The organism is Xanthomonas cassavae CFBP 4642 (assembly GCF_000454545.1).
Taxonomy (GTDB): domain Bacteria; phylum Pseudomonadota; class Gammaproteobacteria; order Xanthomonadales; family Xanthomonadaceae; genus Xanthomonas; species Xanthomonas cassavae.
The window spans coordinates 1,705,701-1,752,433 of record NZ_CM002139.1 but is presented as its reverse complement, the minus strand read 5'-3'; the positions used below and the strand labels follow the sequence as shown (position 1 = coordinate 1,752,433).

The 46,733-nt window shown below is 64.9% G+C and carries 44 protein-coding genes, 9 tRNA genes, 1 other RNA gene and 6 pseudogenes; 25 read left to right on the top strand and 35 right to left on the bottom strand.

The window, feature by feature from the left end; all coding sequences use genetic code 11:
- Positions 1-80: 80 nt before the first annotated feature.
- Positions 81-257: a HigA family addiction module antitoxin gene (locus XCSCFBP4642_RS30715; protein ID WP_084624435.1), complete on the bottom strand. Its 177-nt coding sequence runs from the start codon at positions 255-257 to the stop codon at positions 81-83.
- Positions 258-893: 636 nt separating this feature from the next.
- Here XCSCFBP4642_RS30715 and XCSCFBP4642_RS24305 point away from each other — a divergent pair.
- Positions 894-1,708: pseudogene (locus XCSCFBP4642_RS24305) on the top strand (DUF932 domain-containing protein); the annotation flags it as partial.
- A gap of 78 nt (positions 1,709-1,786) precedes the next feature.
- Positions 1,787-2,990 (top strand): annotated as a pseudogene (locus tag XCSCFBP4642_RS24300) (DUF3363 domain-containing protein).
- 38 nt (positions 2,991-3,028) lie between these two features.
- Here the strand turns inward: XCSCFBP4642_RS24300 and XCSCFBP4642_RS0107850 are convergent.
- Positions 3,029-3,736, bottom strand: coding sequence for a LysR family transcriptional regulator substrate-binding protein (locus XCSCFBP4642_RS0107850; protein WP_228325851.1), 708 nt, complete (start codon positions 3,734-3,736; stop codon positions 3,029-3,031).
- Positions 3,737-3,796: 60 nt separating this feature from the next.
- Positions 3,797-3,919: pseudogene (locus XCSCFBP4642_RS30710) on the bottom strand (helix-turn-helix domain-containing protein); the annotation flags it as partial.
- A 307-nt stretch (positions 3,920-4,226) separates the two neighbouring features.
- On the opposite strand from XCSCFBP4642_RS30710, the gene XCSCFBP4642_RS0107845 reads away from it, so the two are divergent.
- From XCSCFBP4642_RS0107845 to XCSCFBP4642_RS0107795, 14 genes and pseudogenes are all read left to right on the top strand, one after another.
- Positions 4,227-4,727, top strand: a complete 501-nt coding sequence (locus tag XCSCFBP4642_RS0107845; RefSeq protein ID WP_033898149.1) for a lactoylglutathione lyase family protein — start codon at positions 4,227-4,229, stop codon at positions 4,725-4,727.
- Between the two features lie 15 nt (positions 4,728-4,742).
- Positions 4,743-5,744, top strand: a complete 1,002-nt coding sequence (locus tag XCSCFBP4642_RS0107840) for a zinc-binding dehydrogenase (RefSeq protein ID WP_033898147.1) — start codon at positions 4,743-4,745, stop codon at positions 5,742-5,744.
- A gap of 23 nt (positions 5,745-5,767) precedes the next feature.
- Entirely contained in the window at positions 5,768-6,157 is a 390-nt protein-coding gene (locus XCSCFBP4642_RS29630; protein ID WP_200859739.1) for an O-methyltransferase, read from the top strand.
- Positions 6,158-6,196: 39 nt separating this feature from the next.
- Positions 6,197-6,376: an O-methyltransferase gene (locus XCSCFBP4642_RS29625; protein ID WP_200859738.1), complete on the top strand. Its 180-nt coding sequence runs from the start codon at positions 6,197-6,199 to the stop codon at positions 6,374-6,376.
- 83 nt (positions 6,377-6,459) lie between these two features.
- Entirely contained in the window at positions 6,460-8,295 is a 1,836-nt protein-coding gene (locus XCSCFBP4642_RS0107830; protein WP_029219301.1) for a tannase/feruloyl esterase family alpha/beta hydrolase, read from the top strand.
- Positions 8,296-8,329: 34 nt separating this feature from the next.
- Positions 8,330-9,217, top strand: a complete 888-nt coding sequence (gene yghX, locus XCSCFBP4642_RS0107825; protein WP_029219300.1) for a YghX family hydrolase — start codon at positions 8,330-8,332, stop codon at positions 9,215-9,217.
- Between the two features lie 193 nt (positions 9,218-9,410).
- A complete protein-coding gene (locus XCSCFBP4642_RS0107820) occupies positions 9,411-9,935 on the top strand; it encodes an SRPBCC family protein (RefSeq protein ID WP_200859737.1) in 525 nt (174 codons plus the stop codon).
- A gap of 61 nt (positions 9,936-9,996) precedes the next feature.
- On the top strand, positions 9,997-10,698 hold the full coding sequence (locus XCSCFBP4642_RS0107815) for a type 1 glutamine amidotransferase domain-containing protein (RefSeq protein WP_029219298.1): 702 nt from the start codon (positions 9,997-9,999) through the stop codon (positions 10,696-10,698).
- A gap of 116 nt (positions 10,699-10,814) precedes the next feature.
- Complete coding sequence (locus XCSCFBP4642_RS0107810; RefSeq protein WP_029219297.1) at positions 10,815-11,930, top strand: NADH:flavin oxidoreductase/NADH oxidase; 1,116 nt, start codon at positions 10,815-10,817, stop codon at positions 11,928-11,930.
- On the top strand, positions 11,930-12,547 hold the full coding sequence (locus XCSCFBP4642_RS25810) for a YncE family protein (protein WP_053329533.1): 618 nt from the start codon (positions 11,930-11,932) through the stop codon (positions 12,545-12,547). The genes XCSCFBP4642_RS0107810 and XCSCFBP4642_RS25810 overlap by 1 nt, the downstream gene beginning before the upstream one ends.
- A 74-nt stretch (positions 12,548-12,621) precedes the next feature.
- Positions 12,622-12,996 (top strand): YncE family protein, encoded by a 375-nt coding sequence (locus XCSCFBP4642_RS25805; protein ID WP_053329532.1) that lies wholly within the window; start codon positions 12,622-12,624, stop codon positions 12,994-12,996.
- Positions 12,920-13,204 (top strand): annotated as a pseudogene (locus tag XCSCFBP4642_RS30705) (hypothetical protein); the annotation flags it as partial. The gene XCSCFBP4642_RS25805 and the pseudogene XCSCFBP4642_RS30705, both read left to right, overlap by 77 nt.
- Positions 13,205-13,310: 106 nt before the next feature.
- Positions 13,311-13,547, top strand: coding sequence for a DMT family transporter (locus tag XCSCFBP4642_RS30375; RefSeq protein ID WP_053329531.1), 237 nt, complete (start codon positions 13,311-13,313; stop codon positions 13,545-13,547).
- Between the two features lie 138 nt (positions 13,548-13,685).
- Positions 13,686-14,609, top strand: a complete 924-nt coding sequence (locus XCSCFBP4642_RS0107795) for an NAD(P)-dependent oxidoreductase (RefSeq protein WP_200859736.1) — start codon at positions 13,686-13,688, stop codon at positions 14,607-14,609.
- Positions 14,610-14,919: 310 nt separating this feature from the next.
- Here XCSCFBP4642_RS0107795 and XCSCFBP4642_RS0107785 read toward each other — a convergent pair whose 3' ends face one another.
- The 3 genes from XCSCFBP4642_RS0107785 to XCSCFBP4642_RS24275 all read right to left on the bottom strand — a co-directional run bounded on the left by XCSCFBP4642_RS0107785 (position 14,920) and on the right by XCSCFBP4642_RS24275 (position 17,400).
- Complete coding sequence (locus tag XCSCFBP4642_RS0107785) at positions 14,920-15,939, bottom strand: IS5 family transposase (RefSeq protein WP_029219295.1); 1,020 nt, start codon at positions 15,937-15,939, stop codon at positions 14,920-14,922.
- A 68-nt stretch (positions 15,940-16,007) separates the two neighbouring features.
- Positions 16,008-16,997, bottom strand: coding sequence for a tyrosine-type recombinase/integrase (locus XCSCFBP4642_RS24280; RefSeq protein ID WP_235048279.1), 990 nt, complete (start codon positions 16,995-16,997; stop codon positions 16,008-16,010).
- A 52-nt stretch (positions 16,998-17,049) separates the two neighbouring features.
- Positions 17,050-17,400, bottom strand: coding sequence for an Arm DNA-binding domain-containing protein (locus tag XCSCFBP4642_RS24275; protein WP_053329530.1), 351 nt, complete (start codon positions 17,398-17,400; stop codon positions 17,050-17,052).
- A 263-nt stretch (positions 17,401-17,663) separates the two neighbouring features.
- Between XCSCFBP4642_RS24275 and ffs the strand changes: the two genes are divergently transcribed.
- An RNA gene (gene ffs, locus XCSCFBP4642_RS26640) (signal recognition particle sRNA small type) lies at positions 17,664-17,760 on the top strand.
- 178 nt (positions 17,761-17,938) lie between these two features.
- On the opposite strand, the gene XCSCFBP4642_RS0107775 is transcribed toward ffs, so the two are convergent.
- The 7 genes from XCSCFBP4642_RS0107775 to XCSCFBP4642_RS0107745 are packed head-to-tail and all read right to left on the bottom strand — an operon-like array spanning position 17,939 to position 22,049.
- Entirely contained in the window at positions 17,939-18,382 is a 444-nt protein-coding gene (locus tag XCSCFBP4642_RS0107775) for a molybdenum cofactor biosynthesis protein MoaE (RefSeq protein WP_029219294.1), read from the bottom strand.
- Complete coding sequence (locus tag XCSCFBP4642_RS0107770) at positions 18,379-18,624, bottom strand: MoaD/ThiS family protein (protein WP_029219293.1); 246 nt, start codon at positions 18,622-18,624, stop codon at positions 18,379-18,381. The genes XCSCFBP4642_RS0107775 and XCSCFBP4642_RS0107770 overlap by 4 nt, the downstream gene beginning before the upstream one ends.
- The gene (moaC, locus tag XCSCFBP4642_RS0107765) at positions 18,621-19,118 is read right to left on the bottom strand and encodes a cyclic pyranopterin monophosphate synthase MoaC (protein ID WP_029219292.1); all 498 of its coding nucleotides are present in this window, start codon (positions 19,116-19,118) and stop codon (positions 18,621-18,623) included. The genes XCSCFBP4642_RS0107770 and moaC overlap by 4 nt, the downstream gene beginning before the upstream one ends.
- Before the next feature lie 24 nt (positions 19,119-19,142).
- A complete protein-coding gene (locus XCSCFBP4642_RS26635) occupies positions 19,143-19,523 on the bottom strand; it encodes a nuclear transport factor 2 family protein (protein ID WP_033898143.1) in 381 nt (126 codons plus the stop codon).
- Entirely contained in the window at positions 19,520-20,551 is a 1,032-nt protein-coding gene (moaA, locus tag XCSCFBP4642_RS0107755) for a GTP 3',8-cyclase MoaA (RefSeq protein ID WP_029219290.1), read from the bottom strand. The genes XCSCFBP4642_RS26635 and moaA overlap by 4 nt, the downstream gene beginning before the upstream one ends.
- Positions 20,551-21,300, bottom strand: a complete 750-nt coding sequence (locus XCSCFBP4642_RS0107750) for an MBL fold metallo-hydrolase (protein ID WP_029219289.1) — start codon at positions 21,298-21,300, stop codon at positions 20,551-20,553. Before XCSCFBP4642_RS0107750 ends, moaA begins: the two co-directional genes overlap by 1 nt.
- Complete coding sequence (locus XCSCFBP4642_RS0107745; RefSeq protein WP_029219288.1) at positions 21,300-22,049, bottom strand: 3-deoxy-D-manno-octulosonic acid kinase; 750 nt, start codon at positions 22,047-22,049, stop codon at positions 21,300-21,302. Before XCSCFBP4642_RS0107745 ends, XCSCFBP4642_RS0107750 begins: the two co-directional genes overlap by 1 nt.
- A 20-nt stretch (positions 22,050-22,069) precedes the next feature.
- Between XCSCFBP4642_RS0107745 and XCSCFBP4642_RS0107740 the strand changes: the two genes are divergently transcribed.
- Positions 22,070-23,119 (top strand): glycosyltransferase family 9 protein, encoded by a 1,050-nt coding sequence (locus XCSCFBP4642_RS0107740; protein WP_029219287.1) that lies wholly within the window; start codon positions 22,070-22,072, stop codon positions 23,117-23,119.
- Between the two features lie 202 nt (positions 23,120-23,321).
- Here the strand turns inward: XCSCFBP4642_RS0107740 and XCSCFBP4642_RS0107735 are convergent, their stop codons facing one another.
- Both XCSCFBP4642_RS0107735 and XCSCFBP4642_RS0107730 read right to left on the bottom strand, forming a co-directional pair.
- Complete coding sequence (locus XCSCFBP4642_RS0107735; protein ID WP_029219286.1) at positions 23,322-23,726, bottom strand: DUF6165 family protein; 405 nt, start codon at positions 23,724-23,726, stop codon at positions 23,322-23,324.
- Between the two features lie 259 nt (positions 23,727-23,985).
- Positions 23,986-24,076, bottom strand: a tRNA-Ser gene (locus XCSCFBP4642_RS0107730).
- Between the two features lie 196 nt (positions 24,077-24,272).
- On the opposite strand from XCSCFBP4642_RS0107730, the gene XCSCFBP4642_RS0107725 reads away from it, so the two are divergent.
- Positions 24,273-24,977, top strand: a complete 705-nt coding sequence (locus XCSCFBP4642_RS0107725) for a PP2C family protein-serine/threonine phosphatase (RefSeq protein WP_029219285.1) — start codon at positions 24,273-24,275, stop codon at positions 24,975-24,977.
- Positions 24,978-25,108: 131 nt separating this feature from the next.
- Here the strand turns inward: XCSCFBP4642_RS0107725 and dnaQ are convergent, their stop codons facing one another.
- Genes dnaQ through XCSCFBP4642_RS0107710 form a run of 3 tightly spaced genes read right to left on the bottom strand, consistent with a single transcriptional unit; the run spans position 25,109 to position 26,992 of the window.
- Positions 25,109-25,843, bottom strand: a complete 735-nt coding sequence (dnaQ, locus tag XCSCFBP4642_RS0107720; RefSeq protein WP_029219284.1) for a DNA polymerase III subunit epsilon — start codon at positions 25,841-25,843, stop codon at positions 25,109-25,111.
- A gap of 9 nt (positions 25,844-25,852) precedes the next feature.
- Entirely contained in the window at positions 25,853-26,305 is a 453-nt protein-coding gene (rnhA, locus tag XCSCFBP4642_RS0107715) for a ribonuclease HI (protein WP_029219283.1), read from the bottom strand.
- A 30-nt stretch (positions 26,306-26,335) separates the two neighbouring features.
- Complete coding sequence (locus tag XCSCFBP4642_RS0107710) at positions 26,336-26,992, bottom strand: hypothetical protein (RefSeq protein WP_029219282.1); 657 nt, start codon at positions 26,990-26,992, stop codon at positions 26,336-26,338.
- A gap of 12 nt (positions 26,993-27,004) precedes the next feature.
- Between XCSCFBP4642_RS0107710 and gloB the strand changes: the two genes are divergently transcribed.
- Together gloB and XCSCFBP4642_RS0107700 are read left to right on the top strand one after the other, a co-directional pair.
- Positions 27,005-27,772 carry a hydroxyacylglutathione hydrolase gene (gene gloB / locus XCSCFBP4642_RS0107705; RefSeq protein WP_029219281.1) on the top strand — a complete coding sequence of 256 codons (768 nt, stop codon included), beginning with the start codon at positions 27,005-27,007 and terminating at the stop codon, positions 27,770-27,772.
- Positions 27,769-28,956 carry a lytic transglycosylase domain-containing protein gene (locus XCSCFBP4642_RS0107700; protein ID WP_029219280.1) on the top strand — a complete coding sequence of 396 codons (1,188 nt, stop codon included), beginning with the start codon at positions 27,769-27,771 and terminating at the stop codon, positions 28,954-28,956. Before gloB ends, XCSCFBP4642_RS0107700 begins: the two co-directional genes overlap by 4 nt.
- Positions 28,957-29,776: 820 nt before the next feature.
- Here the strand turns inward: XCSCFBP4642_RS0107700 and XCSCFBP4642_RS0107695 are convergent.
- The 10 genes from XCSCFBP4642_RS0107695 to XCSCFBP4642_RS0107650 form a co-directional block, all read right to left on the bottom strand.
- A complete protein-coding gene (locus XCSCFBP4642_RS0107695) occupies positions 29,777-31,747 on the bottom strand; it encodes a peptidyl-prolyl cis-trans isomerase (protein WP_029219279.1) in 1,971 nt (656 codons plus the stop codon).
- 270 nt (positions 31,748-32,017) lie between these two features.
- A tRNA-Asp gene (locus XCSCFBP4642_RS0107690) sits at positions 32,018-32,094 on the bottom strand.
- A gap of 94 nt (positions 32,095-32,188) precedes the next feature.
- Positions 32,189-32,265: transfer RNA gene (locus XCSCFBP4642_RS0107685), tRNA-Asp, on the bottom strand.
- Positions 32,266-32,293: 28 nt separating this feature from the next.
- Positions 32,294-32,368: transfer RNA gene (locus tag XCSCFBP4642_RS0107680), tRNA-Val, on the bottom strand.
- 11 nt (positions 32,369-32,379) lie between these two features.
- Entirely contained in the window at positions 32,380-32,652 is a 273-nt protein-coding gene (locus tag XCSCFBP4642_RS0107675; protein ID WP_002806049.1) for an HU family DNA-binding protein, read from the bottom strand.
- Positions 32,653-32,866: 214 nt separating this feature from the next.
- Positions 32,867-35,338 carry an endopeptidase La gene (gene lon, locus XCSCFBP4642_RS0107670; protein WP_029219278.1) on the bottom strand — a complete coding sequence of 824 codons (2,472 nt, stop codon included), beginning with the start codon at positions 35,336-35,338 and terminating at the stop codon, positions 32,867-32,869.
- 145 nt (positions 35,339-35,483) lie between these two features.
- Complete coding sequence (clpX, locus tag XCSCFBP4642_RS0107665; RefSeq protein WP_029219277.1) at positions 35,484-36,770, bottom strand: ATP-dependent Clp protease ATP-binding subunit ClpX; 1,287 nt, start codon at positions 36,768-36,770, stop codon at positions 35,484-35,486.
- A gap of 125 nt (positions 36,771-36,895) precedes the next feature.
- Positions 36,896-37,522 (bottom strand): ATP-dependent Clp endopeptidase proteolytic subunit ClpP, encoded by a 627-nt coding sequence (gene clpP, locus XCSCFBP4642_RS0107660; protein ID WP_002806026.1) that lies wholly within the window; start codon positions 37,520-37,522, stop codon positions 36,896-36,898.
- 93 nt (positions 37,523-37,615) lie between these two features.
- Positions 37,616-38,908 carry a trigger factor gene (gene tig, locus XCSCFBP4642_RS0107655; protein WP_029219276.1) on the bottom strand — a complete coding sequence of 431 codons (1,293 nt, stop codon included), beginning with the start codon at positions 38,906-38,908 and terminating at the stop codon, positions 37,616-37,618.
- A 194-nt stretch (positions 38,909-39,102) separates the two neighbouring features.
- Positions 39,103-39,187 (bottom strand) — tRNA-Leu (locus tag XCSCFBP4642_RS0107650).
- A 285-nt stretch (positions 39,188-39,472) separates the two neighbouring features.
- Here XCSCFBP4642_RS0107650 and XCSCFBP4642_RS24265 point away from each other — a divergent pair.
- Together XCSCFBP4642_RS24265 and XCSCFBP4642_RS26630 are read left to right on the top strand one after the other, a co-directional pair.
- A pseudogene (locus XCSCFBP4642_RS24265) lies at positions 39,473-40,016 on the top strand (PAS domain-containing protein); the annotation flags it as partial.
- Positions 40,017-40,194: 178 nt separating this feature from the next.
- Positions 40,195-41,032: pseudogene (locus XCSCFBP4642_RS26630) on the top strand (lipase family protein).
- Positions 41,033-41,308: 276 nt separating this feature from the next.
- Here the strand turns inward: XCSCFBP4642_RS26630 and XCSCFBP4642_RS0107630 are convergent.
- The 4 genes from XCSCFBP4642_RS0107630 to XCSCFBP4642_RS0107615 all read right to left on the bottom strand — a co-directional run bounded on the left by XCSCFBP4642_RS0107630 (position 41,309) and on the right by XCSCFBP4642_RS0107615 (position 41,772).
- A tRNA-Lys gene (locus XCSCFBP4642_RS0107630) sits at positions 41,309-41,384 on the bottom strand.
- An 84-nt stretch (positions 41,385-41,468) separates the two neighbouring features.
- Positions 41,469-41,545 (bottom strand) — tRNA-His (locus XCSCFBP4642_RS0107625).
- A gap of 31 nt (positions 41,546-41,576) precedes the next feature.
- Positions 41,577-41,653: transfer RNA gene (locus XCSCFBP4642_RS0107620), tRNA-Arg, on the bottom strand.
- A gap of 42 nt (positions 41,654-41,695) precedes the next feature.
- Positions 41,696-41,772: transfer RNA gene (locus XCSCFBP4642_RS0107615), tRNA-Pro, on the bottom strand.
- 152 nt (positions 41,773-41,924) lie between these two features.
- Between XCSCFBP4642_RS0107615 and XCSCFBP4642_RS0107610 the strand changes: the two genes are divergently transcribed.
- The gene (locus XCSCFBP4642_RS0107610; RefSeq protein ID WP_029219273.1) at positions 41,925-42,686 is read left to right on the top strand and encodes a Bax inhibitor-1/YccA family protein; all 762 of its coding nucleotides are present in this window, start codon (positions 41,925-41,927) and stop codon (positions 42,684-42,686) included.
- A gap of 140 nt (positions 42,687-42,826) precedes the next feature.
- Here the strand turns inward: XCSCFBP4642_RS0107610 and XCSCFBP4642_RS0107605 are convergent, their stop codons facing one another.
- The 3 genes from XCSCFBP4642_RS0107605 to grxC all read right to left on the bottom strand — a co-directional run bounded on the left by XCSCFBP4642_RS0107605 (position 42,827) and on the right by grxC (position 44,797).
- The gene (locus XCSCFBP4642_RS0107605; protein WP_029219272.1) at positions 42,827-43,834 is read right to left on the bottom strand and encodes an isocitrate dehydrogenase; all 1,008 of its coding nucleotides are present in this window, start codon (positions 43,832-43,834) and stop codon (positions 42,827-42,829) included.
- Positions 43,835-44,099: 265 nt separating this feature from the next.
- Positions 44,100-44,495 (bottom strand): carboxymuconolactone decarboxylase family protein, encoded by a 396-nt coding sequence (locus tag XCSCFBP4642_RS0107600; RefSeq protein WP_029219271.1) that lies wholly within the window; start codon positions 44,493-44,495, stop codon positions 44,100-44,102.
- Positions 44,492-44,797, bottom strand: coding sequence for a glutaredoxin 3 (gene grxC / locus XCSCFBP4642_RS0107595; RefSeq protein WP_029219270.1), 306 nt, complete (start codon positions 44,795-44,797; stop codon positions 44,492-44,494). The genes XCSCFBP4642_RS0107600 and grxC overlap by 4 nt, the downstream gene beginning before the upstream one ends.
- A 149-nt stretch (positions 44,798-44,946) precedes the next feature.
- On the opposite strand from grxC, the gene XCSCFBP4642_RS0107590 reads away from it, so the two are divergent.
- Positions 44,947-46,593, top strand: coding sequence for a M48 family metalloprotease (locus XCSCFBP4642_RS0107590; protein WP_033898138.1), 1,647 nt, complete (start codon positions 44,947-44,949; stop codon positions 46,591-46,593).
- Positions 46,594-46,733: the final 140 nt, after the last annotated feature.

The following is a 46,733-nucleotide window of genomic DNA, read 5'->3' as shown; positions in this document are numbered from 1 at the left end:
ACTCCGCGTCGCCGAAGGTCAGTTGCATCGTCATCGTCCTGGTGCCTCTGTGCGATTGTCGCAGGATCAGGGGGAGTTGTTCAGAGTTTCCCTAGGCGTAAAGCAGTGTCACCCGTAATGGCTCGATGGCCTGTAATGATCTGGCTGATGCGATTGCCTGGCACTTTCAACTGACGACCAAGTTCGGCCGCACTTAGGTCAAGCGCCTCCAGCCGCTCGGCTAAATGCTGACCTGGATGAATTGCCGTGCGTCCCATACTGCACCCTCAGCGATAGCCCACGATCTCAAACATTGCTAGGTGCTTGAACGTCCGTCCTGCCGGGCTCTATCAGGCGAACTCATACGCGATATGTCAAGCGTATTCATTCAAGCTCATTGATGCAATAACTGCAGGGCGCCCCGGCCAAGAGACATGGCCGATCGCGCTGTCGTGCTTCGCATCGAGCCGCCTACGGCGTCTCGCCCCCTTCGGGCTTCCATCGTTCCCTCGCTCCGCTCGGCTGACGCCTTCGGCCCGGCTTCCAGCTTCGGGCCCGCGCGCTTCGCTTGCGTGCGGTCGGCACACAGGGATGGCCGTTGCCTTGTCCAGCCGTCTCCCCTGACTTCATCACCTTACCCGCGACCGTAGCCCGCTCCCGTGTGCCGTCAAGGTGCGCAGGGCCGTGTCCTCGGCTGCGCCTGCGGGCCGCACCAACCCTGCGCTTGTCTCCTCGACGGCCCGCGTCCGCGCGCTCCTTTGGCCGCGGACGATGAACTCAGGAAAGACGGTGGCAACAGGGCCAACCGGCTTCCTCGTGCCGACCGTACCGAAGAGCCGAAAGGCTGGGCTCCGAATCTAGGAATCCGGTGTGCGGTTTGAACAGCAAACCTTTTCGTCAGGAAAAATGCCACGCAACTCGCATCCCGATTCGCTTCCCGTTCCCGTCGCTGCGCAGCAATTACCCGCTGTCCAACGATCAAATCGCCTTCCATCTTCGCGGACGCGCCGCACGAAAGCCGTTCCGAGCGGTACGCCTATATCCCGACCGCCGCAGTGCTGGCGGAACTGCGCAAGGAAGGGTTTGAACCCTTCATGGCAGCACAGACCCGCGTGTGCCGCGACGACCGCCGCGACTACCCCAAACACATGCTGCGCCTGCGCCACGCCAGCCAGATCAAGGCGCGGAGGCTAAGGAAATCGTGCTACTGAACTCGCATGACGGCACGAGCAGCTATCAGATGCTGGCCGGAATGTTCCGGTTCGTGTGCAGCAATGGCCTTGTTTGCGGCGACACCGTGGCCGATGTGCGAGTGCCCCACAAAGGCGACGTGGCCGGTTCCGTCATCGAAGGCGCTTACGAAGTCTTGCGCGGCTTCGACCGCGTGCAGGAATCCCGCGATGCCATGCGCGCCATCACCTCGAACGATGGCGAATCCGATGCGTTCGCCCGCGCCGCGCTGGCCCTCAAGTACGACGACCCCGACAAGCCCGCACCCAATCACGGAATCGCAAATCTTGATGCCGCGCCGCTTTGATGGCCGCCGCCCGGACTTGTGGAGCGTGTTCAACCGCACGCAAGAGAACCTGACCCAAGGCGGCCTGCGCGGGCGCAGCGCCAACGGACGCTGCCAGCAAACCCGCCCGGTGCAGGGCATCGACCAAAAAAAATCCGCCTTAACCGTGCGCTTTGGCTGCTGGCCGATGGCATGCGCCAGTTGAAAGCCTGAATCCCCACGCGGCAGGGGCAGACAGAGCCCTTGCCGCTTCTCTCGCTGCTGCATCCCTAACCGGAACGAGTTATTACCATGAACGCCGTTACCCAAATCGAAACCCGCGCCATCGAAACCGCCGCGCCGCTGGAAGTGGCCAACCCGACCAAGAACCTGATTTTGGTTTCGCTCTCGCAGTTGCTGCCGCGCCGCTCCAAGCGCAACGCACGCAAGACCCCGCGCCTGTCCATTCCCGAACTGGCCGCGAGCATCGCCCACATCGGTCTGGTGCAAAACCTCGTCGTCATCCTGTCCGCCAATGGCGAGCCGCGCGAATTGGCGGTGTTCGAGCCGAGCCAGAATGACGATGGAAGTGGCCGCAGCATCATCGGCCGAGTGGCCGCGAAGGGGCTTGCCGATGAGCTGCACGACCGGGGCTATCTGGTCATCGACGGCGTGGACGGCAAAGCCCACTACGTCGCGTTGAACGCCCACGACGAGCTGGCGAACTACCCCTTGGGCGCGGTGGTGGAAGTGAAGGGTTCGGTCGACGTGCGCGCCCCCGACAAGAACATCGCCGCGCTTGCGAGCGATGGCCTGTACTGCGCAGATCACCACCTGTCCATCGAACAGGGCCGGGTCACGCCCGGACACGACCCGCAGGGAGTCGTCGCCGCCCATGGAGGCCCTGCGCCGGGCGAGCATCGTAGAGCGCGTGGCCGAAGGGCTATGGAAGGTGCCGGACGACCTGGCCGAGCGTGGCCGCCAGTACGACGCGCAGCGGCTGGGTGGTGTAGCCGTAGAGCTGAAATCGCACCTACCCATCGAGCGGCAGGCCCTCGTCATCGGGGCCACTTGGCTCGACCAGCAACTGATCGGCGGCTGCCCGGGGCTGGGAGACCTGGGCTTTGGTGGCGACGCCAAGCAGGCCATGCAGCAGCGTGCGGACTTCCTTGAAGAGCAGGGGCTGGCCGAGCGACGCGGGCAGCGCGTGATCCTCGCACGCAACCTGCTGGGCACACTGCGCAACCGGGAACTGGCGCAGGGCGCTAAAGACATTGCCGCCGAAACCGGCCTGAAGCATCGCCCCATCACGGACGGGCAGCGCGTGGCTGGCATCTACCGGCACTCTGTCATGCTCGCCAGCGGACGTTACGCGATGTTTGATGACGGCATGGGATTCAGCCTGGTGCCCTGGCGGCCGATGATCGAACAACGGCTGGGGCAGCAGCTTGCCGCGACGGCGCGCGGTGGCGGAGTGTCGTGGGAGATCGGGCGGCAACGTGGGCCGTCCTTATGATGGAAGGCCGGATTGATCGTTCAGGCCACCTCGCGACGCTATCCTCCTCGTCGCTGATTGAAAGGCGGCATCTTCCTGAGTTGCTCCAGCACCCAGGCCGCGCGGGCCGATAGCGGCCATTCCGCCCGGTGGATCAGCCAGAGCGTATCGACCACCGGCTTGCCACACTCGATCACCCGGATGGCATCGGCCTGCGCGAAGGCCTGGCGCGCGTGTCGTGGAATCACGGTGAAACCCAGGCCACGGGCGACCGGTTCGAGGATCAGCGCGATCTGATTGCTGAAGCCGTGGCAGGGCATGTTGCGGATTCCGGGGTTACCCGGAAAGTGGCGCACCAGCAGGCGGGTGGCCATCGCTTGGCCGTCAGGATGGTCGATGAAGCCCAGCCGCTCCAGATCCTCCCACCCCTCCACGGCCGCACTGGCCGGCACGACGAGTTCCAACGGCTCCTCGATGAACGACGTTGCGACCAGACGCGGGTCGTCCGGCTTGAGCGTGACCAGGCCCAGTTCGTATTGCTTGCTCAGCACCGAATCGCGGGTTTCAGGATCGGGCGCGAAGCGATGACGGATGACCAACCCCGGATGGGCCTGCTGCAAGGTCAGCAGCAGCGGATAGAGGGCGAGCCCCAGGCTGCCGGGCGTGATCAAGCTGATTTCCCCGCTGCGCGCATTTGCATCGGACAGGCGCAGCTTCAGGCGTTTGTCGGCCAACTCGATCTCGTTGCAGTAGTCCAGCAACGCCATGCCTGCGGGCGTCGGTTCGATCTGCCGGGGACGGCGGATCAACAACAGGCCGAGTTCGCTCTCCAGATGACGCACATGCTGGCTGACCGCGGCTTGGGTCAAACCCAGCCGATCCGCCGCGCGCGTGAAGCCCCCCGTTTCGACCAGGGCAACAAAGGAGCGCAGCCAGTGCGAGTTAGTCATAACAAACTTTTACCTGATTAGCCCCATCCCTCAGCCATGGAAGTTGCTTGCCATACGCAAAACGCGTTCTGGGCAAGGTGTGCAGCGCAGCAGCGCCGTCGCCANTGCACGATGTTGATGCCCATCTCCCACCTGCGTTGTATTCACGTGGGACCATTGTCCAACCGACTCGTCGCAAATCCTGCAACTGCCGGCTGAGCGATGGGGCTAATCAGGAACTTTTATTGAATCAATAAGGATTCATTAGATCAAACATTGGTCGTATCCGCCTACGCTGGAGATTGTTTTTTGCCAAGAGGCTATCGCCATGTCCCTGACATACCCCCGCAGTTTTTCGCACATCGGCCTGTCGGTGACCGACCTGGACGCCGCCGTCAGGTTCTATACCGAGGTCATGGGCTGGTACCTGGTCATGCCGCCGACCACCATCAGCGAGGACGCCAGCCCCATCGGGGTGATGTGCACCGACGCGTTCGGCGCCGGCTGGGGCTCGTTCCGCATCGCCCATTTGTCCACCGGCGACCGCATCGGCGTGGAAATCTTCCAGTTCCCCAATGCCGAAAAACCGGCCAACAACTTTGAATACTGGAAGACCGGCGTATTCCACTTCTGCGTGCAGGATCCGGACGTCGAGGGACTGGCCGCGAAGATCGTGGCCGCCGGCGGCAAGCAGCGCATGCCGGTGCGCGAGTATTTTCCGGGCGAAAAGCCGTACCGCATGGTTTACATGGAAGACCCGTTCGGCAACATCCTGGAAATCTATAGCCACAGCTATGAGCTGACCTATTCGGCCGGCGCCTACCAGTAAGTGGAGGAGGCTCGCATGCACAACGGATCCCTGTCCTCTCTGCCCGCTCACTACCGCGTCTGGCGCTGGCAGGGCAGCGCCGAACCGCTGGAACTGGCGCTGGAGCAGGTGCCGCTGCAACCGCCGGCGGCCGCTGAGGTGCTAGTGCGCAATGCCGTGATCGGACTGAACCCGGTGGATTGGAAGGCGCTCGGCGGCGGGCTGGTCGAATGGCAGCCGGGCCATATCCCTGGCGTCGATGGCGCCGGTGAGGTGGTGGCCGTCGGTGAAAGCGTGCCCGTCGAATGGCTCGGCCACCGCGTGGCCTACCACACCAGCCTGCACCGCCATGGCAGTTTCGCCGAATACGCGCCGGTGGCTGCGCGTGCGCTGATGCGGCTGCCCGACAGGCTGGACTTCGAGGTGGCCGCCAGCATTCCGTGCCCGGCGCTCACCGCTTGGCTGGCGATCGAAAAGGTGCCGGTGCAGCCCGGACAATCGCTGCTGGTCAGCGGCGCCGGCGGTGCGGTCGGGCAGTACCTGGTGCAACTGGCCTCGGCCCGCGGTTTTGCGGTCAGCGCGATGGCCCATGCCCGTCACCACGAACGGCTGCGCGCGCTGGGCGCGGGCGAATGCCCGGCCGGGCCGCTGGCCGATGGACACGCCTGGGACGGCGGCCGGCGTTTCCATGCAGTGATCGATGCCGTCAGTGGCGATCATGCCCAACGCATGGCCGCGGCGCTGCGGTCCAACGGCCACCTGGTGTGCATCCAGGATCGTGTGCCCGGATGGCCGTGCCCCCCATTCGACCTGACCCTGTCGATGCACGAGGTGGCTTTAGGTGCGTTGCATGTGCACGGCGACGATACGGCCTGGCAGCACCTGACCGCCGCCGGAGAACGGATGCTGTACGAGATCGCCAAGGGACGCCTGCACGCGGAGGCGCGCGTGCTCCGCGGCTTCGACGAGCTGGCCCAGTTGCTGGAAGACCTGCGCCACCGGAACTTCTCCGGCAAAGCCCTGGTGCAGGTTCGCTGACGCCTACAGAGAAGGACAGACCCATGGATGCCCGGATCGTCGAAGTGCTGGAGCTGTACCACGCCCGGATGCGCGAGGAGCGCGGCCAACCCCGGGTCGAGCCTCCTGGTGGACGCGACGGTGGACAGGATCAGCGCATGCGTGCCATCGGGACGGAGACCGGCCAACTGCTCAGCATCCAGGCCGCACGCCTCGACGCGCCGAACATCCTGGAACTGGGCACCTCCGTCGGCTACTCGGTCATCTGGCTGGCCGAGGCGGCACGTGCCAGCGGCGGGCGGCTGGTGACGATGGAATTGCACGGCTACAAGTCGGCCCATGCGCGGGTGATGTCCGAACAGGCCGGTCTGGCCGCGTACGTGGACTTCAAGGTCGGCGATGCGGTGCGGATGATCGGCGAACTGCCCGGCTAGCTCGACTTCGTCTTTGTCGATCTCTGGAAGGATCTGTACGTGCTGTGCCTGGAGGCGTTCTATCCCAAGCTCAATCCCGGCGCGATCATCGTTGCCGACAACATGATCCGCCCCGGCAGCGAGTACGTGCGGGCCTACTGTCGCGCGATCCGCGCCAAACCCGGCATCAAAAGCGTCCTGCTGCCAGTGGGCACCGGCATCGAGGTCAGCCGGTACTAACCATGCTGACGCGCCGGGTTATCGCTGTTTTCGTTTCCCGCTTCGTACCGATCGGCCGCCCGCACAAACAAGGACTCCCATCCATGCCCAGTCTTCCGAAACGCAACCGCTCTTCGCCCGCCGCACTGACGCTGATCGCGCTCGTCACGGCCCTGGCGTTCGGACTTCAAGGCTGCACCCGTCCGCCGGTCACGGCCAACGCCGATGCGCCGGCGGCCAACGCCGCCCGGCCCCAGGTGGGCCCCGCCGCGCTCGGCGTGGTCACGGCCAAGGCCGCCTGCGCCGATCTGGCCGGCTTCGACCTGACTGCCATCGGCGGAGCGGGCAGCCGCATCACCGCCGCCGTCGAGACCACCAACCGGTCCGGCACGTCGATCTGCGCGGTCGAAGGCACGCTCGCTCCGGCGATCCACTTCGCCGTGCAGCTGCCGACCAAAAGCTGGACCCAGCGCTACCTGCAAATCGGTTGTGGCGGCCTGTGCGGCAGCATCGCCGGCAACGTCGGCGCCGCCGACGGCTGCGCGCCGTTGAACAGCGGCGGCTTCGTGCTGGCGGCCACCGACATGGGCCACCAGGATCAGGACGGTTCATTCGGCCAGGACCCGGCCAAGCGCGCCGATTTCGCCCACCGCGCCCAGCACCTGACCGCGGTCGCCGCCAAGGCGCTGATCCAGGCGTTCTACGGGCAGCCGCAAAAGTACGCCTATTTCACCGGCTGCTCGGACGGTGGCCGCGAGGCGCTGATCGAGGCGCAGCGCTACCCGGACGACTTCGACGGCATCATCGCCGGTGCCGGTGCGCTGAACTTCATGGCGCAGAACGCCGTCTTCCATGCTTGGCAGGCCCGCGCCAACACCGGCGTCGACGGCAAGCCGATCCTGTTGGCCGACCGCCTGCCGATGCTGCACCAGGGCGCGCTCGACGCCTGCGACACGCTTGACGGTCTGAAAGACGGACTGATCGCCAACCCGCTAGCGTGCCGCTTCGACCCGGCGACGGTGCAATGCCCGGCCGGTGCGGCGGATACCGCAGCTTGCCTGACAGCGGCCGAGGTGGAGGTGGCACGCAAGTTCTACGACGGCCCGCGCGATGCCGCGACCGGCAAGGCGCTGACCGCCGGCGGGCCGCAGCCCGGCTCGGAACTAGCCTGGGCCGGCGTCTACGTGCCGCAGTCGGCCAGCGACACGATCTTCAGCGAAAAGGTCAGCCTGCCGGTGCTGCGCAACATGGCCTTCGAGACCGATCCGCCGGCCGGCTTCACCCTGGCCGACATGCGTTTCGACCTGGCCACCTTCGATCGGCTGCGCGCGCGCCACCGCCTGTTCGACGCCACCAATCCCGATCTGTCGGCCTTCGCCGGCAGGGGCGGCAAGCTGATCGTCTGGCACGGTTGGTCCGATCCGCACATCTCGCCGCTCAACAGCATCGCCTACTACACGGCCGTGCGGCAGTTGATGGGCGCCGAACGCACCGACAGCTTCGCGCGCCTGTACGTCCTGCCTGGCATGTACCACTGCAGCAACGGCGAAGGGCCACACCAGATCGACCTACTGACACCGATGATGGCCTGGGTCGAGGGCAGTGCGGCGCTGGATGCGATCAAAGCGCGCCAGCCGGCGCAGGCCGCCGCCAGCGATTTCGGCGCGCCGCGTGGCGCGAGTGGCCGCCCTGGCGGCATGGGCCAGCGCCCGGCCATGACGCCCGGTGCACAGGCCGCCGCGCTCGGCCCGACGGCCGCCGCGGCAACTGCGGTCGAGCACAGTCGCCCGGTCTATCCGTGGCCCCATGTCGCAGCCTGGGATGGCAAGGGCGACCAGAACCAGGCGTCGAGCTTCGTGCGTGGCCCGGCCATCGACTTCGCCATGCCCGACTGGGCCGGAGCCGATTTCTTCGACCCCTACGAACCCGCGGCGCAATAGCGCCATCTTTACCACCACCAACCCAGAGGCGCACATGACTCGACTCACCGCCAAGGACTTCCACTCCGAGCTACTGGAGCTGTACGACGGCTACGTGCACGGGCGCCTGAGCCGGCGCGACTTCCTCGACCGCGCGGCGAAGTTCGCCGTCGGCGGCCTCACCGTTGTCGCGATCCTGACCTCGCTGAGTCCGGACTACGCGCTGGCGCAGCAGATCGCCTTCACCGATCCGGACATCCACGCAGAGTACATCCGCTATCCCTCGCCGAACGGTCACGGCGAGGTGCGCGGCTACCAGGTGCGTCCGGCCAAAGCCTCCGGTCGGGTGCCCGGCGTCGTCGTGGTGCACGAGAATCGCGGCCTGAATCCCTACATCGAGGACGTGGCGCGTCGCGTGGCCAAGGCCGGCTTCGTCGCGCTGGCGCCCGACGGCCTGAGTTCGGTCGGCGGCTATCCGGGCAACGACGAGGAAGGCCGGCGGCTGCAGCAGCAGGTCGATCCGCAGAAGCTGATGAATGACCTCTTCTCCGCTATCGAGTACCTGCAGGCCAGCGAGCTGACCACCGACAAGATCGGCGTCACCGGCTTCTGCTACGGCGGCGGTGTCTCCAACGCGGCGGCCGTGGCTTATCCGGAACTGGCCGCGGCGGTGCCGTTCTACGGCCGCCAGGCCAAGCCGGAGGACGTACCGCGCATCAAGGCGCCGCTGCTGCTGCATTTCGCCGCGACCGACCCGAACGTCAACGCCACCTGGCCAGCCTACGAGGCGGCGTTGAAGGCGGCGGGCAAGACCTATGAAGCCCATGTTTATCCCGGCACCAACCACGGATTCCACAACGACTCCACGCCACGCTACGACGAGGCCGCCGCCAAGCTCGCCTGGGATCGCACCCTGGCCTGGTTCCGGCGCTACCTGAGCTGAGTAGTGCAATGAGCTGCCCTGATATCAGATGGTGTGATATTGAAAATAGAAATATAGGATTGGATTTATTTCTTGACGCGCGCGACCATAACGGTGGTGCCGAAAGGCTTTCCAGGCCCGCGTGCCTGCGGTGCTGCCGGCAGGGCGGCACCGAGCCGCACCGGCCTTACTCAACGATTCCAGGAGTGTTTCCATGACCATGAACGCCATCATCTGGCCCGAAGGCTACGTCCCGGGCTTCACCGAGAACTTCGTCTCCAACGAGGTCATCGTCGCCGGCCTGAGCGCCGCCGAGGCGTGGCCACTGCTGGCCGAACCGGCCAAGTGGCCGACCTACTACGCCAACTCGGCCAACGTGCGCTTTTACGACGGCAAGGGGCCGCTGCTGGCCGACGGCAACCGCTTCTATTTCGAGACCTTCGGCTTCCCGGTCGAGGCGCAGTGCAACGAATACGTCGCCCCGGCGGCCGGACAGCCCGGTCGCGTGGCCTGGCATGGCTGGTCGGGCGAAGTCGATGCCGACGACCGCTTGGACGTACACCATGCCTGGCTGGTCGAGGATCTCGACGGCGGCCGCGTGCGCATCCTCACCCAGGAAACCCAGAAGGGCAAACCGGCTGCCGAACTGCATGCCGCCAAGCCCAACCCTATGATCAACGGGCATCAGGACTGGCTGGACGGACTGGTCGAAGCGGCGCGCAAAGCCAAGGCGCAGTGATGCATATCAGCCGCCCCGCAAGGGCGGCTTTTGCGGTTTTCAATTGCGGGAGATCCTTCCCATGAGCACCACCATCAAGATCCTGATGATCCTCACCTCCCAGGCCACTACGGGCGACGACCCGCGGCCTACCGGGGTGTGGTTCGAAGAACTGTCTACGCCGTACTACGCCTTCGTCGATGCGGGCGCGCAGGTGGACATTGCCTCCATCGTTGGCGGCAAGATTCCGATCGACCCGCACTCGCTGGAGGCCGAAGGCAAGAATCCGCCCAGCGTCGAGCGCTTCCTCAAGGACGCCGCGGCGATGCAGAAGATCGAGGCCTCGATGAAGATCGACGGCCTGTCCACCGAAGGCTACTCAGCGGTGTTTCTGCCCGGCGGCCACGGCACCATGTGGGACCTGCCCAAGAGCACCAAGCTGGCCAACCTGTTGTCTGACGCCTGGGCCAACGGCAAGGTCGTCTCGGCGGTCTGCCACGGCCCGGCCGGACTCGTGAACGTCAGGGACACCAACGGCCAGCGGCTGGTCTCCGGCCGCCGCGTGGCCGCCTTCACCGACAGCAAAGAAGCGGCCGCCGGCCTGACCGACAAGGTGCCGTTCCTGCTGGAGGCCCGCATCCGCGGGCTGGGCGCCAAATACGAGAGCGGCCCGGACTTCCAGCCCTTCGCGGTGCGTGACGGCAAGCTCGCCACCGGGCAGAACCCAGCCTTGTCCGAGGATGTCGCGCGTCTGGTGCTGGAAGCCGTCCACGAGGCGCGCTAACCCTACCCCACCGTCATTGCCGGCGCCACCCCTGGCGGCGCCAAGCCATCGCCTGCGTCCGCCTGACGGTTCGCGGGCTGGTCTGTTTTATCCATCCACCATCTTCGAGGTCCGTCATGTCCGCACTGTTCACGCCGTTCAAACTAAAGGACGTCACCCTTCGCAACCGCATCGCGATCCCGCCGATGTGCCAGTACCAGGCCCACGAGGGCTACGTGAACGAATGGCATCTGGCGCACTACACCGGCATGGCTCGCGGCGGCGCCGGACTGGTGATCGTCGAAGCCACCGGCGTCTCGCCGGAAGGCCGCATCACCCCAGGCTGCACCGGCCTGTGGGAAGACGGGCAGATCGAGGGCATGGCGCGCATCGCCTCAGCCATCAAGGCGGCCGGAGCGGTGCCCGGCATCCAGATCGGCCATGCCGGCCGCAAGGCCAGCGCCAACAAGCCGTGGGAAGGCGACGACCACATCGCCGACGGCGACCGCCGCGGCTGGCCGACCCTCGCGCCCTCGGCGATCGCCTTCGGCGGCGGTCTGCCGAAGGTGCCGCAGGCCATGTCCCCGGACGACATCGCCCGGGTCAAGGCCGATTTCATCGAGGCGGCCAAGCGTGCGCTGTTGTCCGGCTTCCAGTGGCTGGAACTGCACTTCGCGCACGGCTACCTCGCGCAAAGCTTCTTCTCGCCCATCGCCAACCAGCGCACCGACCAGTACGGCGGCAGCGCAGACAATCGCGGCCGCTTCTTGCTGGAGACGATGCAGGCCGTGCGCGAGGTGTGGCCGGAGCACCTGCCGCTGACCGCGCGCTTCGGCGTGGTCGAGTACGACGGGCATGACGACAGCTTCTATCCCGAGGCGGTCGAGCTGGTGCGCAAGATGCGCGACGGCGGCCTGGATCTGATCGACGCCAGCATCGGCTTCTCCACCATCAACGGCAAAACCCCGTGGGGGCCAGGCTTCTTCGTGCCGGTCGCCGGCCGCGTCAAGCAGGATACGCAGATGCCGGTGGCCGCGGGCTGGTGCATCGACGACCCGAAGATGGCCGAGAAGGCCGTGGCCGAGGGTCAGATGGATTTGGTGCTGATCGCCCGCGCGCACCTGGCCAATCCGCACTATGCCTACCAGATCGCTGTGGAGCTGGGCGAGGAAAAGCCGGCTGGCGTGCTGCCAGTGTCCTACGGCTACTGGCTGTCGCGCTACTGCGGCCCGGGCAAGGGCGCGGCGCAGTGATGCGTCGCCGCCAGCGTGGAGCCGGCGGCAAGGCAGCACGATGGTGGGCTGCCTTGCTGCTGGCCTGCCTGCCGGTGCTTGCCGTGGCGGCGGAACTGCCACCGCGGCGGCTGCTGGTGATCTCTAAGACCGAGCAGGCACTGCAACTGCGCGACCCGGACAGCTTCGCGTTGCTGGCCAGCGCCCCGCTCGGGCCCGATCCGCACGAAATCGCGGTATCGACGGACGGGCGCACCGCATACGTGTCCAATCCCGGCTATGGCGCCTTCCATCGCATCGACGTGATTGACCTGCAAACCGGCCGGGCGAAGGCGCCGATCGACACCACGCCGCTGTTCGGCCCGCACGGGCTGGCCTTTGTGCAGGATCGCCTGTGGTTCACTGCCCAGGGCTCCAAGGCCATCGGGCATCTCGATCCACAGGCGCGCGCTATCGACTGGATCATGGGCACCGGCCAGGACACCACCCACCTGCTGCATGTGGCGCCCGACGGCCAGCGCGCCTATGCCACCAACTCGGGCTCCGGCACGGTCAGCCTGTTCGAGCGGCGCCTGATGCCGCCGAGCATGCCGCCGACCGGCGTGCTGCCGGCCGCTGCCAAGCCGCGGATGGACTGAGTGCACACGATAGTGCCCAGCGGGCCGGGCACCGAAGGCTTCGATGTCTCCCCGACGAACGCGAGCTGTGGGCAGTGGGCCCGGACGGCATGCTGTACGTGATCGACCTGGCCTCGCGTCGCATCGCCGCGACCTTCGCCAGCGGCCTGGACGGCGCGCACCGCCTGGCCTTCACCCCGGACGGCCGCCGGGTCATGGTGGTCAGCGTCAATACCGGCGCGCTGGCGGTGTTCGACGCGGCCAGCCGCACGCTCGTCAAGCGCCTGCAGATCGGGCGCGGCGCTGGCATCCACATGGACGCCAGCGGCAACCGTGCCTTCGTTTCGTGCACGTCTGACGGCTTTGTCGCCGTGATCGATCTGGACTCGCTGCATGAGATCGAACGCATCGTGGTCGGCCGACCCGATGGCATCGCGCTGGCGGTGCGCCCTGTACCCCACAAGCCATGAGCCAGCAACAGGGCGCTCGCGTGCGGATGCCACGGCGCGCTGCAGGCCACTTCGTGGTGCACGCATAAAACAGGGAAAACCGATGAGTCTGCTCTATCTCCTCATGGCTCTGGCCGGCGGGGCCGGCCTATCAATCCAGGCCGCGGTCAACAGCCGGCTGAGCGCCGGTGTTGGCAGCCAGGCGCTGGTTACCTCGTTCTTCTCCTTCGCCATCGGCGCGCTGTGCCTGGGTGTGGGGGCAGCGTGTCAGGCCGATTGGCAAAGCGTCCCCGCCAACGGTCGGGCAGCAGTCGTAGTGGCGTTGGCTGGGTGGCGTGATCGGTGCCGGCTTCGTGTTCACCACGGTGTTCCTGGCCCCGCGCATCGGCGTCACCAAAGCCATGTTCCTGTTCATCATCGGCCAACTGGCCGCCGGCATGTTCATCGACAGCGTCGGTCCGATCCAGGTGCCGGTGCGCCCGGTCTACTGGTGGAAGTTCGCCGGCCTGGGCGTGATGCTGATGGGCCTGGTGTGTTTCATGTTCGGCGATCGCCTGTCCGCGCACGACTGACATGGGCAACGGCTGATATAAATCTGTGTTATTGACTAAATAAAATAACAGGATTGGATTTATTTCATGTGCGATCGCATTATCCTCCCATAGTCGTAACGCCGGCGGGCCTGGCATCGACCCGACCGAGCCATTCATTTGATCGACAGCCAGAGGGGCCTGGCGCATCTGGCCCGCACGACTTCAGAGGAAAACACCATGAGCAAGATTGCAGTTTTGGGCCTGGGCGCGATGGGATCGCGCATGGCCGCCAACCTCATCAAGGCCGGTCACAGCGTGACGGTCTGGAACCGCAGTCCGGCCGCCGCCGAGGGGCTGGTCGCCGCTGGCGCCAGGCTGGCAACCACTCCGAAAGAGGCCGCCATCGGCGCCGATTTCGTGATGGCAATGGTGCGCGACGACCAAGCATCGCGCCAGGTCTGGCTGGATGCCAACGCCGGCGCGCTGGCCGGCATGGCCGCGGGCGCGATCGCCATTGAAAGCTCGACGCTGACCGCCGAGTGGATTCGGGAGCTGGGCGCGCATGCGGCAGAGCGTTCGCTGGGCCTGATCGAAGCCCCGGTATCGGGCACGACGCCGCAGGCCGAAGCGGGGCAACTGGTCCACCTCATCGGCGGCGAGGGGGATACCCTGGCGCGCGCTGAGCCGGTCCTCAAGGCGATGGGCTCGTCCATCCAGCACGTCGGCCCGCTGGGCGCCGGCGCGCTGACCAAGCTGACAACCAACACCCTGCTGGGCATCCAGGTCACTGTGCTGGGCGAGCTGATCGGCATGCTCCGGCACTCAGGTGCAGACGTGGCGCGCGTGCTCGAAGCCGTGGCAGCGACGCCGGTATGGAGCATTGTGGCGAGCCGCATCACCGGGTCGATGCTGTCGGGCAACTTCGCACCGCAGTTTCCCATCGAGCTGATCGAGAAGGACTTCGGCTACACCCTCCAGGCCGCCGGTTCGGACGTCGCCGCACCGACCATTGCTGCGGCACGTGGCGTGTTCCGCAGCGCGATCGAACGTGGCCTGGGCAAGGACAACATGACCGGCGTGGTCAAACTGTTCACTGAATGAAGTGAAGTCGGCTCAGTGATTCATAAATTCAAGGCCCGGCCCGCAATGGGAGTTTCGCCCCCCCTCATGCAATGGGATCGGCAAGAAGAACCCAGGTAGCGTGATTCACTTGGGGCGACGCCTTCATGCCCGGAGGCGCCTCACCTGAATATCCACCAAGAGATTAAGGGCACCTCGAATAACCATGCCGGAGTCGATGTGGCGCATGCATGGAGGTGACGATGCTTGGAAACATCAGCACTCTGACATGGTCGGCCAAGCTCTCAGCTCGCCGACGCTGCGCGCGAGGCGTTCTTCTGGCCTGCGGCATTCATACCGGCCGCATCCCGGCCTGCTGCAATCGTGCCAGACGCAGCAGGTTATGGCCGGCAACCTTCAATCCGATGACCACCTTCGCACGTGCCAAGCCGAGCGTGCGTAGACACTTGCCACCTTGTTGCGTCAGTCGCGCGAATGCGTGCTCGACAAACACCCGATCTTTCGCGATGCGCTGATTGCGCCGCTGCTGGGCCGAGCTCAATGCGTTGCCGCGTGTACCTTTGTGCTGGATGTCCACACGATATCCCTCTTGCTTCAAGCGGGCTTCACGGTCCCGGTCGGCATAAGCGCTATCGGCACGAAGTATGCGTGCGGTATTACCCGCATCCAGCAACCGCTCGAAGTACCGGCTGTCATGCACGTTCGCGCTGCTGACCTCGTGCACGCGAATGAATCCCCAGCGACGATCGACATTGGCGTGCAACTTGTAACCGTAATAGGAGCTGCCGTGCTTGCTCGTCCAGCGCGCATCCACGTCCTTCTGCGCGCGCTTGGCATCGCTCCAATCCTCCGGGATGTCGTTCTGCTTGATGCGCGCGTTTTCCTCGCGCGTGTTGCGCTGGATCGGCGCACTGACGATGCTGGCATCAATGATCTGCCCGCCACGGGCAATGTAACCGGCGCGCGCCAGTTGTCCGCTGATCGCCGCATCGATATCTCCGATCACGTCATTGTTCTTCAGCCGCTCGCGCCATACCCAGATCGTCTTCGCATCCGGCACCTTGCCGCTCTTCTCCAGACCGACGAACCGAACGAAGCTACGCCGATCCAGCAACTGATACTCCAACGCATCGTCGGAAAGGTTGTACAACTGCTGCAACAGCAACACCCTGATCATCACCTCAGTCGGCCACGCTGGCCGGCCACCCTTGGCCTTCGGCCCGAGCGACAGCCTCGCATCCACCGCACGGGCAATACCGCCAAAGTCGATGTGACGCGACAACACGGCCAGCGGATCACTCAATTGCTGACGTTTAGCATCACGTTCTTCACCGGCGAACAAACTGATCATCTGTAGCACCCTCCGCTAGCATCGCATTACGTCAATGATGACAGGATGCTGGGGTTTTTAGAGATTCCCTAAACAAAGTCGGCCCAGGCTTGCATCATCGGACGACGTTGCTCCAAGAGATCTGTACGGTGGTAGGCGGCCTCGACCTTGTCCTTGACCGTGTGCGCTAATGCCCACTCTGCCAAGTCACGGGCATAACCTTGCTCGCTGCACCAGTCGCGGAAGCTCGACCGGAACCCGTGCGCGGTCGCAATACGCCCAGGCGTGTCACTAGGTGCGTTCACTCTCCGCAATAACGCTGTAAGCGTCATGTCCGACATGACGGAACGCGCCTGCACAGAGGGAAAGACGAGCTCGTCGTGATGGTCTTCCAAGCGCCTGAGGAGCTCGATGGACTGCTCCGACAATGGAACTCGATGTAGCTGTTTGGCCTTCACACGAGCCGCAGGAATCGTCCACAGCTTCGTGCGGAGGTTCACTTCTGCCCAGGTCATCCCGCGCACCTCACCGGAACGACTGGCATTTAGGATGAGGAACAACAAAGCATTCCTCGTGACTTCGTACTCGCCAGCTCCTGCAAGCTCTGCTTTCACAAACGATGGGAGCTTTGCCCAGGGCATTGCTGGCTGATGCTCCTGCCGAACAGACTTTCCTGGTTGCAGCGGAAGCAGATGTGTTACGACATCGACTGGGTTGGCTTGGTTGAATCCGTGCGCCCAACCCCACGCCATTACCGCGTGTAGCCGTTGCTTCACGCGACTTGCTGTCTCTGCTTTGTCGAGCCAGATGGGGCGGAGGACATTCGCAATGTGCCTGGGCTGCAACTGGTCGATGGGAAGGGAGCCAATCCGCGGAACCGCGTACTCATTCAGCGTATTAAGCCACTGCTGTGCGTGCTTGGGATTCTTCCATCCGGGCTTTAGGGATGGTCTGATCAACGCAGCCGGAAAACGAAACACGCCACATCCGCCGCGCTGAGGGCGCTCAAACCCCCGGTTTTTTGCCGTTTTCGNCTTGCGCTTGCTGTTGTACTCCGCGTCGCCGAAGGTCAGTTGCATCGTCATCGTCCTGGTGCCTCTGTGCGATTGTCGCAGGATCAGGGGGAGTTGTTCAGAGTTTCCTTAGTTCCGCGTGGAGTAGCTCCGCTGCTTCCTGAAAGGTCGGTGTCTTCGGCTTAGCGTGGTCAGCCGCCTTAACCTCCAACGGATCCTGCCCACCCGCGATTTGCTCGCGCATTTCTCGTGCCAGCTTACCCGCCAGAGCAATCCCAACTTCAGGATAGGCTCCCAAGCCGGCGTTGCGCCGCTTGCCCGTGGCAGGACTGACGTAGCGCAGCACCCACTTACCCTGCCCCTTCTGCGAGGGCGAGGGATGCAGCGTCAGGCCGGTTATGACTCCGTGCGGGACAGCCTGACCACCAGGGCTCAGGCTGCGAGCCTTTGCATCCGTGATCAAGCCCATGTCCTTCCTCGAACCCCCTGTTTCCGGTATGCCATCCAGTATGCCATTTGATGTTTGCTTCGTTTGGGTGTCGTTGGGGTGGATTGGCACGCAGGTGTAGCTAAGCCGCTGAACCGCGTGCTAAAATTTTTGAAAGTTGAGATCGGCTGGGTCCTGTTGGGCATTGCCCAAGCAGTCCCTCTCTCCGCCAGATTCATGATGTGCGCGACGACTCGGTCGCAGCAGATCCGGGCCATGCCACTGGCCCACGTCTTATGGTGGCCCCGTCGGTCCCTCGCGACGCTAGATCGAAAATCCCGCCAGGGCCGGAAGGCAGCAACGGTATCGATTGATGCGGGCGCCGAGGTCAACCGGCGGGGACACCACCCCAATCCCCCGGCTGCTCCGCAAACCACATGCGCTGTGGCGACGTGTGCGCTGTCGTCGTAGATAGAACCGGGGATCGGGCAACCGGCAGCAGTTCAAACCCGCCCACGTTGCCTGCGCTCTGGCCTGCTGAGGCCTGCGCACACAAAGGTGCAACACCCGCGCATCGACCTCATCGCGACTCGGGATGCAGCCAACCCGCATCGCCTTCGAGGTAATGCTCGTGCTTCCAGATCGGCACGCGCGCCTTGACCTCGTCGATGATGAAACGGCATGCATCGAAGGCTGCGCCGCGGTGCGCCGCACTCACGCCGACCCACACCGCCATGTCGCCGATGCGCAGCTCGCCCACGCGGTGCACGCAGTGTGCGTGCACGATGGAAAACCGGTGCATCGCCTCGTCCAGCACACGCTGGCCTTCGGCCTGCGCCAGTGCGGCGTACGCCTCGTAGCGCAGCCCGGCCACAGTGCGACCATCATTGTGATTGCGCACCCAGCCCTCGAAGCTGGCAAAGGCACCGGCATGCGGATGTTCCATCCCGCCGCGCAGATGATCGAGCGGCAACGGGACATCGGACAACGCAAACACTGCGGCCGTCTGATCGCTCATGCTCAACCTCCCGACACCGGCGGAATGAACACCACTTCGCTGCCGTCGCGCAGCGCATCCTCCCAGCGCGCGAACGCGCCATCCACGGCCACCCGCAATTGCGCGGGTGTCCAGCGCAGGCCGTGCCGCGCATCGAGCTCGGCGTACAGCCCACGCAAGCTCTGCGCATCTGACTGCACGCGCTCGTCGGCCATGCCCGACGCCTCGCGCAGGCTGGCGAAATACAGCACCGTCACCGTCGCAGTCATCGCGCCGCTCCGATATCGCGCTTCCCGCCACGCTTGGATACCAGCTTGGTCGGGCCGATGATCATGCTGTGCGATAACGCCTTGCACATGTCATAGACCGTCAACGCGGCCACGCTGGCACCGGTAAGCGCCTCCATTTCCACGCCGGTACGATGCACGCAACGCACCGTGCAACGGATGTCCAGCACCTGCTCGCCGGCCCAGTCGATCTCGAAACGACACGCATCGATCGGTAGCGGATGGCAGAACGGAATCAGCTCGTGCGTACGCTTGACCGCCATGGTGCCGGCAATCACTGCGGTTTCCACGATGCCGCCCTTGGCGCTGCGCAAGCCGTTGGTGCGCAGCTGTACGGCGATGGCGGCCGGAAAGCGCACGCGACTTTCCGCGGTGGCGCTACGGGCGGTGACCACCTTGTCCGAGACATCCACCATGGTGGGAAGCCCGGCATCGTCGAGGTGGGTCAGGCGTGCGGAACGGGATTTTGCAAGCATGGGAAGCGACGCGAAGACAGGCAATCAGGATGCGGCATTCTCGGTGAACGGGGTGCCTTGATGGAACAGCAACTGCCATCCATCAGCATTCCTGCGCCACAACGAGCTGTGCAAGGCCTGCCGCTCGACGCCCTGACGGCGATCCACCGACCGGTAGCGCAACTGCGCAAGATCCGATGCAAGCCGCACGCACTCAAAGCCATCGGCGTGGTGCTCGGCAGCAACACCGGGGGCGCGCAAGGCCGCGATCACCTCGCTGCGCGTGTACCGACGGCCCGACGCGGCGAACTCGACAAACGCCGGATCGAGCAGCGCTTGAAACGCCTGCACATCGGCACGCAGCTGCGGATCGAGCAGACGCAGCACTAAAGTACGAAGCTGAGCTACCAGCGCGTCCTCGCTCATCCGCCGATCAGGAACATCTCGACCGGCTTGCCGCGACGCGGCGCCGATGCGCGCACTTCGCTGTAGCGGTCGCCGCGCAGACTCCAGCGCTGCCGCAGATGCGTCGCCAGCCCCTGCTCGCCGTCGGCCAGGGCCGGCTTGAGGTCATGGCCCTGGCTGGCGAACAGGCAGGTGTACAGATGTCCATCGGCCGACACGCGTGCACGCTGGCAATCGCCGCAGAACGGCACGCTGACCGAACTGACAAACCCCACCTCGCCGGCACCGTCTGCATACGCGTGACGCTGCGCGACCTCGCCGATGTAGTTGGCATCCAGCGCCCGCAACGGCCAGCGCGCGTGGATGCGCGCATGCAGCTGCGCCGAGCTCACCACCGCGTCCGGCGTCCAGCCGTTGCAGCTACCCACGTCCATGAATTCAATGAAACGCAGCACATGCCCGCTGCCCCGGAAGTGCTCTACCAGCGGCAACACCTGGTCTTCGTTGACGCCGCGCTGCACCACGCAATTGATCTTCAGCCGCTCGAACCCGGCCCGTTCGGCCGCGGCAATGCCGCCCAGTACCTGTGCGATCTCACCGCGCCCACCGCTCATGCGCTTGAACAACGCAGGGTCCAGCGCGTCCATGCTCACCGTGATCCGGCGCAGACCGGCATCACGCAGCGCCTGGGCCTGCCGCGCAAGCAGGGCGCCGTTGGTGGTCAGCGCCAGGTCTTCGATGCCATCGATCACCGCCAGACGCGCAATCAGGCCAGGCAGGTCGCGCCGCAGCAGCGGCTCGCCGCCGGTCAGGCGCAGCTTGGTGACACCCACGGCCACGAAGGAGCGCACCAGCGTCTCCAGCTGATCGAAACTCAGTCGCTGCTGCGCATCGAGGCCGTAATCGTCGGGCACACGGTCGGCCGGCATGCAGTAGCCGCAACGGAAGTTGCAGGCCTCGATCACCGACAGGCGCAAGTCGCGCAGCGGGCGGCCGTAGCGGTCCTGCATGGGGGCACCAGCCAGAGTAGGCAGCGTCAGGGCGCCCATCAGCGCACCCTGGCGGCGGTCGGGTCCGCCAGCGCCAGATATTGCCCAGGCACGGCCACGCAATGACCACGTGCACGCAGCACATCGCCGTCGGCGTCGCTGGCGTAGTGGTACAGCAGCATGCGGCTCAACAGGTCCTGCGGGTATTCCCGCTCCAAATCCTCCACGCCAGTATGCGACGGGTTACCGTGAAGGCCGCAGTCATGCGCGATGAGCTCGCCATCGTCCGCATAACGCTTCAGCATTTCCGGAATGGGCCGGGTATCGCCGGTCCAGACCAGCGCCCCCTTCAGACGCAAGCCGTAGGCCGTCTCCGGCCAATGGTGGCGCACCGGGAACACTTCCAACCGCACGCCGTCGTGCCAGAACGCATCGCCGACCGGCACCAGCTGGAATGCATCCCAGAAGTTCGCCCCGCCCTCGGCCAGCACGTTCGGGTAATCGGCAATGCGCCGCTGCAGCAGCGGCACGACTGGCGCCGGCACGTACAGGCGCGTGCGCCCGCGGCGCTCGGAGAAATAACTGTCGACGAACACCCGCTCCAGCCCACCGACATGGTCCAGATGCACATGGGTGATGAAGATCGCCTGCGGCAGCCGGCCGTAGTGCGCCTGATAGGCAGTCAGCCCCTCGCTGCCGCAATCGATGGTCAGCCATGGCGCGCCGGCACGCTCGAGCGTGGCCATCGGCGAACCGAGCGCCACCGCCGACGCATTGCCGACCCCCTGCATGCGCAACGCCCATTGCATCAGTAACCCCGGCCCCAGGCCAGTTCGTAGGCGCGATGCAGGCGCTCGTAGTCCTTGTCGACATCCTCGCGGCTGCGGTCACCGCGCAGCTTCAGCAGCGAACGATGCAGTCGCTTGAGGTTGCGCTCGCGCCAGCGCGTGGCCGGGATGCGCAGCACGCCTCGGTCGAAATCGATCAACCAGCCATGTCCGCCGGCATCGAACAGGATGTTGTGGGCATTGAGATCGGCGTGATCCAGCCCGGCGCGATGGAAGCGCGCGATCAGCTGTCCGGTGGCCTCCCACGGCGCACCGCGCCCCGCCACCTGCGCGTGATCGGCCAGCGAGCGCACGTTTTCCAGCCGCTCCATCAACAGCGCCGCGCGATAGCCCAGGCCTTCGCGCAGATAGCAGGCGGCCAGCGGTCGCGGTACCGGCAGGTTGCGCTTGATCAGCTCGCGCATCAACCGGAACTCGGCAAAACTGCGCGTGCGTCCTGCGCCTTTCCACAGGTATTGATCGCGGCTCACGCGCGCCGCTATGCCGCCACGCAGGTATTGCCGCAGGACGCTGCGACCGAACGGCGCATCCACGAACCACGCCCCGCCGCGGCCGCCCTCGTCGACCGGCCGCGCCCTGTCGCCCCAGCGCTGCGGCGAAAACAACCCGGCCTCAGCTTGCCGCAGCCGTTCGCGGTCGAACAGAATGGCACCATAGCCGCGGCCCTCGCGGTACGGCGTCAGCGCTTCGGTGGCGTCGAAAGAAACCATCTATCGAGTCTAACAACACCATGGCTGTAACGCCTGCATCGCTGTGTCTGCTGCGTCTGTCCGCCCTGGGCGACGTCACCCACGTGGTGCCGCTGGTGCGCACGCTGCAGGCGGGCTTCCCGCAGACAGCGCTGCACTGGATCATCGACAAGGCCGGGCTGAAGTTGCTCGACGGCCTGCCCGGCGTGCATTTCCACGCTTACGACAAACGCAGCGGCGTGGCCGGCATGCGCGCGTTGCGCCAGCAGCTGGCGCCGCTGGGTCGCTTCGATGCCCTGCTGCAGATGCAGGTGGCGTTGCGCGCGAACGTGCTCTCGGCCTTCGTGCCGGCGCGCCGGCGCATCGGCTACGACCGCAGCCGCTCCAGGGACCTGCACGGCCTGTTCGTCAACGAACGCATCGCCGACCGCCCCGGCATCCACGTACTCGACGCCATCGGCAGCTTCGCCGAGCCGCTGGGCCTGCGCCAGAATCAGGTGTGCTGGGATCTGCCGGTGCCCGAGGACGCACATGCCTGGGCGCAGGCGCAGTGGCAGGACGATGGTCGCCCGGTGCTGATGATCTCGCCCTGCTCCAGCCACGCACGGCGCAACTGGTACCCGGACCGGCATGCCGCCCTGGCCGACCATGCGGCCGCGCAGGGCTGGCGCGTCGTCCTGTGCGGCGGCCGCAGCGATCTGGAGCGCAGTACCGCCGATGCCATCATCGCCGACGCGCGCACGCCGGTGCTGGACCTGGTCGGCAAGGACACGCTCAAGCAGCTGCCCGCCCTGCTCGCCCGCGCGGATCTGGTGGTCACGCCGGATTCGGGGCCGATGCACATCGCCAATGCGATGGGCACCAAGGTGCTGGGACTGCATGCGGCCAGCAATCCGCGGCGCAGCGGGCCGTATTCGGATGTGCGCTATTGCGTGGACCGCTACGACGCGGCTGCGCGCAAGTACCTGCACACGCCGGCCGACCAGCTGCGCTGGGGCACCAAGATCGAGTTCGATGACGTGATGGCGCTGATCACCGTCGAGGACGCGATTACCGCCTTCGAACGCTACCGCGCCGATCATCCCGGCTAGAAGGCAATGCGCGCCTGTAGGCGCCAAGGCTGCAGGCCAGGCAATGCCTGCGTTCTGCCGCTTTGCGCACCGGCACCACGCGCGAACGCTGGCAATCGGCCCTGAGGCACAGCCGCAGGCATGCGCCGCGCCATGTTGCAATCCCCCTCTGCGTGGATCGATCGCGCCAACCCACGGCGGCGCGATCAGCCGGACCAGGCCCTCAGGCCTTGCTGGCGCGATAGTCCTGGTAGGACTTCTCTTCCACGTACGACGAGCCCAGCGCCAGGTTGATCTGCTTCTTGATCCGCGCACGCTCGTCGTTTTCGATATATACGCTGCGCGCGAGCTGCACGAAGCTGTCGTCGAAGGCCTGCGCCTGCTCCTTGAGCCGGATGTCGTCCTCGATCACCCACAGCCGCTCGTTGACGGCCTTCAGTTCGGCACGCAGACGCACGATGTCGTGGCCGGCGGCCGGGTGCGCCATCCAGCTGGTTTCCAGCGCAGACAGCTCATTGCGCACATTGGCCAGCTTGGCCACATCGCGCATGCGCTCGGACTTGATCTGCAGGATCGCGATCTTGTCGAGCAGTTCACCAAAGGACACGGGCACCAGGATCTCGGACATGACAGGCCTCCAACGGGAATCGAGCGGATTGTAGTCATCGCCGCAGGCAGCGATGGCCACACATAAACAAAAGCCCCCTTGCGGGGGCTGATGCGAATCTGGCGGAGAGGGGGGTGATTCACTCGGCACTACGTGCCTTCGCCCTGCGGGCGGCTTCGCCGTGCAGGCAGCTGCGCTGCCTGTCGAACCCGGGGCGTCTCATCCCCCCAATGCCGCCGGCGAAACTCACGCGGCACTGGCACACCTGCTCACCTCAATTTGGCGGAGAGGGGGGGATTCGAACCCCCGAGGCGCTATAAACGCCTGCCTGATTTCGAGTCAGGTACATTCAACCGCTCTGCCACCTCTCCAGATGGTCCCCAGTGTCCTGGGGCCGTGCATCATACGGGCACACGGCCCCGGCCACAAGCGGCCCGGGCCGGTGCCAGGTGGCCCCTTCACCGGCCGGGCGTGAACAGGCACTGCGCCGTTCGCCGGCCGCGTGTTGCTGCTGGCCGGTCGGGCCGCGATGATGGTGGCGCACCTTCTCCCTGGCGACCCGGCCCCATGCTCGAATTCGGACACCTTACCCATGTTGGCCTGCGCCGTGACCTCAACGAGGACACCTACTACGGCGACAGCGAACTGGGGTTGTGGCTGGTGGCCGATGGCATGGGGGGGCACGCCTGCGGCGAGGTCGCCAGCGCACTGGCACGCGAAACCATCGTGCGCGAAGTGCGCGCCGGCACCCTGCTGGCACAGGCCATCCGCATTGCCGACGAGGAAATCATCAAGACCTCGCGCCGCTGCAACGACACCTTGCCGATGGGCACCACCGTGGTCGCCGCACGCGTGCTGGGCCAGCGCTTCGAAGTGGCCTGGGTCGGCGACAGCCGCGCGTATCTCTGGCGCGACGGACGCCTGGCCCAGCTGAGCCAGGACCACAGTTATGTGCAGGAACTCATCGCCCAGGGCACGCTCACCAGCGAGCAGGCGCGTGCGCATCCGCATCGCAACGTGGTGACCCAGGCGCTGGGCGTGACCGACCCGGCGCATCTCAACGTCGCCACCATGCAGGGCGAACTCAAATCCGGCATGCAACTGTTGCTGTGCAGCGACGGGCTGACCGAGGAAGTGGACGATGCCGCGATCGCGGCAACGCTGTCGCAGGCCGATTGCAGCGCGCAGGAGTGCGTGGAATGCCTGGTTGCCGCAGCGCTGGATGGCGGCGGCTCGGACAACATCACCGCCATCCTGGTGCGCAGCTACTAAAGGCGCGCTTCGCGCTGCCCGAGCACGTCGACAGCCGCGTTGCAGCTTGATCCGCGCGAGGTGCATGGAGAGCGGCTGGGCGAGCTACGCCCGACGACATCCCCCGCCACTCGCCTATTGCTTATCGTCGCCTAGCCGGCGGCCGCAACCTCTTCGACCGGCCGATCCCATAGCGCACGCCCGGCCTTCTTGCGCAGCTGCGCCAGACGCGCCTCATGCGCCTGCGCCTCGGAGGCAGTCACCGCCACGCGCGGGCGCGGCAACAGCAACGCCGGGTCGAAGGTGATCGCATTGCCGCCATCGCTGGCATGCTGGCCGGCATCGGCGCTGGCGAAGCCGATCTCTTCCTGCCCGGAGGTCAACGCGATGTACACATCGGCCAGGATCTGCGCATCGAGCAAGGCGCCGTGCAACTGACGGTGCGAATTGTCCACGCCCAGCCGCTTGCACAAGGCATCCAGCGAATTGCGCTGCCCCGGATAACGCTCGCGCGCCATCATCAAGGTGTCGACCACGGTGGCGCGGTCGATGATGCGGCCGTAGCCGTCGCCCAGCAGCGCCAGTTCGTTGTCGAGGAAGCCCAGGTCGAATGCAGCGTTGTGGATGATCAGCTCCGCGCCGTCGATATAGGCGAGAAATTCCTCCACCACATCGGCAAACAGCGGCTTGTCGGCCAAAAATTCCAGGGTCAACCCGGTCACTTCCTGCGCGCCGGGTTCGAAGTCGCAATCGGGTTTCAGGTAGCGATGGAAATTGTTGCCGCTCGGGCGCCGCTCCAGCAGCTCCACCGCACCGATTTCCACGACGCGATTGCCCTTGCGCCATTCCAGGCCGGTGGTTTCTGTATCGAGAATGATCTGACGCATTGAATCCTCTTACGCGGTTGCGCTGCCACTGCGCTGGGCAATGGCCTGATTGCGGGCGAGCACGTCGACGCGTTCGTTGTCCGGGTCGCCATTGTGGCCTTTGACCCAGCGCCAATCGATGCTGTGCCGCTGCGTGGCCGCATGCAGTCGCTCCCACAGTTCGCGGTTTTTGACCGGATCACCGCCCGCAGTCTTCCATCCACGCCGCACCCAGCCGGACATCCACTCGGTGATGCCCTGTCGCACGTATTGCGAGTCGGTATGCAGAACGATCTGGCACGGCTCGGTCAGCGTTTCCAGCGCCATGATCGCGGCCATCAGCTCCATGCGGTTGTTGGTGGACACCGCTTCGCCACCGGCCAGTTCCTTCTCGCGACCGTTGTAGCGCAGCAGCGCCGCCCAACCGCCCGGACCGGGATTGCCGAGGCAGGAGCCGTCGGTATGCACTTCAATGGATTTCATCAGTTTCCAGGGTTGCAACGTAACTAGGGGTCAAATCGTGGCCACCGGCTGCGGCCAGCGCGAAGGCAGCGCAATCGGGGTCGGCGCGATCGGTGCGCAGGCGCGCTTTTCCACTTCGAGCAGATACACCGCGCGCCAGGGCGCGCGACCGGGATCGGACGAGCCACGCCCGACACGCCAGATCGGCCCAAGATAGCGCTCCGTCTCCACGGTCTGCAGGCCGGCGCGCTGCGCGAGCACACGCCAGCGATCCGGGCGTAGCGCCACCGGGCCGCGACGCGCCCAATGGACGCGGTAAGGGCTCAACGGGTTGAGCGTGAACAGCCACAGCCGGCCACCCGGCATCAACAGGCGCTCGCACTCAGCCAGAAAATCCGCCGCCCCGCCAACCACGGCATGCTGCACCACGATGGCCTGCAGGCTCTCGGTCGGTAGCGGAAACGGCATCGCACAGCGGGCATCGCCGGCAAAACGTCCGGCATTGCGAAACAGGCGCAGGCCACGGCCCTGCAAGCGCTCGCGCGGCGGCATATCGCCGCTGGGCGTGACCCACAGCCAGGGTTGAGATGGACGCGCCTGCAGCGCCTCTAACGCCAGTCGGCGCTCCAGTTGCAGCAGGCTGCGCCCCGCCCCCGTATCAAACCAGGTTGAGACACCAGCTTGACGGGAGAATGGCGTGGCAGGCATGGTCCCAATTCTATGCGACTGATCGCCCTGCCCGCATTCGACGACAACTACATCTGGGCATTGGTCTCCGCCGATGGCCGTGCCATCGTGGTCGATCCAGGGCAGGCCGAGCCGGTGATTGCCGCCGCAGAAGGCGGCGGATGGGTCCCGAGCGCTGTCCTATTGACCCACCACCATGCCGACCATATCGGTGGCGTTGCGGCGCTGCAGGCGCGTTGGCCGCAGTTGGAGTTTTTCGGGCCCGCCGACGAGCGCATCCCTGCAACCGCCCGCCAGGTGGGCCAGGGCGAGCGCTTGCGTCTGCTCGGAACTGCATTCGAGGTGCTGGAGGTTCCCGGCCACACCCGTAGCCATATCGCCTTCGTGACCGACAGCCACCTGTTCAGTGGTGATACCCTGTTCAGCCTAGGCTGTGGACGCATGTTCGAAGGTACCGCTCCGCAGATGTTCGACTCGTTGCAGCGCCTGGCCCGATTGCCCGGCGAAACGCTTGTGTGTTGTGGCCATGAATACACCCTGGCCAACGCGGCCTTTGCGCTGCACGTCGATCCCACCAACGCTGCCTTGCAGCGCCGTCAACAGGAAGCCCAGGCCATGCGTCAAGCAGCCCGTCCTACCCTGCCGATTTCGCTCAAGAGTGAACTGGCCACCAATCCGTTCTTACGTACCAGCAGTTTTGAAATCCGCTCCGCGGTAGCACCACGCGCAGCCGGCGCAGCTTTCTCCGAAGTAGACGTTTTCGCTGAACTTCGGCGCTGGAAAGACGAATTTCGCGCATGAGGCGCCTTGTTTTGGCAGTGCTGGCCGCCTGTGCGGCCACCGCGCCGGCGGCTGCAGCGTCCACCGATGCCGGTCGCCCGACATCGGCCGAGAGTTCCCCTATCTCGACCAGCGCGCCCAGCATGCGGAACGGGCGCGAGATCTTTTCGTCGTTTCTGGAAGGCCGCGCCGATCCCGGCTGCGACAGCGAACATAGCGACACCCGTTGGGAACAGCATTTCTCGCGTGCGCCCGCGCGCTTGGCCGACGACGCACAGGATGTCTTGCCGTTGTTCGGCTATGTCGTGGACGAGTTGCGTGCCGCCGACATGCCCACAGAATTTGCGCTGATCCCGTTCGTCGAGAGTGGCTACCGCCCCGGCGCGCGCAACGGCAGCGGCCCGGCCGGACTCTGGCAATTCATCGCCACCACGGCCCGCAACCACCATGTTCCGGTCGGCGCGCAATACGACGGCCGCCTGTCGGCGGTGGATTCCACCACGGCAGCGGTGCGCTACCTCAAGACGCTGTACGGCATGTTCGGCGGCGACTGGCGCCTGGCACTGATGGCCTACAACGCCGGCGAGTACCGGGTGTTGCAGGCGATGCGCAGCGCCGGGATGAACGCCCAGAACGCGCGTCCATCTGAATTGCCGGGCATGTCCAAGGTCACCTACGAGTACGTCGAAAAACTGCACGCGCTGGCCTGCGTCCTCGATCATGCGCAGCAGCAGGGCAATCTGTTGACGTCCCTGGACCGCCAGGTTCCGGTCCTGACCGAACACGCGCTGCCTGCCGGCACCAGCCTCAACGCCTGGGCCGGGCAACGCGCGATCGAACCGCAGCTGCTGGCCCGCCTCAATCCCGCCGTGGCAAGCGCACGTGCCGCGCCCAAGGGTGTGCACGTGCTTGCGCCCATTGCACCGGCGCAGCCTGGGTCCGGCGGTGCAGTTGTCGCCACCGCGTCCCCGACGACCGATACGGACGCCGACACCAGCGCAACGGCAGCAACAGTGGCCAGTATCGCGACTGCCAAATCCTCCAATGTGCCTGCCAGGACCCACACCGTCCGCAATGGCGAATCGGCCTGGGCCATCGCACGCCGCTACGGCATCACTGTCGCCACTCTGCTCGCCAGCAATGGCCTGGACAAGCGCGCCGTCCTCAAGCCGGGCATGGTGCTGTCGTTCAACGATACGCCCTGACATGGCCCCTTCGTTACCGATGGGGACTTGAGTGCGGACGCTGGTCGCGAATGTCGGTAAAGCCCAGTTGCTCCACTGATACCGGCGGCGCATGCGCTCCATCAAGCATGCAATGACGCACTCGCACAACGACATCGGTTCACGTCTGACAGCGCGCACCGGGCGTGAAGACAGCGGCTCCCGCTTGAGCTTCTGAACTCTGCAGGATCTTCGCTGCAGTGCTGTTCCGGGATGCACTCGCGAACCCTCCACGTACTGATTCCCGACCATCCTGGTGACTCACACCCCTACCACGAGCTTGACCCTCCCCGCACGTCGCCGTTGACGCGGGAACGCCCAGCCCCATCCCCGGCGTAATCGCGAGCGCCCTCGCTCGAACAGCCACCCAGGCAATGCGTCGGCCCTGCCGTCGCGGCGGGGCAAGCCTCCGCTCAACGTGCCTGGGCGGGCACCCCCGAGCAACCCCTGCTGGTCTGCAGGTCGAGCGCGATGGCCGCGCCGGCAGAGTTACCGCGACAAGGCCGACGGCGATGCCCTCACCGCCCGCTGGAACACCGACAAGCGCTGCACATTGAGCCCTGGCCAAATTAGCCAGCCAGACAGCCAGACAGCCAGACAACGTTAGCGAACCGCGCCACCGGACCCGCGCACATCCACACCCCAAGCGGATGCGCTCTACCAAGCCTTGCGCATTCGTGGCGTCAGGCCTCTACGCGTGCGCGTTTCAGCCCACGCGCAGGCCTACTGCGCCGCGCAGATTCCAGACATGAAAGAGCCCGGTTACCCGGGCTCTTTCATGACACCACGCAACAGCACGCCGTTACAGCTGCGCTTCTTCGATCTGGATCTTGTACCGCTTGCGCATTTCCTTGACGTAAGCCTGCGCGGCGTTGTTTCCGTCGATCTGGCTCAGCTGCTCGCGCAGCATCGTCTGCTGCCCGGCCGGCATCTGCTTCAAGTCGCCCGGCGTGGCCTTGCTGATGACGAACACCGCAAAGCGCCCGCCATCCAGCTCCACTTTGCCGACCGCCGGCTTACCCTCGCTCGGGCGAGGAGCGCTGAAAATTGCGCGGTTTGCGGCCGGCGTCGGGATTGGTGCAGTGCGCGGCAGCCCCGGAATCGGCTGCAGTTGCAGCTTCTCGTTCTCCGCCAGCGCCTGCAGGGTTTCGCCCTTCTGCACGCGGGCCAGCAATGCGTCTGCAGCGGCGGCAGCGGCCTTTTCGGTGCGATCCGCATGCACGGCAGCAATCACCTTGTCGCGCACCTTGTCCAACGGCAACGCCTGTTCGGCGGTGTGGTTGGTCACGCGCAACACCACGCTGTGGTTGGGCGCAATGGTGATCGGATCGCTCACCGTTCCGTCCTGCACCAGCGTTTCGGAGAATGCCGAGCGCAGCACCACCGGATTGGCGGCAATGCCGCTGGCAGTGGTCCGCGAGAACGGGCCCAGGGTCTGCACCGGCAAACCGACCTGCTTTGCGGCCGGCTCCAAGGCGGTGGGGTTCTTGTAGATCTGATCCACCAGCTTGCCGCTGACATCGGCAAATGCCTTGTCGGCATCGGCCTTGAGCTGCTCGGCAGCAAGCTGGTCGCGGACCTGCTCAAACGACTTGCCCTGCCCGCCCTTGACCTCGCGCAGCTGGATCACGTGATAACCGAATTCGCTCTTGATCGGCCCGACCACCTCGCCCGCCTTCATCGAGAACAGCGCATCTTCGAATGGCTTGACCATCGTGCCCTTCTCGACCCAGCCCAGATCGCCGCCGGCATCCTTGGAGCCAGGATCCTGCGAATTGGCCTTGGCCAACGCGGCGAAGTCGGCGCCTGGCTGCTTGGCATCGGCGGTCAGCTTGGCAGCCTTCGCTTCTGCTGCCTTCTGCGCAGCAGCATCGCTGCCGCCAGTGATCAGGATGTGCGACGCCAGACGCTGATCCGGCTCGACAAAGCGCGCCTTCTCTTCTTCGTAGCGCTTGCGCAGCGTGGCGTCATCGGCTGCCGTGGCCGGCGGCATCGTGGCGGCGTTGAGCTCCACGTATTCGATGCTCACCGTCTCCGGCTGACGGAAATCCTGCATGTGCGCGTCATACCACTGCTTGATCTGCGCATCGCTGACCGGCGCAGTGTCGGCCGCCGGCGCCGGCAACATCGCCAGTTCCACGTCACGCGTTTCGCCCATCAGCTTGAGCAGACGCTCGAACTCGGTCTTGGTCGCAAAACCCGATTCGGCCACGGCCTGCGGAATCACCGACTGCTGCAGGCTGTCGCGCACCAATGCATCGAACTGCGCAGGCGTGCGCGGCGGCGTGCCTTGCGCCAGGGCGGCGCGGTACTGATCCGGGCTGAACTTGCCATCGACCTGGAACGCCTGGATGGTGGTGATGTAATCGCGCACCGTCGCATCGCCGATCACGATGCCGGCATCTTCCGCACCAAGCCGCACGACTTGCTCGTCTACCAGCTGGTCGAGCACCTGCAGCTTATTCTCGCGGGATTCGAAGGCGCGTGGGTCGAAGTTTTCACCCTGACGCTGACGTTCCTGCATCCGCGCCTGTTCGAAACGCGCGCGGAAATCCTGCGTGCTGATTTCATGGTGCTGCCACAGCAGCGAGACCGGCCACCACGTCGGCGCAGACTTCCACCAGGTCGGTGGCGCCTGCACCTTGGCGACGTTATTGGCGCCAATGCCGCCCAGGTAGCTGTTGTCGATGACGAACAGGAACGGAATCATCAGCAACCCCAGGATGGCGGTGGCGATCCAGCCTGACGTCTTGTCGCGAAGTTTCTGCAGCATTGGCAAATCACGGCCTGTGGGCGAGCCGCGCAGTGTAACCCGCCTGACGCCACGCACCCAGCCCGGCGCCCGTCCCTCCGGGATCGCAGTGCAAAAACAGCCGATCCGGAGCGATACAGGCGCATTCGGTGTATCGAGACGGGCGCGCGCCGCGTCGTTGAACGACGCCACCGCCGATTTCCACGCGCAGCGCACCAACCCATCCGGCCAGGAGCACTGCCCGCAAGCCAAAAAAAGCCCCCGGCGCAAGGCCAGGGGCGTTGGTGTAACTGGCGGAGCGGACGGGACTCGAACCCGCGACCTCCGGCGTGACAGGCCAGCATTCTAACCAGCTGAACTACCGCTCCGCTTTAAACTTGGACATCTCACCCACGACACTCGCAACACTCCAGTGTCGTGGAGAAAACGAAGCCCCCAATCGCTCAGGAGCTTTGGTGTAACTGGCGGAGCGGACGGGACTCGAACCCGCGACCTCCGGCGTGACAGGCCAGCATTCTAACCAGCTGAACTACCGCTCCGCGCTTGAAACATTTGCCTGGTGCTTAGTGGTGGGTGCTGAGGGTTTCGAACCCCCGACCCTCTCCGTGTAAGGGAGACGCTCTACCGCTGAGCTAAGCACCCTAGCGAGTCGATTAGTTTACTGCATCCTTCAGGGCTTTACCAGCCTTGAATGCAGGATTCTTCGAAGCGGCGATCTTGATGCTGTCGCCCGTCTTCGGATTGCGGCCGGTACGCTCAGCGCGCTCGCGGACCTGGAAGGTGCCGAAGCCAACGAGGGTGACAGCGTCGCCCTTCTTCAGCGCCTTGGTGATTTCGCTCACAACCGCGTCGACAGCACGGCCAGCTTCAGCCTTGGAGATGTCAGCGGCAGCGGCAACGCCATCGATCAATTCGGTTTTATTCATTCTTGAAACTCCCTTTGCGGCAGATGCCGCGGAATCGACAATCGGCGCTCTTGCCGTTAGCGAAGAACCCGACACAAGTGGTATCGCGTGACGCATCACATTTTGCCGCGCCCACGAGTCGTGCATTTATACCAGCGCCCCCAACAGCACGCAAGCCAAAACCCAATAACGACGCGGGTTTTGGCTTGTTTCGGGACGTCTTAGACAGCGCACGTTAGTGCTTGACGCGGGTTCCCGGAGTGGTGCGCGACTTGCCGCGGACGGCCACGCGCGAAGCGGTCTTGCGCGCCTTTTCCTTGCCAGCCTTCTTCGGCGCCAACGGACGTTCCAGCGCCAGATCCAGCACTTCGTCGATCCACTTCACCGGCACGATCTTCAGATCGCGGGTGACGTTGGCCGGGATGTCAGCCAGGTCCTTGCGGTTCTCGTCCGGGATCAGCACCGTGCGGATACCGCCGCGCAATGCCGCCAGCAACTTTTCCTTCAAGCCGCCGATCGCCGAGACGCGCCCACGCAAGGTGATCTCGCCGGTCATCGCCACGTCGGCGCGGATCGGCACGCGGGTCAGGATCGACACCAGCGAGGTCACCATCGCAATGCCCGCACTCGGGCCGTCCTTGGGGGTGGCGCCGTCGGGCACGTGCACGTGCACGTCCTGCTTCTGCAGGAAATCCACATCGATGCCCAACCGCTCGGCGCGCGAGCGCACCACCGACAGGGCTGCCGACGCGGATTCCTTCATGACGTTACCGAGCTGGCCGGTGAGGATCAGGTTGCCCTTGCCCGGCACCAGCGTGGACTCGACCTGCAACAGCTCGCCACCCACTTCGGTCCACGCCAGACCGGTCACCAGGCCAATCTCGTTTTCTTCTTCGGCACGGCCGAAGTCGAAGCGACGCACGCCCAGGTACTTGTCGAGATTCTTCGAGCCCACCGTCACCAGCGCCTTCGGCTTGCCCTTCTTGGCGACCGCTTTCTTGGCCACCGGCTGCGGGCCGGCAAGCGCGATTTCCTTCACCACCTTGCGGCAGATCTTGGCGATCTCGCGCTCGAGATTACGCACGCCCGATTCGCGCGTGTAGTAGCGCACGACGTCCTGGATGGCGTCGCCACCGATCTCGATCTCTTCCGGCTTCAGGCCGTTGGCCTTGATCTGCTTGGGCACCAGGTAACGCATGGCGATATTGAGCTTTTCGTCCTCGGTGTAGCCGGGAATGCGGATGACCTCCATGCGGTCCAGCAGCGGGCCGGGGATATTGAGCGAGTTGGAGGTGGCGACGAACATCACCTCCGACAGGTCCAGGTCCACTTCCAGGTAATGGTCGTTGAAGGAGTTGTTCTGCTCGGGGTCGAGCACCTCCAGCAGCGCCGAGGATGGGTCGCCACGGAAGTCCATCGACATCTTGTCGATCTCGTCCAACAGGAACAGCGGGTTCTTGCTGCCGACCTTGTTGAGGTTCTGCACCAGGCGGCCGGGCATCGAACCGACATAGGTCCGGCGATGGCCACGAATCTCGGCCTCGTCGCGGATGCCGCCCAGGCTCATGCGCACGAACTTGCGATTGGTCGCCTTGGCGATCGACTGCCCGAGCGAGGTCTTGCCCACGCCCGGCGGACCGACCAGGCACAGGATCGGCCCCTTCATCTGCTTCACGCGCGACTGTACTGCCAGGTATTCGAGGATGCGTTCCTTGACCTTGTCCAGGCCATAGTGATCGGCATCCAGGGTGTCTTCGGCCACCTTCAGATCCTTGCGGACCTTGGTGCGCTTCTTCCACGGCACGCCCAGCAACCAGTCCAGATAGTTGCGCACCACCGCCGCTTCGGCGGACATCGGCGACATCTGCTTGAGCTTGTTGAGTTCGGCCTTGGCCTTGGTTTCCACCGGCTTGGGCATGCCCGACTCGGCGATCTTGCGGGCCAGTTCTTCCAGCTCGCCCGGCGCATCGTCCAGGTCGCCCAGTTCCTTCTGGATCGCCTTCATCTGCTCGTTGAGATAGTACTCGCGCTGGCTTTTTTCCATCTGCGACTTCACGCGGCCGCGGATGCGCTTTTCCAGCTGCTGCACGTCGATTTCGCCGTCCACCAGACCGACCAGCAGCTCCAGCCGCTCGCCGATGTCGGTGATCTCCAGCAGGCGCTGCTTGTCGGCCAGGCGCACACCGATATGCGCGGCAATGGTGTCGGCCAGGCGGCCCGGCTCGTCGATGCCGGCCAGGGTCTGCAACAGCTCCGGCGGCAGCTTGCGGTTGGTCTTGACATACTGTTCGAACAGCGACATCAGCGAACGGGCGATCGCTTCCACTTCGCGCGGCTCGCGCGCATCGCTGGCTTCCACTTCGATGCCCTGGCCTTGCAACGCGCCGTCCAGCTCGACCACCTTGTCTACAGTGACGCGAGAGAGCCCTTCGACCAGCACCTTGATGGTGCCATCGGGGAGCTTCAGCAATTGCAGCACCTGCGCCAGGGTGCCAACGGTATACAGATCGGCCGCCGCAGGGTCGTCGGTCTCAGCCGATTTCTGCGCCACCAGCAGGATGCGCTTATCCGCCTCCATGGCCTTTTCCAGCGCGCGCATCGACTTGTCACGGCCGACGAACAGCGGGATCACCATGTGCGGAAACACCACCACGTCGCGCAGCGGCAACACTGGCAGATCGAGAACTTCTGGTTGGGACTGGGCCATGGGGCGCTCCGCAGGAATGGGAATTTAGGGCGTAAAAAAAGCCGATGGCCCCCGTTATGGGGCCATCGGCTGGACGTTGCAAGTAGCGCCCGGAAACCCTTTAGCCGCCAGCGAGGACATCGCCTGGCTGGCCGGCTGGCAAGGCTCAGTCCCCGGACGCAACCTTGGCCGGTGCCGGTTGCGCCTGGTAGATCAGATACGGCTCGGACTTGTGCTCGATCACCGACTCATCGACCACCACCTTGCTGACATTTTCCTGGGACGGCAGCTCGTACATGGTATCCAGCAGCACCGATTCGACGATGGTGCGCAGGCCACGGGCGCCGGTCTTGCGCTTGAGCGCCTTCTTGGCGATCGCCGACAACGCGTCGGGGCGGAACTCCAGCTCCACACCTTCCATATCGAACAGCTTCTTGAACTGCTTGGTGATGGCGTTCTTGGGCTCGGTCAGGATCTTGATCAGCGCCGGCTCGTCCAGTTCCTCGAGCGTGGCGACCACCGGCAGGCGGCCCACGAACTCAGGGATAAGACCGAACTTGATCAAATCTTCCGGCTCGACCTCGGCCAGGATCTTGCCCACTTCCTGCTTGCGCTCGCTGCTCTTGACCTTGGCACCGAAGCCAATCCCGCCGGCATCGTTGGAGCGCTGCTGAATCACCTTGTCCAGCCCGGCAAACGCACCGCCGCAGATGAACAGGATGTTCTTGGTGTCCACCTGCAGGAATTCCTGCTGCGGGTGCTTGCGGCCACCCTGCGGCGGCACCGAGGCAACCGTGCCTTCGATCAGCTTGAGCAGCGCCTGCTGCACGCCTTCGCCGGACACGTCGCGGGTGATCGACGGGTTCTCGCTCTTGCGCGAGATCTTGTCGATTTCGTCGATGTAGACGATGCCCTGCTGCGCCTTTTCGACGTCGTAATCGCACTTCTGCAGCAGCTTCTGGATGATGTTTTCCACGTCCTCGCCGACATAGCCGGCTTCGGTCAGCGTGGTGGCATCGGCGATCGTGAACGGCACATTGAGCAGGCGCGCCAGCGTTTCGGCCAGCAGCGTCTTGCCCGAACCGGTCGGACCGACCAACAGGATGTTGGACTTCGCTAGCTCGACGTCATCGTTCTTGCTGCGGCTCTCGATACGCTTGTAGTGGTTGTACACCGCCACGGCGAGCGTGCGCTTGGCGCGCAACTGCCCGATCACGTATTGATCCAGCACCTCGAGAATTTCGCGCGGCTTGGGCAGGCTGGAGCGTGCCGACTGCGCTTTCTCTTCGAGTTCCTCGCGAATGATGTCGTTGCACAGCTCAACGCACTCATCGCAGATGAACACGCTGGGACCGGCAATCAGCTTGCGGACCTCATGCTGACTCTTACCGCAGAACGAGCAGTAGAGAATCTTGTTGCTGTCGCCGGAACGACCTTGGCGGTCTTCGCTCATGCTTCTGTTACCCAGTTACGCCACCCGATGCACGGGGGTTCGATTTCGAGAATAGCACAGGGCCGGGAGGACGTTCGCCCTGCCCGACCCTGCCGGTTTTTCCTGCAATTTCAGCGACCTGACGATCAAGACGGCTGGATCGACTCTTCCGGACGGCGTTCCAGCACCTGGTCGACCAGGCCATAGGCCTGGGCATCGACCGCACTCTTGAAGTTGTCGCGCTCGGTGTCGCGCGCGATGGTCTCCAGCGACTGGCCGGTGTGCTTGGCCAGGATCTCGTTCAAGCGCGAACGCAGGGTCAGGATCTCGCGCGCGTGGATGTCGATATCGGTCGCCTGGCCCTGGAAACCACCCAGCGGCTGATGGATCATCACGCGCGAGTTCGGCAGCGCGTAGCGCTTGCCAGCTGCACCCGATGCCAGCAACAGCGCACCCATCGAGGCGGCCTGGCCGACGCAGATGGTGCTGACGTCCGGCTTGATGTACTGCATGGTGTCGTAGATCGCCATGCCGGCAGTGACCACGCCGCCGGGCGAATTGATGTAGATACTGATGTCCTTTTCCGGATTGTCCGCTTCCAGGAACAGCAGCTGGGCCACGATCACGTTGGCCATATGGTCGTCGATCGGACCGACCAGGAAGATCAGACGCTCCTTCAGCAGACGCGAGTAGATGTCATACGCACGCTCGCCGCGGCTGGTCTGTTCGACCACCATGGGCACCAGGTTCAGGGCTTTGGTCACAATGCTCATCGGTCTTCCTGTTGTGGCAGCGGCCTGTGCCGATGCCCGTGTTCGACATCCGCGCCCCTGACGCTGGGCGCGGTTCTTCTCTTAACTGCCGGATCAGACGCGGATGGCGTCCTGGAACGACAGCGGCTGCTCGGTGTGCTGGGCGCGCTCGGCGATCCAGTCGATCACCTGCTCTTCCATGACACGGCTCTGCAGCCCACCCATCAGTTGGGGGTCGTTGCGGTACATCTCAATGACCTGTTCCGGCTCTTCGTAGGTCGAGGCGATCAGACGCAGCGTTTCGCTGACGCGCTTGGATTCCAGGCGCAGCTCGTTGCGACGGGCCACTTCGCCCACCAGCAGACCGACCAGCACGCGCTTGGCAGCGGCATCCATGAAGCCCTGGTGGGCGTCGTCCGGCACCTGGCCCGGATCGCGGCCGCTACGGCGCATCTGCTCGACCTGCTGGGCCAGCATCGAACGCGCTTCGTTCTCGACCAGACGCGGCGGCATTTCGACCTGCGCGTAGGCGGCGATCAGCTGCTCGCCCACTTCGCGACGCAGGCGATTCATCAGCGCGCCCTTGAGCTCGCGCTCCAGGTTGGTGCGGATGTCGGCGCGGAACTGCTCGGCATCGCCACTCTTCACGCCGAAGCTCTTGATGAACTCCTTGTCCACCGCCGGCAACACCGGCTCGGAGACCTCGACCGCCTTGACGTGCACCTGCACGGTCTTGCCGGCCAGTTGCGGCACCCGCCACTCGGCCGGGAAATCCACGCTCAGGGTCTTTTCTTCGCCCTTGATCAGGCCTTCCAGGCCCTTTTCGATCTGATCGAACATCACGCCCGAGCCCAGCACGCTGCTGCCGGTCTCCACGCCCTCGGCGGGCAGGCGCTCGTCGCCGGCCTGGGACCAGGTCTCCAGCGCCACCAGGTCGCCGACCTGCGCGCCACGCTCGATCGGATTCCAGGTGCGGCGCTGCAGGCGCAGGTTTTCGATCATCTGGTCGATGTCGGCGTCGGTCACTTCGGCGGTGTGGCGCACCACCGACAACGTGGTCACGTCGATATCGCCGAAATCCGGCACTACTTCGAAGGTGGCAACGAAATCGAAGTCGCTTTCGCCCTGGTCGATGCGCGGATTGCCGGCCAGACGCAGCGAATGCTCGCGCACCGCCGAATCAAAAGTCTCACGCAGCAGACCTTCCATCGCCTCGGCACGCACCTGCTGGCCGAAACGCTGCTCGATCACCTTGGGCGGCACCTTGCCCGGACGGAAGCCCTTGATGCGCGTGGTCCGCGCAAGCTCGCGCAGGCGGCCACCGACGTGCGTCTCCAGGCGCTCCTGCGGCAGGGTGAAGGTCAGGCGGCGTTCCAGATTGCCGGTGGATTCGATCGAAGCTTGCATGTTGACTCCTGCCACCGACAGCGCACGGCGTCGGCACGAGATGGAAGATGCGGGTTGACGGATGGCGAGAAAACCGCCGAGCCTTGTAGTTTCGCCGATAACGGCGGCCGCTGCCAGCGGGACAGGCGCCCGGCGCGCGAAAGCGAGGGTATGGCGGCATAGCAGCGGCCGGAGTGCTCACAGCCGCACTGCATTGGTGCGAAAGGGGGGACTCGAACCCCCACGCCCTGCGGCGTCAGAACCTAAATCTGGTGCGTCTACCAATTCCGCCACTTTCGCAATGCCGCACGTACCCCCGCCATTGTTGCAGGGATGCAGCTAAAGAAAAAGCGCTGCGGCTGTTTGCGGCGAGGCGACACAGAGGCGACACAACTGATCACCACGGGTGGCCCGGACTTTCGGAATAGCTAAACGGCTGGCGAACAACGCCGTGCGATATCTAAGCATGAACCATTCACCAGCCCGTGGTCAGGCACTGTAGCTGCCGTAGCGTGCGGTTATGCACAGTGGCGCCGCTATTTGAGAAAATTCCGTTAAATCGACTCACGAGGGCTCCCCGGCGTCATGAGAGACCGATACCGTCAGACCGTAGCCCTGTGGCGCGAGACTGCATCGAAGAAATCGACCTCGACGGGCGGATCACCGCGATCAACGTCAACGGACTGGCCGCCCTGGGCGCCGGCCATCCGATCAGTTGATTTCCCGACCCTGGCGGGAGTTCTGGCCGCCGGAGGCCGCTGCACGGGTCGATACCGCACTGGCCGCGTCGGTCGAGGGTGCGGTGCACGAGTTCGAGGCCAGCTGCGTCAACTTCGTCGGCGTGCGGCAGACCTGGCAGGTGGTGACCAGCCCGCTATTCGATGACACCGGCAAGGTCGAGGCGGTGCTGGCGGTCAGCAAGACTATCTCCGACCGCCGGGCGCTGGAAAGCGCGTTCCACACCCTGGACCGCACATTGAAGGCAGAGCGCGAGTTCTCGATGGGCGCACTGATGCCGGCACGCGCGCGCGAGCGTTCGCTTTCGACCGAGCTGCACACCTTGCGCGATCTGCACGACCGCATCGAAGACGACCTGGACATCGCCCGCGCCGCGCGGGGCGCTGCGGACATCGAACCTTCACGACCAACGCGTGGCAGTGATTCGTCGCCGACTGTGGTCGCGAGCAGAACAATGGGTATGGCCGTCGAGAAACAATCGTGTCCTGCTATCGGCCGCCATCATCGTCCAGCGCCTTGCCAATCCCCTACACCCCGGTAACGGGGCGACATCGCTGAGGAAATGCACCATGGTTCAGACACACCCTCGCAAGTCGTCCGGCCTGTTCACCGCCATTGCAACCGCCCTGACGCTGTTACCCGTGATGGCGATGGCATCGCCTGCACGAGGCACTTTGCTCAGCAGCAATGTTTTCACCAGCTATACGCGCAGCGCGCTTGCCGCGTTGCCGTCCGACGAGAAGGCCGGCGAGCAACCCAAGTGCGATGTCCGCGTTGCCGAATTCACCTGTGCAACGGTTGGCGTGCACGGAGGGCCGGCCACCGCGTCGGCCGCGCTGCTGGTGCCGGGTGGCGCAGCCTGCAACGGACCCGACCCACTACGTACTGCAGAACAGGCGAAGGAAATTCGCGATGCGAGGGCGATGACCCGTTGGTCACTCGACTCGCCGGCCAGGGTTATGTGGTGGTGAGCACCGATTACCTGGGACTGGGCAAATCCAACTACGCCTTCCATCCGTACCTGCATTCCGCCGGCGAAGCCAGTGCAAGTATCGACGCGATGCGCGCCGTACGGCAGGTGCTGACACGCTTGAACACGCCGCTGTCTGGCAAGGTCATGCTGGCGGAGTATTCGCAGGGAGGACACGCCGCGATAGCGACCCAGCGCGAAATCGAGGCGCACTTCTCCAAGGAGTTCGACCTGGTCGCCAGCGCCAATGACGCCACGGTGCCGTTGAAGAACGCCACCACTGCCATTGCTGCATTCAAGCAACGCGGCAGCACGCAGGTGTCGATGGTGGAGATGTGCAGCGCAATCGCGCAGACAACAGTGCGCTCGAACACGTGTTGACCAAGGAGAGCTGCATCATCGCGGTGCGCCAGCGGCTGCTGGACAAGCGGCGCTAGCCGCCGCGCGCCTGGCGCGCGGCGGCACGGACGCAGGACGAGACCATCGCGAACGGCGTGCAGCACACTGCAGACGTTCGTCGGTCGATCCGCAACACCTAGGCGGCTACTGCCTGGGACCTATCGACAGCGCGCGACAACGTGGCGCATTCATGCGATTGATGCAGCGATAAGGGCGTGCGCGGCCATGCCGACACCGCGGTTGTAGCGCTGCTTGCACCAGCGCTTGCCACAAAGAAAAACAGCCACTCAACTTGCGCTGAGTGGCTGCCTGTCTGGTGGGCCGTCAAGGATTCGAACCTTGGACCTATTGATTAAGAGTCAACTGCTCTACCAACTGAGCTAACGGCCCTGAAACTGGTCATAGATTGTATGCGCGTTTTTGCGTCGTTGCAACACCCCGCGATGCATCGGGTCCAACTTTTCCTGCAATCAGTGGGGTGGCTGAGGGGACTCGAACCCCCGACATCTGGAATCACAATCCAGTACTCTAACCAGCTGAGCTACAGCCACCACTGAAACCTACTTCCAACCGCACCGCCGATGGCGCGCCCGACAGGACTCGAACCTGTAACCGCCGGCTTAGAAGGCCGGTGCTCTATCCGGTTGAGCTACGGGCGCCCGGACCGAACTTTGCATTTCCACGCCGTCAAGAGTTCGGAATGGTCGGGGTAGAGGGATTCGAACCCCCGACATCCTGCTCCCAAAGCAGGCGCGCTACCAGACTGCGCTATACCCCGGCGGGACCTCTCCGTCCCGAAGGCTGGAAAGGTCGGCTATTTTGGGAATGATTGGGCTTGCTGTCAATCACTCTGTGTAAATCGGACGATCCGGTATCCTCGCGGCATCGCTCGCCAAGTCGGCAGGCATCTACATTTCATGGAGAACACGCATGCGTAGCGGCAATCCCGCCCTTCGGGAATCCACCTTTCTCGACCTCGGCTCCGGCTCGGTGGTCACTCGCGACGGCCAGGCGATGACCCTCAACGGCACCGTCAACAAGACCGGCCTGCTGTTGCTGATGGCGGTGGTCACCGCCGCCTTCGCCTGGTCGCAGTCGATCGGGGCCGATGGCGCTCCGTTGCCTGCCGCGCGGCTGTACATGATCGCCGGCGCGATCGGCGGGCTGGTGTTCGCGCTGGCGACCAGCTTCAAGCCGACCTGGGCGCCGGTCACCGCGCCGTTGTACGCACTGATGGAAGGCTTCTTCCTGGGCGCGATCTCGGCAGTCTACGAGGCGCGTTTCAACGGCATCGTGTTCCAGGCGGTCCTGCTGACCTTCGGCACCATGTTCGCGCTGCTGTTTGCCTATCGCAGCGGCATGATCAAGGCCACCGAGAACTTCAAGCTGGGCGTGGTGGCAGCCACCGGCGGCATCGCGCTGGTGTACCTGGCCACCATCGTGCTGGGCCTGTTCGGCGTGCGCATCCCCTTCATCCACGACTCGGGCCTGATCGGCATCGGCTTCAGCCTGTTCGTGGTGGTGGTGGCAGCGCTGAACCTGGTGCTGGACTTCGACTTCATCGAAAGCGGCGTTGAGCAGGGCGCGCCCAAGCACATGGAGTGGTACGGGGCATTCGGCCTGATGGTGACGCTGGTGTGGCTGTACATCGAGTTCCTGCGGCTGCTGTCGAAGCTGCAGTCGCGGAATTGAGCGGGGAATCGGGAATCGGGATTGGGGAATCGTGAGAGCGGATTCCTGCAACCGGTGAGCAAATGCCGGCTTCTCAGCAACTTCCGAGCAAAACAAAAGGCGCCTAGGCGCCTTTTGTTTTGTGCGCTCTTCCGGCGCGCTCAGAGGCGGCTGGCGATGGCCTTGGCGAAGCCCATGGTGTTGCCGGTGCCGCCCAGGTCGGGGGTCAGCGAATCCTTGGCTTCCAGGGTGGCCACGATGGCCTCGCGCAGGCGTTCGGCGTTCTGCGGCTGGTCGATATGGTCCAGCATCTGCGCGGCGCCCAGCAGCAGCGCGCACGGGTTGGCCTTGCCCTGCCCTGCGATGTCCGGCGCCGAACCGTGCACGGCCTCGAAGATGGCCGCGTCCAGACCGATGTTGGCACCCGGGGCCAGGCCCAGGCCGCCGACCAGACCGGCGCACAGGTCGGAGATGATGTCGCCGAACAGGTTGGTGGTCACGATGATGTCGAACTGCTCCGGACGCATCACCAGCTGCATGCAGGTGTTGTCGACGATCATTTCCTGGAATTCGATTTCCGGGTATTGCGCGGCGACATCACGGGCGACCTTCAGGAACAGGCCCGAGGTCGACTTGATGATGTTGGCCTTGTGCACCGCGGTGACCTTCTTGCGGCCGGTGGCGCGCGCCAGGTCGAAGGCGTAGCGCACGATGCGCTCGGAGCCCTTGCGGGTGATACGGGTACCGGAGAACGCGGTCTCGCCGTCTTCGGACACGGTCTGGCCTTCGCTCAGGTACGCGCCTTCGGTGTTCTCGCGGACGGTGATCAGGTCCACGCCGTCGGCGAAGCGCGACTTGGTGTTCGGGAACGACTTGGCCGGACGCACATTGGCGTACAGGTCGAACTTGCGACGCATGGCAACGTTGATCGAACTGAAACCCTCGCCGACCGGGGTGGTCAGCGGGCTCTTCAGAGCGACCTTGTTCTTGGTGATCGAAGCCAGGGTGGACTCGGGCAGCAGATCGCCGTGCTTTTCCAGCGCGACCAGGCCGGCGTCGGCGTATTCGTAGGTCAGGCCAGCCTGCAGCGCGTCGAGCACGAACAGCGTGGCATCCATGATCTCCGGGCCAATACCGTCGCCGCGGATGACCGTGATTGTCTGCGTCATAACGTTGGGTTTCCGAACTTGAAGGGGGGAGCGCCAGCCGGAAGTCCGGCTCACCAGCGCAAGGAGGTTTCACAGGCAATTATGCCCGATGCCGGTGAAGGCGCCCAAACCGACCTTGGTCTAAGCCATGGACGGCATGCAGGCAATCCGACGCGTACCGACCACCCAAACGCAACGCGCCGCCTCAACGGCGTCGCGCAGACGGCCCTTCACCAATCCCGAATTCCCAATCCCGAACGTCAACCAGCCGCTCACCAGCAGCCCATCAACCATGCGCGTGCTGCTCCGGTGCCGGGGCGCCGCCTTCGAGCTGGTCCAGGAAATTCACCGCGCGGCGCAGGTGCGGGATCACGATCGAGCCGCCAACCACCAGGCCAACCGAGAAGGTCTCGAAGAACTCCTCACGGGTCACACCCGCCTCCTTGCACTGGGCGACGTGGTAGCTGATGCAGTCATCGCAGCGCAGCACCATCGAAGCGACCAGGCCGAGCAGCTCCTTGGTCTTCACGTCCAGCGCGCCGGTTTGATAGGTCTGGGTGTCGAGCGCGAAGAAGCGACGCACGACCTGGTTGGGCTCGGCCAGGATGCGCTGGTTCATGCGCTGGCGGAATTGCGTGAACTCGCGCAGGCGGTCGGCGCTGCCGTCGTCGGACCCACTCATGCCTGACCGCCCGTACCGGTGAACAGCGGTTCCAGCTTGCCGGCGCGATGCATGGCCATCATGTCGTCGTAGCCACCCACATGGACGTCGCCGACGAAGATCTGCGGCACGCTGGTGCGCCGCGCCAGCGCGACCATCTTCTCCCGCTCGGCCGGGTCCAGGTCGATCCGCACCTCGGTCCAGGTCTGACCCTTGCTCTTGAGGAAGTTCTTGGCGGCCACGCAATACGGGCAGATGGCGGTGGAATACAAGGTGATCTGCGGGCCGGCGGCCGCGTCGTGCCCGGTGTGTTCTTGGCTCACGGGAAACTCCGTGGTTGGTCTGAGGTCTGACACATGGTAACGGGCGACTGGAATTTCCACCTCGCCACCGCAACACTGTGGATTAATTGCCGATTCACGCCGCCGCACCGTGCTGCCCGCATGCTCAGCGCACTACCTGGGAGTTCCACTTGCGCCTGCTTCCGCTCGCTACCGCCTTGACCCTGGCCGTCGCCGTGGGCGTGGCACCTGCGCAGGAAAACCGCCTGCCCGATATCGGTTCGTCGGCCGGCGAGCTGCTGACGCCGGCGCGCCAGGCCGAGTACGGCAAGATGATGCTGGCCGAGCTGCGCAACTACGACTACGTGCTGGACGACCCGTTGGTCGGCGACTGGCTGCAGACCATGGGTACCCGCCTGGGCGCCAACAGCGATCAACCGCAGCAGCCGTTTACCTTTTTCATGCTGCGCGACCGCCAGATCAATGCGTTCGCCACGCTGGGCGGCTACATCGCGGTCAACGCCGGACTGGTGCTGACCGCCGAGCGCGAGGACGAAGTGGCCGCGGTGCTGTCGCACGAAATCGCCCATGTCACCCAGCAACACGTGCTGCGCGGAGTGGAACGCGCGCAGCGCGATCAGGTCCCGATCCTGCTCGGCATGCTGGCCGCGGTGGTGGCGGCGCAGCAGGCCGGTGGCAACTCCAAGGGCGATGCCACCATGGCCACGATCACCAGCGCCATGGGGCTGATGCAGCAGCGCCAGATCGACTACACCCGCTCCAACGAATCGGAGGCCGACCGGCTGGGCATCCGCACGCTGGTGCGCAGCGGCTACGACGTGGACGCGATGGCCGGCTTCTTCGAACGCATGTCGGTGGCGATGCGCGCCAATGAGGGCGGCTACAGCGCACCGGATTTCCTGCAGACCCACCCGGTCACCACCACCCGCATCAGCGAAGCCAAGGCGCGCGCCGAGCAGATGAAGAAGAACACCGTGGTGCTCACCACCTCGGTGCCGGGCGGCACGCGCCAGGAGCGCGTGGACCCGGCCGACCCGTCGCTGTCGGAGCCGTTGAGCCGTAACGGAAACGCGCTGCTGCCCTATGCGCTGCGGTTGCCGGTGGATGCGCTCAGCCGCGGCGGCGACCAGCAGGGCTTCGATTGGGCCAAGGAGCGCCTGCGCGTGCTCAGCGCCAGCACGCCGGATGCGGCCATCCGCGAATACGAGAACCTGCGCCGCAGCGCCAAGCAGGGCCTGAGCGATGCGCAGCGCTACGGGCTGGCGCTGGCCCGGCTGCGCAACAGCGGCGGCCGGCCCAGCGAACCGGTGTCCGAACTAGCCAGCCTGCTGGAGGCGCACCCGGACAATCTATGGCTGGCGCTGGGCCTGAGCGAGGCGCAGGCACGCGTCGGCCAGCGCGAGGCGGCCAACGCGCGTTTCGATGCCTTGCTCAAGCAGTTGCCGAACAATCGCGCGGTAGCGCTGACCTATGCCGGTGCGCTCAACGAGCAGGCCAACAAGCAATCCGGCCAGCGTGCACGCCAGGTGCTGGAGCCGCTGCTGCATCGCAGTGGCGAGGACCCGTTGCTGCAGCAGACCTATGCCCGCGCCTGCGAGCTGGCCGGGGACCATCTGCGCGCCAGCGAGGCCTATGCCGAGTCCGCGTATCTGAACGGGCGCCCGGAGCAGGCCCTGCTGCAGCTGGAGGCGCTGAAGAAAAAGGATCTGGACTATGTGACACGGGCACGAGTGGATGCGCGCATCGCCACGATCATGCCCACAGTGCTGGAGCTGCGCCGGCAGGGGATTCGCGACCCGGACCTGTCGACGCAGTGACGCTTGAGTGGGAATCGGAATCGGGAATCGGGAATCGGCTAAGGATGGTCTGATCAACGCAGCCGGAAAACGAAACACGCCACATCCGCCGCGCTGAGGGCGCTCAAACCCCCGGTTTTTTGCCGTTTTCGGCACGTTTT

Coding starts and splice junctions, on each gene's coding strand:
- XCSCFBP4642_RS0107600 (WP_029219271.1), bottom strand. CDS start 44,495: ATGAGTGGGTCCGACGACGGCAGCGCCGACCGCCTGCGCGAGTTCACG.
- XCSCFBP4642_RS0107675 (WP_002806049.1), bottom strand. CDS start 32,652: ATGAATAAAACCGAATTGATCGATGGCGTTGCCGCTGCCGCTGACATC.
- clpP (WP_002806026.1), bottom strand. CDS start 37,522: ATGAGCATTGTGACCAAAGCCCTGAACCTGGTGCCCATGGTGGTCGAA.
- moaC (WP_029219292.1), bottom strand. CDS start 19,118: ATGCTTGCAAAATCCCGTTCCGCACGCCTGACCCACCTCGACGATGCC.
- XCSCFBP4642_RS0107830 (WP_029219301.1), top strand. CDS start 6,460: ATGCCCAGTCTTCCGAAACGCAACCGCTCTTCGCCCGCCGCACTGACG.
- XCSCFBP4642_RS29630 (WP_200859739.1), top strand. CDS start 5,768: ATGGATGCCCGGATCGTCGAAGTGCTGGAGCTGTACCACGCCCGGATG.
- moaA (WP_029219290.1), bottom strand. CDS start 20,551: ATGGGCGCCCTGACGCTGCCTACTCTGGCTGGTGCCCCCATGCAGGAC.
- dnaQ (WP_029219284.1), bottom strand. CDS start 25,843: ATGCGTCAGATCATTCTCGATACAGAAACCACCGGCCTGGAATGGCGC.
- XCSCFBP4642_RS0107725 (WP_029219285.1), top strand. CDS start 24,273: ATGCTCGAATTCGGACACCTTACCCATGTTGGCCTGCGCCGTGACCTC.
- yghX (WP_029219300.1), top strand. CDS start 8,330: ATGACTCGACTCACCGCCAAGGACTTCCACTCCGAGCTACTGGAGCTG.
- XCSCFBP4642_RS0107840 (WP_033898147.1), top strand. CDS start 4,743: ATGCACAACGGATCCCTGTCCTCTCTGCCCGCTCACTACCGCGTCTGG.
- XCSCFBP4642_RS0107610 (WP_029219273.1), top strand. CDS start 41,925: ATGCGTAGCGGCAATCCCGCCCTTCGGGAATCCACCTTTCTCGACCTC.
- XCSCFBP4642_RS0107770 (WP_029219293.1), bottom strand. CDS start 18,624: ATGACTGCGACGGTGACGGTGCTGTATTTCGCCAGCCTGCGCGAGGCG.
- rnhA (WP_029219283.1), bottom strand. CDS start 26,305: ATGAAATCCATTGAAGTGCATACCGACGGCTCCTGCCTCGGCAATCCC.
- XCSCFBP4642_RS0107710 (WP_029219282.1), bottom strand. CDS start 26,992: ATGCCTGCCACGCCATTCTCCCGTCAAGCTGGTGTCTCAACCTGGTTT.
- gloB (WP_029219281.1), top strand. CDS start 27,005: ATGCGACTGATCGCCCTGCCCGCATTCGACGACAACTACATCTGGGCA.
- XCSCFBP4642_RS0107745 (WP_029219288.1), bottom strand. CDS start 22,049: ATGGTTTCTTTCGACGCCACCGAAGCGCTGACGCCGTACCGCGAGGGC.
- XCSCFBP4642_RS0107820 (WP_200859737.1), top strand. CDS start 9,411: ATGACCATGAACGCCATCATCTGGCCCGAAGGCTACGTCCCGGGCTTC.
- tig (WP_029219276.1), bottom strand. CDS start 38,908: ATGCAAGCTTCGATCGAATCCACCGGCAATCTGGAACGCCGCCTGACC.
- XCSCFBP4642_RS0107850 (WP_228325851.1), bottom strand. CDS start 3,736: ATGGCGTTGCTGGACTACTGCAACGAGATCGAGTTGGCCGACAAACGC.
- XCSCFBP4642_RS26635 (WP_033898143.1), bottom strand. CDS start 19,523: ATGAGCGAGGACGCGCTGGTAGCTCAGCTTCGTACTTTAGTGCTGCGT.
- XCSCFBP4642_RS0107750 (WP_029219289.1), bottom strand. CDS start 21,300: ATGCAATGGGCGTTGCGCATGCAGGGGGTCGGCAATGCGTCGGCGGTG.
- XCSCFBP4642_RS30715 (WP_084624435.1), bottom strand. CDS start 257: ATGGGACGCACGGCAATTCATCCAGGTCAGCATTTAGCCGAGCGGCTG.
- XCSCFBP4642_RS0107845 (WP_033898149.1), top strand. CDS start 4,227: ATGTCCCTGACATACCCCCGCAGTTTTTCGCACATCGGCCTGTCGGTG.
- XCSCFBP4642_RS0107740 (WP_029219287.1), top strand. CDS start 22,070: ATGGCTGTAACGCCTGCATCGCTGTGTCTGCTGCGTCTGTCCGCCCTG.
- XCSCFBP4642_RS0107700 (WP_029219280.1), top strand. CDS start 27,769: ATGAGGCGCCTTGTTTTGGCAGTGCTGGCCGCCTGTGCGGCCACCGCG.
- XCSCFBP4642_RS0107785 (WP_029219295.1), bottom strand. CDS start 15,939: ATGATCAGTTTGTTCGCCGGTGAAGAACGTGATGCTAAACGTCAGCAA.
- lon (WP_029219278.1), bottom strand. CDS start 35,338: ATGGCCCAGTCCCAACCAGAAGTTCTCGATCTGCCAGTGTTGCCGCTG.
- XCSCFBP4642_RS25810 (WP_053329533.1), top strand. CDS start 11,930: ATGCGTCGCCGCCAGCGTGGAGCCGGCGGCAAGGCAGCACGATGGTGG.
- XCSCFBP4642_RS0107810 (WP_029219297.1), top strand. CDS start 10,815: ATGTCCGCACTGTTCACGCCGTTCAAACTAAAGGACGTCACCCTTCGC.
- XCSCFBP4642_RS0107605 (WP_029219272.1), bottom strand. CDS start 43,834: ATGACGCAGACAATCACGGTCATCCGCGGCGACGGTATTGGCCCGGAG.
- XCSCFBP4642_RS0107815 (WP_029219298.1), top strand. CDS start 9,997: ATGAGCACCACCATCAAGATCCTGATGATCCTCACCTCCCAGGCCACT.
- XCSCFBP4642_RS0107735 (WP_029219286.1), bottom strand. CDS start 23,726: ATGTCCGAGATCCTGGTGCCCGTGTCCTTTGGTGAACTGCTCGACAAG.
- XCSCFBP4642_RS0107695 (WP_029219279.1), bottom strand. CDS start 31,747: ATGCTGCAGAAACTTCGCGACAAGACGTCAGGCTGGATCGCCACCGCC.
- XCSCFBP4642_RS24275 (WP_053329530.1), bottom strand. CDS start 17,400: ATGGGCTTGATCACGGATGCAAAGGCTCGCAGCCTGAGCCCTGGTGGT.
- clpX (WP_029219277.1), bottom strand. CDS start 36,770: ATGAGCGAAGACCGCCAAGGTCGTTCCGGCGACAGCAACAAGATTCTC.